General features: G+C 50.4%; 52 protein-coding genes (1 of these 52 running past the window's edge). 38 read left to right on the plus strand and 14 right to left on the minus strand.

Annotated elements, in window-relative coordinates:
• Positions 1–64: 64 nt before the first annotated feature.
• Positions 65–691 carry a cytochrome c gene (locus tag AAY72_RS07160; protein ID WP_008984914.1) on the minus strand — a complete coding sequence of 209 codons (627 nt, stop codon included), beginning with the start codon at positions 689–691 and terminating at the stop codon, positions 65–67.
• 182 nt (positions 692–873) lie between these two features.
• On the opposite strand from AAY72_RS07160, the gene yihA reads away from it, so the two are divergent.
• On the plus strand, positions 874–1,497 hold the full coding sequence (yihA, locus tag AAY72_RS07165) for a ribosome biogenesis GTP-binding protein YihA/YsxC (RefSeq protein ID WP_008984913.1): 624 nt from the start codon (positions 874–876) through the stop codon (positions 1,495–1,497).
• 528 nt (positions 1,498–2,025) lie between these two features.
• Here the strand turns inward: yihA and polA are convergent.
• Positions 2,026–4,818: a DNA polymerase I gene (polA, locus tag AAY72_RS07170; RefSeq protein ID WP_008984912.1), complete on the minus strand. Its 2,793-nt coding sequence runs from the start codon at positions 4,816–4,818 to the stop codon at positions 2,026–2,028.
• A 555-nt stretch (positions 4,819–5,373) separates the two neighbouring features.
• Between polA and AAY72_RS07175 the strand changes: the two genes are divergently transcribed.
• A complete protein-coding gene (locus tag AAY72_RS07175; protein WP_057786525.1) occupies positions 5,374–5,769 on the plus strand; it encodes a cytochrome c5 family protein in 396 nt (131 codons plus the stop codon).
• Between the two features lie 180 nt (positions 5,770–5,949).
• Positions 5,950–7,818, plus strand: coding sequence for a sensor domain-containing diguanylate cyclase (locus tag AAY72_RS07180; protein ID WP_040291802.1), 1,869 nt, complete (start codon positions 5,950–5,952; stop codon positions 7,816–7,818).
• A 22-nt stretch (positions 7,819–7,840) separates the two neighbouring features.
• Here the strand turns inward: AAY72_RS07180 and rep are convergent, their stop codons facing one another.
• Positions 7,841–9,856, minus strand: a complete 2,016-nt coding sequence (gene rep, locus AAY72_RS07185) for a DNA helicase Rep (protein ID WP_057786387.1) — start codon at positions 9,854–9,856, stop codon at positions 7,841–7,843.
• Between the two features lie 117 nt (positions 9,857–9,973).
• Here rep and AAY72_RS07190 point away from each other — a divergent pair, with 117 nt between their 5' ends.
• Positions 9,974–10,261 (plus strand): accessory factor UbiK family protein, encoded by a 288-nt coding sequence (locus AAY72_RS07190; protein WP_008984908.1) that lies wholly within the window; start codon positions 9,974–9,976, stop codon positions 10,259–10,261.
• Between the two features lie 46 nt (positions 10,262–10,307).
• On the opposite strand, the gene AAY72_RS07195 is transcribed toward AAY72_RS07190, so the two are convergent.
• The gene (locus AAY72_RS07195; RefSeq protein ID WP_008984907.1) at positions 10,308–11,237 is read right to left on the minus strand and encodes an SPFH domain-containing protein; all 930 of its coding nucleotides are present in this window, start codon (positions 11,235–11,237) and stop codon (positions 10,308–10,310) included.
• 20 nt (positions 11,238–11,257) lie between these two features.
• Complete coding sequence (locus AAY72_RS07200; RefSeq protein WP_008984906.1) at positions 11,258–11,698, minus strand: NfeD family protein; 441 nt, start codon at positions 11,696–11,698, stop codon at positions 11,258–11,260.
• Positions 11,699–11,839: 141 nt separating this feature from the next.
• Between AAY72_RS07200 and AAY72_RS07205 the strand changes: the two genes are divergently transcribed.
• Positions 11,840–12,709 carry a matrixin family metalloprotease gene (locus AAY72_RS07205; RefSeq protein WP_197408382.1) on the plus strand — a complete coding sequence of 290 codons (870 nt, stop codon included), beginning with the start codon at positions 11,840–11,842 and terminating at the stop codon, positions 12,707–12,709.
• On the opposite strand, the gene AAY72_RS07210 is transcribed toward AAY72_RS07205, so the two are convergent.
• The 3 genes from AAY72_RS07210 to AAY72_RS07220 form a co-directional block, all read right to left on the minus strand.
• Positions 12,702–13,769, minus strand: coding sequence for a M20/M25/M40 family metallo-hydrolase (locus AAY72_RS07210; RefSeq protein WP_057786389.1), 1,068 nt, complete (start codon positions 13,767–13,769; stop codon positions 12,702–12,704). The genes AAY72_RS07205 and AAY72_RS07210 overlap by 8 nt on opposite strands.
• Positions 13,770–13,885: 116 nt before the next feature.
• The gene (locus AAY72_RS07215) at positions 13,886–14,233 is read right to left on the minus strand and encodes a RidA family protein (RefSeq protein ID WP_008984903.1); all 348 of its coding nucleotides are present in this window, start codon (positions 14,231–14,233) and stop codon (positions 13,886–13,888) included.
• A gap of 126 nt (positions 14,234–14,359) precedes the next feature.
• Positions 14,360–15,142, minus strand: coding sequence for a DUF2884 family protein (locus tag AAY72_RS07220; protein ID WP_008984902.1), 783 nt, complete (start codon positions 15,140–15,142; stop codon positions 14,360–14,362).
• 297 nt (positions 15,143–15,439) lie between these two features.
• Between AAY72_RS07220 and AAY72_RS07225 the strand changes: the two genes are divergently transcribed.
• From AAY72_RS07225 to AAY72_RS07305, 17 genes are all read left to right on the plus strand, one after another.
• Positions 15,440–17,254, plus strand: coding sequence for an assimilatory sulfite reductase (NADPH) flavoprotein subunit (locus tag AAY72_RS07225; RefSeq protein WP_057786391.1), 1,815 nt, complete (start codon positions 15,440–15,442; stop codon positions 17,252–17,254).
• On the plus strand, positions 17,254–18,972 hold the full coding sequence (gene cysI, locus AAY72_RS07230) for an assimilatory sulfite reductase (NADPH) hemoprotein subunit (protein WP_057786393.1): 1,719 nt from the start codon (positions 17,254–17,256) through the stop codon (positions 18,970–18,972). Before AAY72_RS07225 ends, cysI begins: the two co-directional genes overlap by 1 nt.
• Before the next feature lie 27 nt (positions 18,973–18,999).
• Entirely contained in the window at positions 19,000–19,737 is a 738-nt protein-coding gene (locus AAY72_RS07235) for a phosphoadenylyl-sulfate reductase (RefSeq protein ID WP_057786527.1), read from the plus strand.
• Positions 19,738–19,815: 78 nt separating this feature from the next.
• A complete protein-coding gene (locus AAY72_RS07240) occupies positions 19,816–20,589 on the plus strand; it encodes an ABC transporter substrate-binding protein (RefSeq protein WP_057786395.1) in 774 nt (257 codons plus the stop codon).
• 313 nt (positions 20,590–20,902) lie between these two features.
• On the plus strand, positions 20,903–21,469 hold the full coding sequence (gene ahpC / locus AAY72_RS07245) for an alkyl hydroperoxide reductase subunit C (protein WP_008984897.1): 567 nt from the start codon (positions 20,903–20,905) through the stop codon (positions 21,467–21,469).
• A gap of 178 nt (positions 21,470–21,647) precedes the next feature.
• Entirely contained in the window at positions 21,648–23,192 is a 1,545-nt protein-coding gene (gene ahpF / locus AAY72_RS07250) for an alkyl hydroperoxide reductase subunit F (protein ID WP_057786397.1), read from the plus strand.
• 227 nt (positions 23,193–23,419) lie between these two features.
• Positions 23,420–24,841, plus strand: coding sequence for a siroheme synthase CysG (gene cysG / locus AAY72_RS07255; RefSeq protein ID WP_057786399.1), 1,422 nt, complete (start codon positions 23,420–23,422; stop codon positions 24,839–24,841).
• A gap of 58 nt (positions 24,842–24,899) precedes the next feature.
• Positions 24,900–25,523: an adenylyl-sulfate kinase gene (gene cysC, locus AAY72_RS07260; RefSeq protein WP_057786401.1), complete on the plus strand. Its 624-nt coding sequence runs from the start codon at positions 24,900–24,902 to the stop codon at positions 25,521–25,523.
• Between the two features lie 15 nt (positions 25,524–25,538).
• The gene (gene cysQ / locus AAY72_RS07265; RefSeq protein ID WP_082628959.1) at positions 25,539–26,303 is read left to right on the plus strand and encodes a 3'(2'),5'-bisphosphate nucleotidase CysQ; all 765 of its coding nucleotides are present in this window, start codon (positions 25,539–25,541) and stop codon (positions 26,301–26,303) included.
• A 26-nt stretch (positions 26,304–26,329) separates the two neighbouring features.
• Positions 26,330–27,022, plus strand: coding sequence for a 16S rRNA pseudouridine(516) synthase RsuA (rsuA, locus tag AAY72_RS07270; RefSeq protein ID WP_057786405.1), 693 nt, complete (start codon positions 26,330–26,332; stop codon positions 27,020–27,022).
• Positions 27,023–27,128: 106 nt separating this feature from the next.
• Complete coding sequence (locus AAY72_RS07275; protein ID WP_008984891.1) at positions 27,129–27,608, plus strand: DUF3015 family protein; 480 nt, start codon at positions 27,129–27,131, stop codon at positions 27,606–27,608.
• A 57-nt stretch (positions 27,609–27,665) separates the two neighbouring features.
• A complete protein-coding gene (locus tag AAY72_RS07280; protein WP_057786406.1) occupies positions 27,666–29,513 on the plus strand; it encodes a DUF4105 domain-containing protein in 1,848 nt (615 codons plus the stop codon).
• Between the two features lie 167 nt (positions 29,514–29,680).
• Complete coding sequence (locus tag AAY72_RS07285; RefSeq protein ID WP_057786408.1) at positions 29,681–30,628, plus strand: CsgG/HfaB family protein; 948 nt, start codon at positions 29,681–29,683, stop codon at positions 30,626–30,628.
• A gap of 1 nt (position 30,629) precedes the next feature.
• Positions 30,630–30,947 carry a hypothetical protein gene (locus tag AAY72_RS07290; RefSeq protein ID WP_008984888.1) on the plus strand — a complete coding sequence of 106 codons (318 nt, stop codon included), beginning with the start codon at positions 30,630–30,632 and terminating at the stop codon, positions 30,945–30,947.
• Entirely contained in the window at positions 30,944–31,309 is a 366-nt protein-coding gene (locus tag AAY72_RS07295) for a DUF4810 domain-containing protein (RefSeq protein WP_057786410.1), read from the plus strand. Before AAY72_RS07290 ends, AAY72_RS07295 begins: the two co-directional genes overlap by 4 nt.
• A complete protein-coding gene (locus AAY72_RS07300) occupies positions 31,306–31,983 on the plus strand; it encodes a GNA1162 family protein (RefSeq protein WP_008984886.1) in 678 nt (225 codons plus the stop codon). Before AAY72_RS07295 ends, AAY72_RS07300 begins: the two co-directional genes overlap by 4 nt.
• A 93-nt stretch (positions 31,984–32,076) precedes the next feature.
• Positions 32,077–32,319: a GlsB/YeaQ/YmgE family stress response membrane protein gene (locus AAY72_RS07305; RefSeq protein ID WP_057786412.1), complete on the plus strand. Its 243-nt coding sequence runs from the start codon at positions 32,077–32,079 to the stop codon at positions 32,317–32,319.
• Here the strand turns inward: AAY72_RS07305 and AAY72_RS07310 are convergent.
• A complete protein-coding gene (locus AAY72_RS07310) occupies positions 32,316–32,558 on the minus strand; it encodes a DUF1289 domain-containing protein (RefSeq protein ID WP_057786415.1) in 243 nt (80 codons plus the stop codon). The genes AAY72_RS07305 and AAY72_RS07310 overlap by 4 nt on opposite strands.
• A gap of 401 nt (positions 32,559–32,959) precedes the next feature.
• Between AAY72_RS07310 and ilvG the strand changes: the two genes are divergently transcribed.
• The 5 genes from ilvG to AAY72_RS16515 all read left to right on the plus strand — a co-directional run bounded on the left by ilvG (position 32,960) and on the right by AAY72_RS16515 (position 38,648).
• On the plus strand, positions 32,960–34,606 hold the full coding sequence (gene ilvG, locus AAY72_RS07315; protein WP_057786417.1) for an acetolactate synthase 2 catalytic subunit: 1,647 nt from the start codon (positions 32,960–32,962) through the stop codon (positions 34,604–34,606).
• Positions 34,606–34,860, plus strand: a complete 255-nt coding sequence (gene ilvM / locus AAY72_RS07320; protein ID WP_008606405.1) for an acetolactate synthase 2 small subunit — start codon at positions 34,606–34,608, stop codon at positions 34,858–34,860. The genes ilvG and ilvM overlap by 1 nt, the downstream gene beginning before the upstream one ends.
• 39 nt (positions 34,861–34,899) lie before the next feature.
• Positions 34,900–36,750 carry a dihydroxy-acid dehydratase gene (gene ilvD / locus AAY72_RS07325; RefSeq protein ID WP_057786419.1) on the plus strand — a complete coding sequence of 617 codons (1,851 nt, stop codon included), beginning with the start codon at positions 34,900–34,902 and terminating at the stop codon, positions 36,748–36,750.
• On the plus strand, positions 36,750–38,324 hold the full coding sequence (ilvA, locus tag AAY72_RS07330) for a threonine ammonia-lyase, biosynthetic (RefSeq protein WP_057786421.1): 1,575 nt from the start codon (positions 36,750–36,752) through the stop codon (positions 38,322–38,324). The genes ilvD and ilvA overlap by 1 nt, the downstream gene beginning before the upstream one ends.
• Positions 38,325–38,429: 105 nt before the next feature.
• Positions 38,430–38,648, plus strand: coding sequence for a ribosome alternative rescue factor ArfA (locus AAY72_RS16515; RefSeq protein WP_082628960.1), 219 nt, complete (start codon positions 38,430–38,432; stop codon positions 38,646–38,648).
• Here the strand turns inward: AAY72_RS16515 and AAY72_RS07335 are convergent.
• A complete protein-coding gene (locus AAY72_RS07335; protein ID WP_057786423.1) occupies positions 38,582–39,103 on the minus strand; it encodes a hypothetical protein in 522 nt (173 codons plus the stop codon). The genes AAY72_RS16515 and AAY72_RS07335 overlap by 67 nt on opposite strands.
• 61 nt (positions 39,104–39,164) lie before the next feature.
• Here AAY72_RS07335 and yjjX point away from each other — a divergent pair, with 61 nt between their 5' ends.
• The 8 genes from yjjX to AAY72_RS07375 all read left to right on the plus strand — a co-directional run bounded on the left by yjjX (position 39,165) and on the right by AAY72_RS07375 (position 51,474).
• On the plus strand, positions 39,165–39,680 hold the full coding sequence (yjjX, locus tag AAY72_RS07340; RefSeq protein ID WP_057786425.1) for an inosine/xanthosine triphosphatase: 516 nt from the start codon (positions 39,165–39,167) through the stop codon (positions 39,678–39,680).
• 164 nt (positions 39,681–39,844) lie between these two features.
• Complete coding sequence (locus AAY72_RS07345; protein WP_057786426.1) at positions 39,845–42,313, plus strand: S8 family serine peptidase; 2,469 nt, start codon at positions 39,845–39,847, stop codon at positions 42,311–42,313.
• Positions 42,314–42,515: 202 nt separating this feature from the next.
• Entirely contained in the window at positions 42,516–43,331 is an 816-nt protein-coding gene (locus AAY72_RS07350) for a DUF6689 family protein (protein WP_156411297.1), read from the plus strand.
• 6 nt (positions 43,332–43,337) lie between these two features.
• On the plus strand, positions 43,338–44,186 hold the full coding sequence (locus AAY72_RS07355; RefSeq protein ID WP_057786430.1) for an FHA domain-containing protein: 849 nt from the start codon (positions 43,338–43,340) through the stop codon (positions 44,184–44,186).
• A gap of 49 nt (positions 44,187–44,235) precedes the next feature.
• Positions 44,236–47,556 (plus strand): protein kinase, encoded by a 3,321-nt coding sequence (locus AAY72_RS07360; protein WP_057786432.1) that lies wholly within the window; start codon positions 44,236–44,238, stop codon positions 47,554–47,556.
• Positions 47,546–48,259 carry a sensor histidine kinase gene (locus tag AAY72_RS07365; protein WP_057786434.1) on the plus strand — a complete coding sequence of 238 codons (714 nt, stop codon included), beginning with the start codon at positions 47,546–47,548 and terminating at the stop codon, positions 48,257–48,259. Before AAY72_RS07360 ends, AAY72_RS07365 begins: the two co-directional genes overlap by 11 nt.
• Complete coding sequence (locus AAY72_RS07370) at positions 48,256–48,894, plus strand: response regulator transcription factor (protein ID WP_057786436.1); 639 nt, start codon at positions 48,256–48,258, stop codon at positions 48,892–48,894. Before AAY72_RS07365 ends, AAY72_RS07370 begins: the two co-directional genes overlap by 4 nt.
• 111 nt (positions 48,895–49,005) lie before the next feature.
• A complete protein-coding gene (locus tag AAY72_RS07375; protein WP_057786438.1) occupies positions 49,006–51,474 on the plus strand; it encodes a S8 family serine peptidase in 2,469 nt (822 codons plus the stop codon).
• A gap of 53 nt (positions 51,475–51,527) precedes the next feature.
• On the opposite strand, the gene AAY72_RS07380 is transcribed toward AAY72_RS07375, so the two are convergent.
• Complete coding sequence (locus AAY72_RS07380; RefSeq protein ID WP_057786440.1) at positions 51,528–51,944, minus strand: organic hydroperoxide resistance protein; 417 nt, start codon at positions 51,942–51,944, stop codon at positions 51,528–51,530.
• Positions 51,945–52,104: 160 nt separating this feature from the next.
• On the opposite strand from AAY72_RS07380, the gene AAY72_RS07385 reads away from it, so the two are divergent.
• On the plus strand, positions 52,105–52,548 hold the full coding sequence (locus AAY72_RS07385) for a MarR family winged helix-turn-helix transcriptional regulator (RefSeq protein ID WP_057786530.1): 444 nt from the start codon (positions 52,105–52,107) through the stop codon (positions 52,546–52,548).
• 4 nt (positions 52,549–52,552) lie between these two features.
• On the opposite strand, the gene AAY72_RS07390 is transcribed toward AAY72_RS07385, so the two are convergent.
• Complete coding sequence (locus AAY72_RS07390) at positions 52,553–53,533, minus strand: MDR family oxidoreductase (protein WP_057786442.1); 981 nt, start codon at positions 53,531–53,533, stop codon at positions 52,553–52,555.
• Positions 53,534–53,705: 172 nt separating this feature from the next.
• Here AAY72_RS07390 and AAY72_RS07395 point away from each other — a divergent pair, with 172 nt between their 5' ends.
• Positions 53,706–56,543 carry a pitrilysin family protein gene (locus tag AAY72_RS07395; protein WP_057786444.1) on the plus strand — a complete coding sequence of 946 codons (2,838 nt, stop codon included), beginning with the start codon at positions 53,706–53,708 and terminating at the stop codon, positions 56,541–56,543.
• A 60-nt stretch (positions 56,544–56,603) separates the two neighbouring features.
• On the opposite strand, the gene AAY72_RS07400 is transcribed toward AAY72_RS07395, so the two are convergent.
• Together AAY72_RS07400 and AAY72_RS07405 are read right to left on the minus strand one after the other, a co-directional pair.
• On the minus strand, positions 56,604–56,849 hold the full coding sequence (locus AAY72_RS07400; protein WP_008984875.1) for a GNAT family N-acetyltransferase: 246 nt from the start codon (positions 56,847–56,849) through the stop codon (positions 56,604–56,606).
• A complete protein-coding gene (locus tag AAY72_RS07405; RefSeq protein ID WP_008950513.1) occupies positions 56,849–57,115 on the minus strand; it encodes a hypothetical protein in 267 nt (88 codons plus the stop codon). Before AAY72_RS07405 ends, AAY72_RS07400 begins: the two co-directional genes overlap by 1 nt.
• Positions 57,116–57,235: 120 nt before the next feature.
• On the opposite strand from AAY72_RS07405, the gene AAY72_RS07410 reads away from it, so the two are divergent.
• A protein-coding gene (locus AAY72_RS07410; RefSeq protein WP_369815339.1) for an NRAMP family divalent metal transporter crosses the window boundary here: on the plus strand, positions 57,236–57,671 show its start. Its footprint extends 809 nt past the window's final position; the window shows 436 of its 1,245 coding nt (coding positions 1–436); it begins with the start codon at positions 57,236–57,238; its stop codon lies off the right edge, out of view.

A 57,671-nucleotide genomic window follows, 5' to 3' on the forward strand; every position in this document is an offset into this window, starting at 1 on the left:
TTAACTGATCGGCATTAGGCGAGGTCGCCGGTTTTTGTTAGCAGCTGTTACAGCTTATCGCTGATTAATGCAGACCACCCAGGTACTGCGACAGCACCCGAATATCTTCGTCAGTCAGTTTTTTCGCAACCTCACGCATCATGCCGTTCATATCGTTGGCTCGGGTACCGGCGCGGAATTCTTCCAGTGTTGTTTTGACATAGTCCGCATTTTGGAAGCCAATGCGCGGAAAACCTGCCAGGCTGGTGCCTGCGCCCCGAGGACCATGACAGGCGATACAGGCAGCGATACCACGCTCAGCATCACCACCGCGGTACAATTTTTGACCTAATTCAATCACATCTTCTGGCGTTGTACCTGGCTTCACGCGTTGTGAAGAGAAGTATGCGGCCAGATCTTTCATATCCTGATCCGATAATGCGGCAACCATACCAAACATAATGGCATTCGAACGGCCTTCTTTTCCGCCTGAGGTCATGCCCAATTTATAGTCAGTTAATTGTTTATACAGGTACTCAGCGTGCTGACCAGCAATTTTAGGATAAATAGCCAGCGGACTGTTGCCGTCCGGGCCATGGCAAGCCGCACAGGTGGCTGATTTTGCCTTGCCAGCTTCGGCATCACCATCAAAAGCGTTTGCTGCACCGATTAATCCGAATAACAGCGTCAGAGGTAATACGAGTTTTTTCATGTTTGATCCGTCTCAGTCCGCATTCAAACGCCAGCGATCTGGCTGCAATGAATTATATTAAGGTGATTTTTGCTCTATTTTACACGAAACTGCCCAAAGTAAAATCCCATCCTTTAGTCAAAAGCTTCTTCCGATCCTTCAGATCCGCTACAATAACCTCAATTTACCAGCCGGAGTAGCTTGTGTCACAGCCAAAGTTCAATTTTCAGCAGGTCAGTTTTCTGACCAGCGCCCCTGATATCAGGGCTTTGCCCGCCGATACCGGTACTGAGGTCGCGTTCGCCGGCCGCTCAAATGCCGGGAAATCCAGCGCGCTGAATACGCTGACCCGACAGAATAATCTGGCTCGTACCAGTAAAACACCTGGCCGGACCCAGTTAATTAATACTTTTGAGCTGGCGCCGGATAAACGACTTATCGATTTGCCCGGTTATGGTTTTGCCAAAGTACCCTTGGCAGTAAAAGAGAAATGGCAGCAATCGTTATCGGAATATCTGCAAAAGCGGCAGAGCTTAAAAGGCTTGGTGGTATTAATGGATATCCGGCACCCGCTGAAAGATTTAGATCAACAGCTGATTTTCTGGGCGGTAGAGAGTAAGTTACCGGTATTGCTACTGTTAACAAAAGCCGACAAGCTTGGCCCGGGCGCACGGAAAAAGATTTTGTTGGAAGTACGCGAAGCAGCATTAGCCTTTATGGGTGATGTGCAGGTGCAGCTCTTCAGCTCACTGAGCAAATTGGGGTTACCTGAGTTTGAGCAAGTACTGAACGGCTGGTTTACCGATCTGACAGACGAAACAACCTGACCTTACTGTATCCTGATTTCCACCGATAAGCGGCTGGCTATCTGTAAAGAACCAGCCGTTTTTTATTGCTGATTTCCAACAGGCAAAAAAAACCGACCCCTGAGGGTCGGTCATAGCAATCGGGGAGAAGCTATATAAAATCAAATCAACAGGGTGTCTTATCGCTAAGACGTGTGCAGTATAACAGCAATATTGCACCGTTTGAAGTATTTACTCTAAAAAATGTTATTGGGTAACACAGACGGTCTACTGCAATATGCTCTGGCGCGCATTCTGTTTTGTGTTGCGGGCTTCAAACACAAATAAAAAAAACGCCCCGCTGCAAGCAGCGGGGCGGCTAAATAAAGCCTACTTTCATAATCCGGAGTGAAACACCCCGGGTGAAAGATAGAATATCTTACCTCTGTACCCTACGACTCAAATTCTAGTCATTTTCTGAGCGATTGCAAGGTTTTTTTGTAATAAAACTACATAAAAGTGTAGGCGCTGCATTTTTAAGGCTTTTTATGTAATTAAATTACCATCTACTTAGTGTGCTTCATCCCAGTTTTTGCCATAGCCTACTTCGGCGAGTAAAGGCACATCCAATTTGGCTGCGCTGGCCATCAGCTGTTTCAACTCGGTAGCTAACCAACTGACATCTGCCGCCGTCACTTCGAACACCAGTTCGTCGTGTACTTGCATAATCATGGCAGCTTTATCAGCAGCATGCTGCTGTAGCCAGGTCTGTACCTTAATCATTGCCAGTTTGATAATATCAGCCGCCGTGCCTTGCATCGGTGCATTAATCGCAGCCCGTTCCGCCGCTTTTTGTCTGCCAATATTTTTAGCATTAATATCAGGCAGGTATAAGCGACGGCCAAACAGGGTTTCAACATAGCCCTGTTCATGCGCCTGTTTGCGGGTGCGCTCCATATAATCGAGTACACCTGGGAAACGCTCGAAATAGCGGTCAACATAGTGCTGAGCTTCACCGCGGCCAATACCAAGTTGCTTGGCTAAGCCAAAGGCTGACATGCCATAGATTAAACCAAAGTTTACGGCTTTGGCGCTTCGCCGCTGCTCGGCGGTAACCTGCTCCAGACTGACGCCAAATACTTCGGCGGCGGTTGCCCGGTGTACATCCAGTCCCTTGGCGAACGCATCCAGTAACGCCTTGTCCTGCGACAGGTGCGCCATAATTCTCAGCTCAATCTGCGAGTAGTCGATGGCCATCAGTAATTTGCCTTTGGGCGCGATAAAGGCTTGTCGGATCCGGCGCCCTTCTTCGGTGCGGATCGGAATATTCTGCAAGTTCGGCTCGGTGGAGCTTAAGCGGCCCGTGGCAGCGACCGCTTGGTGGTAGGAAGTATGCACCCGGCCCGTCGCCTTATTAACCATCTTCGGCAATTTTTCGGTATAGGTGGAACGCAGTTTACTCAGGCCGCGGTGCTCCGTGATCAGTTTTGGAAATTCATATTCCAGTGCTAACTCTGCCAGCACTTCTTCTGCTGTTGATGGCGTGCCGCTGGGTGTCTTTTTCAGTACCGGCAACTTCATCTGCTCGAACAGAATTTCTTGTAACTGTTTCGGGGAGGCCAGATTAAATTCTTTGCCGGCTTGCTGATAAGCCAATTGCTCCAGCTCGGCAATCCGCTGACTCAACTGCTGGCTTTGCTCAGCCAATAATTGGCTGTCTATCAGTACTCCATGACGTTCAATATCTGACAGAATGGCAATCAATGGCAGTTCAATTTCATTGAAAACCTTAACCAATCCGGCGCTCTGCTGTAGCTGAGGCCATAATGTCTGATGCAGCCGTAATGTCACATCGGCATCTTCTGCGGCGTACTCAGCAGCCTTTTCCAATTCAATTTGATTAAAAGTGAGTTGCTTGGCGCCTTTACCGGCCAAATCTTCAAAGCTGATAGTGCTATGTCCAAGATATTTCAACGCCAGGCTATCCATATCATGGCGGCCGGCAACGGAGTTAAGTACGTAGGACTCCAGCATGGTGTCAAACTTGACACCCCGCAGCGCAATCTTATAGCGTGCCAGCACACTTTGATCGTACTTCAGATTCTGACCTACCTTGGCTTTAGCGGGATTTTCCAGCCAGGGTGTTAAGCGTTGCAAACAGTGCTGGCGATCCAGTTGCGCCGGCGCGCCCAGATAATCATGTGCCAGCGGCAAGTACCAGGCTTGACCGGCGGCGGTAGCAAAAGATAAACCAACCAGCTCGGCCTGCATATAATCCAGACTGGTGGTTTCAGTATCAAAAGCCGTTAATTCTGCCTGATCCAGGATTATCAGTAACTGCTCGAAATCCTCTGACGTCAGAATGGTTTGATATTGCTGACGATCAATCACCTGCCGCACTTCCGTTGGCGTCTTATCGGCTGTCTCGCTTGCGCTGGCATCCTGTGCCGGACTCTCTGACGCTCCGGCACTGTGCTGGCTACTGGCTAAGACTTCAGCCAGCCAGCGTTTAAACTCACATTCACGATATAATTCAGCTAGTTGTGCCTGATCAGCTGGCTGGATTTGTAATTCATCCAGTGTGCAGGGTAGCGCTACGTCGCATTTAATCGTTGCCAGCTCGTATGACAGTTTCAGCTGGGCTTCAAATTCCTGCAGTTTGGCTGCCATAGTTTTGGCGCCGCGGAAACTCAGTGCTGCAACCTGATCCAGCTGCTGGTAAATCTGTTCAATTGAACCCAGCCCCTGCAGCAGTGCTGCTGCCGTTTTCTCACCTACTCCGGGCAGACCCGGGATGTTGTCCACCTTATCACCCATCAGCGCCAGATAATCGATAATCAACTCTGGGCCGATACCGAATTTTTCCAGCACCGCAGGGGGATCGAGCAGCGTATTAGTCATGGTATTGATCAGCGTGACATGCTCATCGACCAACTGCGCCATATCCTTATCGCCAGTTGAAATCAGGGTGTGCCGTCCGGCCGCGCTGGCCTGCCGCGCTAGCGTACCAATCACATCATCAGCTTCCACACCACTGATACATAACAACGGCAAACCCATGGCCCGGATAATATTGTGCAGAGGTTCAATCTGGCTACGTAAGTCATCAGGCATCGGTGGCCGATGGGCTTTGTACTCGGCATACATCTCGTTACGAAACGTTGGCCCTTTGGCGTCAAACACGACTGCCATTTGTGTTGGTTGGTACTGTTTGAGCAAGCTCTTCAACATATTGACCACACCGTAAATGGCTCCGGTGGCTTCGCCACGCGAATTCGTTAAATGTGGTGGCGCGTGATAAGCACGAAATAAATAAGAAGAACCGTCGACCAAGATCAGCGGATTTTTGGGGATATAGACCATGATGATTGCCCTGCGCGGAGTTTGAGATATAGGATGCCATAGCTACACGGATCCGGCTAGCTGAACAAGTCGGGTTGCGGCAGTCAAAATCGGGAGTAAGCTGTGGATAACTTTGTGCAAAAAAATAGCTAACCGACACGCTGTAGTAAACAGCATGAGGCTGGTGTAATTCTAAGTGTTTGTTTTATAAAGAAAGGAACGAAACTGCAAGTGCCCTTATTCTTATTTTTTCAGCATTGCGTAATGTGGAAAACGCTTTAGCTTTCGCCCGGAGTCCATTCACAAAAAGCTGCCTGCAACTCCATGCAGGTGGAACAGACTATCACAATCAGCGGCTTTGCCCAGAGTAAATTTTAAAAAATTTTGCTCCTAAAAATCCTATTTGCTGTATAAAACGGCATAAAGCAAGTTTGATAAGGCTTAGCACGCTATTGTCAGGATCATTTGACAAAATTAAGGCGTTAAAAGCCTGCTGCGGCTAACTCTTCCGTTCTGCCGCAAAGGCAGGCTATAATGCCAGCAAATCAGTATGGCTTTCAGCACGGGATCGACATTATGAAGAAATTGACACTTGCAGTAGCAATGCTGCTGACAACACTAGGTTTGCAGGCCAGTACCGAACAGGAAGCTGACGCTATCGCTAAGCGTATCGCGCCAGTGGGTCAGGTTTATGTTGCTGGTGCAGCGGCAGCCACAGAAGCCGTCGCAGCGGGTCCACGCAGTGGTGAGCAAGTGTATCAGTCGGCCTGTTTTGCTTGTCATGGTACCGGCGCACTGGACGCCCCCAAGCCTAATTCAGAGGCCTGGAAGCCACGTTTAGCGCAAGGATTCGACGTGCTGCTGAAACACTCTATTGAAGGTTTTAACAATATGCCGGCGATGGGCACTTGTACTACCTGTTCTGAGGATGAAATTGCTGCCGCGATTCGCTTTATGACAGACGGTGTTTAAATCGCCGTTAAAGCGCTTTGGAAAACCGCAGCTTGCTGCGGTTTTTTTATCTCTGCAGTGTTTAAAGATCTTCTTTAACTAATTTAGTGATATTTCCTTGCTATCTCTTCCCTGCGTCTAAACTTTGTGCATAATAACACTTTATTATTATTGCTCTGACCAGTGTTTATTCGCAACGGAATGGCGGGATTGAACAACTTAGAAACACTTCAGCATCAACTTAAACGCGCTTCCACCAAAATACGGCGGTTGCTAACCCTGATTGAGCGCTTTAAAGAAGCCTACACCATTCAGGGGGCTTTGTTGCAGCTCTCAGAATTAGCCAGCAGCATCAGCGACATGGCTGAATTTTATCCGGCCATCCACAAGATGGTGTCGGAACAACTGCACGCCGAAAATTTTTATGTTGTGTTGTATGACAGTGAAACGGGTCAATATAGCCTGCAATATTTTTCAGATGAAAAAGATCAACAGCTGATTGCTTCGGTACCATCCAGTGCTTTTTCACGCGGTTTGACAGGTTATGTCGCCAGAACTGAGCAGCCTTTGCTCTGCGACGAAGCGCAATTTGATGCTTTGGTGCAAAGCGGCGAAATTCTGGCACAAGGCTCACCGTCTGCCCATTGGATGGGTATTCCGCTATGGCGGGATGATAAAGTGATCGGGGTGATGGCAATCCAGTCCTACGATAGCCAATACCGTTATAACGAACATGATTTAAAATTGTTCAACAGCATTGGCAGTAATACGGTGATTGCACTTGATCGGGTAAAGAGCCGTGAGTTACTGGAAACCACAGTAAGACAACGCACCTTGCAGTTACGCCAGACTAATGAGTCTTTACAAAAAGAAATTAAAGAACGCACGCACGCTGAAAAACTGCAAGCCGCACTGTATAAGATCTCGGAACTGACCGCCAGCAGTCAGGATATGCAAGCCTTTTACCGCGCCATGCATAATGTGCTCTGTGGTTTGATGGCAGCAGACAATTGCTATATTGCTTTGCTAAGTCAGGACGGCACTAAACTGAACTTTCCGTTTTACCTTGACCAATACAGTCCGGCGGCAGTCGATCGGCCGTTAGGCAAAGGTTTTACCGAATATGTGATTCGGTGCGCCGAAGCGCGTTTAATTAATAATGATGAAGCACAGCAATTGGTTGAACGCGGCGAAATCCGCCGCGGCATTAGTAATCTGGGCGGGCCTTCTAAATATTCCAGCAGTTGGCTGGGCGCGCCACTAAAAATTGACCAGAAAGTGATCGGCGTAATTGCGGTGCAATCCTACGAGGCTGGCTATCAATACACTGACCAGGAACTGACCATTTTGCGTTTTGTGTCACAGCACATCGCTGTCGCCATTCAGCGTAAGTTAGCGGCAGAGCGGCAACGCCAGCATCAGGAAGAGCTGGAACGCAAAGTGTTTGAAAGCACCCGAGAACTGCGCCAAACCAATTTGTTTTTACGCTTGCAGGTAGAAGAGCGGAAAAAAGCTGAGCAAAAACTGTTTTACGATGCTAATCATGACGTATTAACAGGGCTGGCGAATCGTCAAATGTTCTTGCAGCAATTAAAACAACAATTTGCGCTAAGTAAACGTCAGGCTCATCCGGGTATGGCGTTGTTATTTCTGGACTTGGACCGCTTTAAGTTAATTAATGATACGCTCGGCCATCATATTGGCGATGCCTTTCTGGTGGAAAGCAGTAAACGTTTGCTCAGTGCGATTCGCGAGCATGATCTGGCTGCGCGCTTCGGGGGGGACGAGTTCGTGGTGATGCTGGTTAATTTACAGCATGCCCAGGATGCCGAAGAGGTCGCACAGCGGATTATTGATAAGTTCCGCCAACCTTATCAATTAGATGGTCATAAAACCCAGTCTGGCGTCAGCGTCGGCATAGCACCACTGACGCTCGAATATCACCACGCCGATGCGCTGTTACGCGATGCCGATGCGGCTATGTATCATGCCAAGGCGCTGGGCCGGGGCCGCTACGCGGTATTCCAGCCGGAAATGCGCGACCAGATGTTAAAGGCGCTGAGTAATTAAGCGCCGGTCATCCGGTAACGACTTAGTTTTTATTCAATAATTGCCGTAAGCGGGCAATATTCGCAGCTGCGGTTTGTTGGCGCTGCTCAGCCGTTTTCGGCTGCTCCGGCTTTTGCCATTCCAAATCATCCTGCGGTAACTCCTGTAAAAAGCGGCTGGGCTCTGGCTTAATGGTTTCACCGTATTGCCGGCGTTCGCGGGCGTAGGTAAAGATCAACTCACGCTGCGCCCGGGTAATGCCAACATAGGCCAGCCGGCGCTCTTCCTCGACATTATCTTCATCGATACTGGTTTGGTGCGGCAAAATACCCTCTTCCATCCCGACCATAAACACGTAGGGAAACTCCAGACCTTTTGAAGCATGCAGGGTTAACAATTGCACCTGATCGGCCTGATCTTCCTGTTCCTGGCGCTCTAACATATCGCGCAAGCAAAGCTTACTAACGACTTCGTTAATGGTCATCGCCGGCTCGTCATCTTTGCCTTCCAGCATTTCGACGATCCAACGGTACAGCTCGTTGACATTTTTCAACGCCATTTCCGCTGCTTTCGGGCTGTTACTGGTTTCGAATAACCAGGCTTCGTAATGGCTTTGCCGGATCAGATCACGAATCGCTTCGCTTGCTTCGGCGCGCTGCGCATTATCAGCCAGTTGATTGATCCAGTCAGCAAATTGCTGTACTGCCTGCAGGCTGCGCGCCGGTAAAATATGCGCTAATTCCGGGTGGCAGCAGGCAGCGAATAAGCTGATATGTTGCTGATTAGCCAGATTGCCAATTTTTTCTAAGGTAGCATGGCCGATTTCCCGCCGGGGCACATTAATAATCCGCAACAGCGCATTATCATCATCCTGATTGACCAGCAAGCGCAGATAAGCCATGACATCCTTAATTTCGCTACGGGCAAAAAAGGAGGTGCCGCCGGAAATGCGGTAGGGGATACGGTTAGTCATCAGCGCCTTTTCAAATACCCGCGCCTGATGGTTGCCGCGATAGAGGATGGCATAATCCCGGTATTGGCTGCGGTTACTAAAACGGTGCGAGATAATTTCGGCTACGACCTTGTCGGCTTCATCTTCTTCATGTTTGCAGGGCAGTACTTTAAGTGGTACGCCATAGCCATTGACGCTAAACAGCTTTTTCTCGAATTCATGCGGGTTATTGGCGATCAGAATATTCGCGGCTTTCAAAATGCGTTCAGCGGAGCGGTAGTTTTGTTCCAGCTTGATGACCTGCAGCTCAGGAAAGTCTTTTTTCAACAGCACCAGATTTTGCGGCCGGGCACCGCGCCAGGAATAGATTGACTGGTCGTCATCGCCCACCACGGTAAAGCGGCGCCGCTCGCCAACCAGCCATTTCACCAGTTCATACTGACTGGTATTGGTATCCTGATATTCGTCGACTAACAAATAGCGGATTTTTTGCTGCCAGCGTTCGCGGGTTTCGGTCTGATGCTGAAATAACAGGGTCGGTAGCAGGATAAGATCATCAAAATCAAAGGCATTACAGGCTTTTAGCATCTTACTGTACTGCAGATAATAATTCGCCAGGCTAATGGTCTCAGCATCCTGCGTTTGTTGCAGCGCCAGTTCGGGTAGCGTCAGGTCGTTTTTCAAGCTGCTGATCCGGTTTTGTAGCTTGCGGATCAGCTCTTTATCACCGTTATACTCGCCAGCGGTCAGTTCTTTTAACAGCGCAAAGCTATCCTGATCGTCAAACAAACTGAAGTTAGCTTTGTAACCAAGCTGGCGATATTCTTTTTTCAGAATCTCCAGCCCCAGGGTATGGAAGGTCGAGATGGTCAGGCCACGGGTGGCACTTTTCGGCAATTGGGCGTTAATCCGCTCCCGCATTTCACGCGCGGCTTTATTGGTGAAGGTCACGGCGGCGATATGTCGTGCCGGCAACTCGCACTCCTGAATCAGGTAAGCGATTTTATTGATAATGACCCGGGTTTTACCGCTGCCAGCGCCTGCCAATACCAGACAGGGGCCGCCAATAAATTTTACCGCTGCATCTTGCTGTGGATTTAATTTCATCTAACCTGCCTTTCGTTCCGGGTTGGCATTGTAAGGCCTGCCGCCAGAAATTTCATTCGCGTTCTGCCATTTAGGCCGTAGAATAGACCAACATCATCGAAAACCCTGGAGAACGAGATGCTGGATCCAAAAAAAATTGAAGAGATCGCCCGCCAGATTGGGGCTGTTATTCCTCCACAGCTCAAACAGTTTGCCGATGAGCTGGAAGGCAAGGTTAAGCAGGTATTGCAAGCTAAGCTGGCCGATTTAGACTTTGTTAGTCGGGAAGAGTTTGATGTACAGCGTCAGGTACTATTGCGTACCCGTGAGAAAGTTGAAGTGATGGAGCAACAATTGGCGGCATTATTGGCTGAAAAAACCCAAGACTTCCGTCAAAACGAGTTACCCAGCTCAGATCAGCAGTAATGCAACCCTAAAAGCTGCGCCGGTGTTGGCCGGCGCAGTTAATTGTTTATTTTTGTACAGATTTCAGGATTTCTGTTAAACCGGCTACCGCGCCACCGATATTCGCCAGCTCTGCCGGTACAATCATCGTGTTATTGGCTTTAGCCAGGTTGCCAAACTCTTTCACGTATTGCTCAGCTACCCGCAGACTAACCGCTTCCTGACCACCTGGCTGGTTAATCGCCTCGGCGATCTTACGCAGACCCTCTGCTGTGGCGACGGCAATCAGTTCAATTTCCCGTGCCCGGCCCTCAGCTTCGTTAATTTGCCGCTGTTTGTCGGCTTCAGACAGGTTGATCACTTCCTGTTTCTGACCTTCAGAGACGTTGATCATTGCCTGACGTTCACCTTCTGACTTGGCAATGGCTGCGCGTCGCTCGCGCTCGGCGCGCATTTGCTGTTCCAGCGCATCTTTAATGCTGATCGGCAGTTCGATATCAGCAATTTCATAACGTAACACTTTCACACCCCAGGGGCCGGCGGCTTCGTCCAGTGCCCGTACTACTTCTTCGTTGATTTTGGCCCGCTCTTCAAAGGTTTTATCTAAGTCAGTTTGACCAATCACCGAACGCATGGTGGTTTGAGCCAGCTGTGCCGCGGCGTAGCGATAATCATTGATGCCGTAACTGGCCTTCATCGGATCGATCACCTGTAGATATAAAATGCCATCAATTCCGACCTGAATGTTATCCCGGGTAACACAGGTCTGACGGTTAACGTCGATCACTTCTTCTTTCAGCGTTTGGATATAAGCCACTTTATCGATAAACGGGATCAGAATATGAAAGCCGGAATCCAGGGTGCGCGAGTACTTGCCGAGGCGCTCAATGACAAAGTTGCTCCGTTGAGGGACCACCCGGGCCGACTTGAAAATGGTAATCACCACCGCCAGCGCAAAGCCGAAGGTCAGAATGGTTTGAATATCTAATTGTTCCATAAGTTACGATTCCTTTTTCGTTAATGAACTTTGACAACGGTCAGATGAATACCCTCATTAGCAACGACCCGCGCCAGATCGCCGGCTTTTAACGGGTCACTGGATTGGGCATCCCACTGCACACCGTTTAATACAACCCGGCCACGGCCGTGCTGAAAGTCAGCTAACACGGTAACAGTGTCGCCAATGTCTTCGGTAAAGCGTGATGGATGTTCGCCTTTGTCGGCGGTATAGCCAACAAACCAGCGTTTAAAGCGGCCACGGGCGGTAAATAGCAGTACCAGACTGACGATACCGAAGATACTGTACTGGGTACTGGCGGCTTCAATCCAACCGAGCTGCAGTAAGATACCGACAACGATAGCGGCCAATCCCAGAAAGACAGCGACAATACTGGTGGCTAATAATTCGCTGAGAATTAGCACCACACCAATAATGATCCAAATCATTGCAGCGCTCAAAGTTCTCTCCTGTTAACGAGCTGATTTTACACTACAGTGTAGTGTGAAAAATTTAATTTGGTAACTGTTAATTTACAACTAATTGTAACCGTGTATGTCACACTAAGTTATGAGTTGCTTGTGGCAAAGAACAATAGATTTATGCTCAGAACGCTTTTCCGTTTAGTGCTTTGGTTGGGATTGGCCTGGTTGCTTTGGAGTAGTTTTAGTCACCGGGAACAGCAATCTACCACCAGGTCAGCAGTTAACGGGTCTTTGTGTCAGACGCCGGTTGCCTGGCGTCTGGCAACGCTGGATCCGGCCTTCCGGTTGTCGGAAGCTCAGGCGTTGGCATTGATCACCGAAGCGGCTGAGCAATGGAACCGGATTACTGGCCAACAACTGTTTACTTATGACGCCGCGCAAGGCTTTCCGATCCACTTTCAGTACGATGAGCGGCAGCAGCAATTAGCGCAACGTTTGCTGTTACAGCGTAATGTGCAGCGCTATGACGAACATCTGGAGGTGCTGCAGCGGCAGTATCAGCGCCAGTTAGTACAGGTGCAGCAACAAAACAGCCGGGTACAGCAGTTGCAGCAGGAGTATCAACAACAGTTACAAACTCTGGAGCAACAAGGAGCACGAACTCTCCCGGCTGCTCTGCAGCGACAGTGGCGGCTCCTGGAAGAAGAACAAAGAGTGCTGATGCAGCAGGCGGATGAGCTGAACGCCGAGCAACAGCGTTTGCAGCAAATGGTGACCCAACGCAATAATTTGCTACCGCAGCAGCAAGTGATCGGCAGCCACGAGCTTGGTGTGATGAGTATCCGACAGGCACAGCGCCAGATGGTGATCTATGCTTTCGCGGACCAACAGGATTTACTGGTTACGCTACAACACGAGTTTGGCCATGCGCTGGGCTTACCACACAGTGACGATCCGGCGGCGGTAATGCATGCTCAATTACATGGCGGTCAGCAATGGCTGACCACCACCGATTTTAAGTTATGGCAGCAATATTGTGTTAATTAAGCCGATCTTTTTCGGCTAGCTGTTGATCCAGAACCTGTAAAAAGTTCAGCACGGTTTCCACCACCTGATGATAAAACGCCACATCCACCTTATCAGCCGTGTCTCTCGGGGTATGGTAGTCCGCGTGATCCGCCACCCCAAAATAGATAAAAGGGATACCCTGTTGGTGAAAGACACCGTGATCCGAGCTAAGTGTCCAATCCTGAGTATGCCCAGCTTTGTACCAAGGTCGGTCGTGGGCCGCAATCAGCTTGACCGCACTCTGTTGTTGCACTTGCTGTAGCAGAGGCTGTAACCATGGATGATGATAACTACCAACCGCAAATAGCTGCTGCTCTGTATCACGGCTTAGCATATCAATATTGATATTAAAGCGCAGTTGGTCAGCATCAAACAGGCCGGTGCGAAACAGCGCTACTGCGCCTTGTAAGCCTTTTTCTTCGCTATCTAACGCGACAAACAGCACAGAGTGACGCAGTGGCTGTTGCTTAAGGTAACGTGCCAGTTCTAACATGGCGGCGACGCCAGAGGCATTATCGTCGGCGCCATAGAAGATGGTATCGCCGTGCATGCCGAGGTGATCATAGTGGGCGGTGATAATCAGTGGCTTTAAACCCGGTTCAGTACCAGCTAACAGTCCCAGTACGTTGGCCGCATCTGCTACGCCGGGGATCACCGCGTTTTTACCCCTGAACCAGCGGCGTAACGAAAAATGCTCGGTTACGCTATAGGGGTGCAGATAACCCTCGCTGCCGGCGGGAGCTAAACCGATAGTCGCAAATTGTTCGGCAATCCAGAGTCTGGCGGCAATACCACCGGCAGTACCGGGAGACCGCCCTTGCCGCTCAGCTGCCGCTAACCAACTCAGGTCGGCCATCATTCTTTCAGCATCAAGGCGTTGCAGTGGTGCTGCCGGTACGGCCTGTTGCTTCAGCGTGATAATTCTGGCACTTTCCTGCTGGGTTAACTGTGTTAGCCAGTAGGGTTTCAGGCCGTAGTAAGCCAGGATAGCAATAACTACAAGGGCCAGTGGCCAGCGTAGTTTTTTCAGTAGCACCATCTGTGTTTCCCGTTATATCTAAGAGAGCCGCACGGCAGCGGTGGTGGCTACCGTGTCATTGAATGCAAACATCATACGGATAATGACCGGCAAAGCCGTCATTTTTCGACTAGACCTCACTGGGCAGCGACGACTTTAATTTCGACTTTCCAATGCGGATCGGCCAGTTTCGCTGCTACTGTGGTGCGGGCAGGCGCGGCACCGACGGGCAGCCAGGCATCCCACACCTGATTCATCGCGGCATAGTCGGCCATATCGGCCAGAAAAATAGTCACGTCGACCAGTTTTTTGCTGTCACTAAAACAGCGCTCCAGTAAGGCATCCACCTGAGACAGCACATTTTGGGTTTGCTGGCTAATATCGGTAGCATCTGTATCAGGTACCATGCCGGCACAAAAGATCAGCCCATTGGCGATCACGGCTTCTGAATAACGCACTGTCGGATCAATACGTTGGATTGTCATAACCACTCCTTTTTCAGCTTAACTGTTGCAGGCTACCTCGCTTTGTAAAAAAGTACCAGTCGCACAATAAAAAAGGGCGTACTGTCATGCGATGCAGTACGCCAAGGCCGTGGTTAGGAATGGGTGTTAATTTTTTGCCGTTTTCTGAGTGTTAAACAAATCAAAATCTTGCATCACCGGCAAACGTTGTTGAATCTGACTTTCCAGTTGATCCAGTTGCTCTACCTGCTGGCACATGGCTTCACCGCGCTGCTCCAGCACACTGGCTTTTTGCTGCATATTTTGCTCTAACTGCTCGCCAAATTTTTCCATGCGCTGGCCAAAGGCTTCCATCCGCTGCTCGAAGTTGCCCTGACCATTGACCATGGCTTTACCAATTTGCAGCATAATATTGCCCATGCTTTCCTCGACCAGGTTTTCAATTGCTGCATCAAATTCCGGACCAAAAGCCTGATCCAGTGTCGACATCTGGCTGCCACGTAACTCCAGCGTATCGCCATTACGGATAATAATATTGTCGGTACTGAGCTGAATTTTTGCCATCACCTGCTGCAGCGCCGGATGGTCTTGCAATGATTTTCCGGTTAGTTCAGTTAATACCTGCCCTACCGCAGTACTCGCCAACAGCATGGCATCTGTCACTAACTCCACCGTAGAGTTAGCTTGCTGGCGAATGCCAGCCTGATATTGCTGTAACAGCGCCCGGCTTTCGGCATCCGTTGTTTGCTCTTTGTCTGCTAACCAAAGCCTGCCTTGTGGGTCAATACGCCACAGAGGCTGCTGTTGTTGTTGCAAAACCAGTTGGGTGGGTGAGATCAGTAAATCGTGTTCAAGTTGAAACTGGCAGCTTTGCTCAGCTACCGCCGGGTTAGAGATAGTAACAGCGGCAGTTAACAGTAATGCTTTCATTATTTTATCCTTCTTGCTGATTTGACCTTGTTAGCAGAGCAAAGTGAATGCCAACTATTAATGCGCTGATTTTAAACAATAAAATTATTTTATTAGTGACGGGCTTAGGAAGTTTATTGTTGGATTTGCTAAAAAGTAGTGAGTTTGACTAAGTGGTTGTTACTGTCTTTAGAAAGAACTTATTCAGGCCGCCTGAGTTTTTAATTCCTTTCTGGAATAACCAAGAGAGATCCATTCTTTTACCAGTAGTCATCTGGATGGCTAAAATGTGGGTAATTAATTTAAGCAGGGTTTGTTATGCTGTTATCGTCACTGGTCGCTCAGGCCAGCCCGCTGTCTGAACAGCAGGTAAAACAATTACAGGGGCTGGTAAGCCAGCTTAATCCGATCCAGCAAGCCTGGGTTAGTGGCTATCTGGCGGCCAGTGCCCAATTGGCGGGTCAGAGTGTGGCAGTTGCTCCCTCCACGGTAGCGGCACCAGCCGCGACTTTAACAGTGCTATATGGTTCGCAAACCGGCAATGCCAAGCATGTTGCGGAAGACCTGGGCAAGGCAGCCAGTGGCAAAGGCTTTACGGTTAAGGTGCAGGATCTGGCCGAATATAAAGCGGCTAATCTGAAAAACGAACGCTTTGTAGTGATCGTCACCTCGACCTATGGCGAGGGGGAGCCGCCGGAAAATGCTATCAGCTTTTATAACTTTCTGTTTAGTAAAAAAGCGCCACAGCTGCCAGAGCTGCGTTATGCGGTATTGGGCTTGGGCGATACCAGCTATGAATTTTTCTGCAAAACCGCACAGGATTTTGATCAGCGCCTCGCCGAATTAGGCGGCAAAGCTATCATTGCGCGGGCGGATCTGGATGTCGATTACAGCACTGCCGCCACGAGCTGGCAGCAGCAGCTCATCACTACCTTAGAACCTGAGTTTGCGCAGGCGCCGGCGGCAACGGCTGATGTTATTAGCTGGCCGGGGGCCAGCCAAACGGCGGCGGCAGAGAGCAGTTACAGTAAACAACAGCCGTTTAGCGCTGAGCTGTATACCAATCAGAAGATCACCGGCCGTGATTCCAGCAAAGATGTGCGGCATATTGAGATTTCGCTGGCGGGCTCCGGGCTGCGGTATCAGCCGGGTGATGCGCTGGGTGTTTATTTCAGTAACGACCCACAGCTGGTAAAAGAGCTCTTACTGCTCACGGGCATTGCCGCTAATACCCCGGTATTACTGGGTACAGAGCGTCTGACCATTAGTGATGCTTTGACTGAACAGCTGGAGCTGACGCAGTCCTACCCGGCCTTTGTCGATAAGTATGCCAAAGCCAGCGGCAGCGCTGCGTTACAAGCTTTAGTGGCCGATAAAACCGCGCTACGCAGCTACCTGAGCGAGCGGCAGATTATCGATATCGTGCGTGAACATCCGGCGCTGATTAGTGCGCAGCAACTGGTCGATGCGCTACGTAAGCAGCAGCCACGCTTATATTCTATTGCGTCCTCACAGGCCGAGGTAGAGGACGAAGTGCATTTAACGGTGGGTGTGGTGCGTTATCAAGCCTATGGCAAACCGCATCTGGGTGGCGCTTCCGGCTTTTTAGCCGAGCGGTTAGCAGAAGGCGGCAGCATTAAGGTGTTTGTTGAAACCAATAACAACTTCCGCTTGCCAGAGAATGATGACACCCCGGTGATTATGATTGGCCCGGGCACCGGCATTGCGCCATTCCGCGCCTTTTTACAGGAGCGGGATGCCCGTGCCGCCAGCGGTAAAAACTGGCTATTCTTTGGTAACCCACACTTTACCCAGGACTTCCTGTATCAGGTAGAGCTGCAGAATTACTTAAAGCAAGGCTTGCTAACCCGGCTCGACGTTGCCTTTAGCCGCGATACGGCGGAAAAAGTCTATGTGCAGCATAAGCTGCTGAAACATGGCGCTGAGGTCTGGCAATGGTTAGAGCAGGGTGCACACCTCTATATCTGCGGTGACGGCGCCCGGATGGCGAAAGACGTGCATCAGGCGTTGCTGACCATAGTGCAGCAGCAAGGCGGTAAAGATGAAAAGGCCGCGCAACAGTATTTAGATCAGTTACGGATAGCCAAGCGCTATCAGAAGGATGTGTATTAATGAGTCAGTATCCTGTTAATCCTGAATTTGTCGCGCCGGGCAAGCTGTCGGACAACGAGCGTTTAAAGGCCGAAAGCGACCATTTACGTGGCACCATTACCAGCGACTTGCAAAATGACATTACCGGTGGTTTTACCGGCGATAACTTTATGTTGATCCGTTTTCACGGCATGTATCAGCAGGATGACCGTGATATCCGCGCCGAGCGTGCGGCGCAAAAACTGGAGCCGCTGCACAATGTGATGCTGCGGGCGCGGATGCCCGGCGGCATTATTACGCCAGCACAATGGCTAGCCATCGATAAGTTCGCGGCCGAGCACACCTTATATGGCAGTATCCGCCTGACTACCCGCCAGACTTTTCAGTTCCATGGCGTGTTAAAGCCGAATATTAAACCGATGCACCAGTTCTTAAACAGCATTGGCATCGATTCGATTGCCACTGCCGGAGATGTTAACCGTAACGTGCTTTGCACCTCTAACCCGGTCGAGAGCGAATTACATCAACAGGCGTATCAGTGGGCGATTAAGATCAGCGAACATTTGCTGCCGAAAACCCGCGCCTATGCCGAGATCTGGCTGGATGAGGAAAAAATTGAAACCACCAAGACCGAACCGGTGCTGGGTGATACCTACCTGCCACGTAAGTTTAAGACCACAGTGGTGATCCCGCCGCATAATGATGTTGATGTGCATGCCAACGATCTGAATTTTGTTGCCATTGCCGAGCATGGCAAACTGATCGGCTTTAATGTGCTGGTTGGTGGCGGCCTGGCAATGACCTTTGGCGATACCTCGACTTATCCGCGCCGGGCCGAAGAGCTGGGCTTTATTAGCCTGGAGCATGTACTGAAAGTGGCCGAGCATGTGGTCACCGTGCAGCGCGATTATGGTGATCGGGTGAATCGTAAAAACGCCAAAACCAAGTACACCATCGATCGCATCGGCGTCGACAATTTCCGTAGCGAAGTGGAAAAGCGCGTCGGTGTCGCCTTTGAACCGGTACGCCCTTATGCCTTTACCAGCCGCGGCGATCGCTTTGGCTGGGTCGAGGGCATTGATGGCAAGCATCACCTGACGCTGTTTATCGAAAATGGCCGGGTGCTGGATTTCCCGGGCAAACCATTAAAAACCGGCTTAGCGGAAATCGCGAAGATCCATCAGGGCGATTTGCGGATGACAGCAAACCAGAACCTGATTATTGCTGGCGTGCCGCTCGAGCAAAAAGCGCAAATCGAACAACTGGCGCGCCAATACGGTTTGCTGGATGACAACCACAGTGAGCAGCGTAAAAACTCGATGGCCTGTGTATCGTTCCCGACCTGCCCGCTGGCGATGGCCGAAGCGGAGCGTTACCTGCCTGAACTGGTGACGAAAGTTGAAGGCTTGCTTAGCAAAAACGGCGTGGCCGACGATCATATCGTACTGCGGGTTACCGGTTGTCCGAATGGCTGTGGCCGCGCCATGCTGGCCGAGGTCGGCTTAGTTGGCCGGGCGCCGGGTAAATACAATGTCTATTTGGGGGGTAATAAAGTCGGTACCCGGATCCCGAAACTGTTTTTAGATAATGTTGCAGAAGCGGAGATTTTAGCTCAGCTTGACCAGCTTATCGGGCGTTGGGCCACCGAACGGCAGGCCGGCGAAGACTTTGGTGACTTTGTGATCCGCAGCGGTGTGGTCGCAGAGGTCAAAGTGTCTAAAACCGACTTTCACGCCTGAGCCGGAGTAAGCAGCATGGGGCAAGTACTGAATGATTACCGGCAGATCCTGCAGCAGAGCACCGCAGTGCAGCAAGCATGGTTGGCGGAAATTAACTCGCTGCTGGCGCCTCTGTCGGCAGCTGAGCGGGTGGCCTGGGCGCTGCGTCATTTACCGCAGCAACCGATGCTCAGCTCCAGTTTTGGCATTCAGGCCGCGGTGATGCTGCATCTGGTCAGCGTGCAAAAACCGGATATTCCGGTAGTGCTGACCGACACCGGCTATTTATTTCCGGAAACCTATCAGTTTATTGATCAGCTGACTGAGCGACTGGGACTGAACTTGCAGGTTTATCGCGCTGCTCTCAGTCCACAGTGGCAGGAAGCCCGCTATGGCCAGCTCTGGTTAAGTGCTGAGGGTATCAAGCAATATAATCAGCTTAATAAAGTCGAGCCCATGCAGCGAGCGCTACGCGAGCTAAAAGTGGGCACCTGGTTTACCGGCTTGCGCCGCAGCCAGAGCAGCACCCGTGCCGATAAAGCCATAGTGGAAATCAGCCGCGGGGTGGTTAAGGTGCAGCCTATTATCGACTGGAGCAATAAGGACGTCTTTTACTACTTAAAACAGCATAACCTGACTTACCATCCGTTGTGGGAGCAGGGCTATCTGTCGGTTGGTGATACCCATTCTACTGCGAAATTTGAACCGGGCATGAGTGAGGAGGATACCCGCTTTAATGGCTTTGGCCGCGAATGCGGTTTGCATATCGACGGTGACGGTATCTAATTTTTCTGAAAGCGCTACCGCTTTGCTGAAAATTCAGCCATATTAAGCAACATCTAAGGGTGTGGTGCTCGCTAAGTAATGAAATATCTGGCTGTCTGCTGTCTGTTGTTAATGCCGCTATGGGTGCGGGCGGAGTCGCTGGTGATGTATACCGAGCACTTCCCGCCTTATAGCTACGAAAAAGACCAGCAAATTACCGGTCTGAACACTGAACTGGTGCGGCGTAGCTGTCAAATTGCCAATATTCAGTGCGAGTTCCGCTTATTGCCTTGGTTACGTGCCTATGAAGCGGCACAAAAAGACCCCAGAGCAGGGCTCTATTCCACCTCACGCAATCCGTTACGGGAAGACGCTTTTCAATGGGTTGGGCCGCTGGCCCACGCCAGCGCCAATATGTATTGGCTAAAGTCCCGCCCTGATACGCCGCCTCGTACACTCGAGCAGGCAAAGCAGTATATTGTTGCGGTTGCCCGTGGCGATGTTTATGAGCTGTACCTGCAAAGTCAGGGCTTTGAAGTCGATGTCAATTTATTGCGTTTCAATAGTAAATCTGACGCGGTGTTACCTTTTTTACATGGCAAGGTTGATTTACTGATTGCGTCAGAGTTGATTTTGCCGGTATGGCTGGCCGAGCATCAGCAGCAGCTCACGGCTGTGCAACCAGTGATTGATTTATCTGCAGTAGGCCATAATTATCTGGCGTTGCACCCTGAAATGCCGCCAGCATTGGTAGAACGCTTACAACAGGCGCTGAACGAGCTTAAGGCCACGGGCGAGTATCAACAATTAATGGAGCATTTTCTGCAACCCAAGCGCGTAAGCAACGCCAGCCAAGCCACAACGCAAGGCTAAGCAGCAAATGTCAACACGCCCTGGTATCTGGCATCACTCCCGAGTCATCTTCTATCGTTATGTTAGGGTCTAATTCGCTGTTACAGCATTGAAATCAGCTATCCTAGCCCTAACCTTAGTGCAGGGTAATGCTGGCGAACTTTTGTCGCCGTCGTTGGTCTGTTTTGGCGCCCAATCGTATAACTATCAACTGGGTTTTATCAATTAAAGCGATTAGTATGATTTGTTTTATTCGTTTTAAAAGCTGATAAGGCTTGGCTACACTAGTCAGCGTTGAAACATTAACTGTTTTATTAACTGTAAGGAGCAACACATGTCTTCATTAATCAATACCAAAATCAAGCCGTTTAAAGCGACTGCGTACCATCAGGGTAAATTCGTACCAGTAACTGATCAGGACTTACTGGGCAAGTGGTCTGTGGTTTGCTTCTACCCAGCTGACTTCACTTTTGTATGTCCAACTGAATTAGGTGACCTGGCTGATTTCTATGCTAAGTTCAAAGAAATCGGTGTGGAAGTGTATTCAGTATCAACTGATACTCACTTCACTCACAAAGCCTGGCACGATGCTTCTGATACCATCAAGAAGATCGAATACCCAATGATCGGCGACCCAACTGGCGCTATTACCCGCAATTTCGGCGTGATGATCGAAGAAGACGGTCTGGCCCTGCGTGGTACCTTCGTCATCAACCCAGAGGGTGTGATCAAGGTATGTGAAATCCATGACCTGGGTATTGGCCGTTCAGCTGCTGAGCTGTTCCGTAAAGTACAAGCTGCTCAGTACGTTGCTAACCACGACGGTGAAGTGTGCCCAGCTAAGTGGACTCCAGGTGAGAAGACGTTAGCGCCTTCTCTGGATCTGGTTGGTAAGATCTAAGTTTAATGCAACTTGCAGGCAACTGCAGTGTTGTAAGCTGATTACAGCCCCTCTGTGAAGCTGTAATCCAGCTTCACGCTGCCAAAGGAAACTTTGGTGTCTGGCCGGTGGAAACACCGGCCCGATCCTCCCTTGCCTTGCTGCGCCGCGACTTTCAGTTTTTAAGGACTTATTCTCTATGTTAGATACTAACCTGAAGCAACAATTACAAACCTATCTGCAAAACCTGAAAACCGAGGTTGAGCTGGTGGTATCTTTAGATGATAGCGCCAAAGCAGCCGAGGTAAATGAACTGGCAACTGAGATTGCCGAATTATCGAATTTAGTCACCTATCGTCGCGACGATAGTCAGGCCCAGCGTAAACCCGCCATGTTGGTGCGCTCTGTGGCCAAAAATACGCAAATTACCTTTGCCGGTGTCCCACTAGGCCATGAATTTACGTCGTTAGTACTGGCCTTACTGCATTCTGGTGGTCACCCGATCAAGGTCGAAGCCGATCTGATTGAGCAAATTAAAAATATCAGCGGCAGCTTCCAGTTTGAGACCTATGTGTCCTTAAGCTGCCAGACCTGTCCGGAAGTGCTACAGGCGCTGAATATTATGTCGGCGATTAACCCGAACATCACTAACGTGATGATTGACGGTGCCATGTTCCAGGATGAAGTTGCAGCCAAAAATATTATGGCAGTGCCCTCTGTATACCTGAATGGCGAGTTGTTCTCGCAAGGTGCCATTACGCTGGAGAAAATTATCCAGAAAATTGACGTTAACGCCGAAAAACGTCAGGCCGAAGCACTGAAAAACAAAGCGGAATTCGATGTGTTAGTGGTCGGCGGTGGCCCGGCTGGCGCAGCGGCGTCAATCTATGCCGCCCGTAAAGGTTTAAATACCGGTATTGTGGCCGAGCGCTTTGGTGGTCAGGTGGCAGATACCGTCGGCATTGAAAACTTTATTTCGGTGAAGTACACCGAAGGTCCAAAGCTGGTCGCTGGTTTAGAAGCCCATGTGCGTGAATACGATGTGGACATTATGAATAACCAGCGGGCGGTGAAGCTGCGCAAAACCGATAAGGTTGAGCTGGAACTCGCCAATGGTGCGGTACTGAAAAGTAAAACCCTGATTTTAAGCCCTGGCGCCCGCTGGCGCGAAATGAATGTGCCGGGTGAACAGGAATACCGTGGTAAAGGTGTGGCTTACTGTCCGCACTGTGATGGCCCGCTGTTTAAGGGCAAGAAAGTCGCCGTGATCGGTGGTGGTAACTCCGGTATTGAAGCGGCCATTGACCTGGCAGGTATCGTTGAGCACGTGACAGTACTAGAATTCGCCGCCGAGCTACGGGCCGATGCGGTACTGGTGAAAAAAGCCAACTCCATGGGCAATATCACCATTATTACCGAAGCCCAGACCACTGAAGTGACAGGTGACGGCACCCGGGTGAACGGTATTAACTATACCGATCGTAAAACCGGAGAAGCGAAACGGATTGAGCTGGCAGGTATTTTTGTGCAGATCGGTCTGGTACCTAATACTGAGTGGTTACGTGGTGCAGTGGAGTTATCACCGCGTGGCGAGATTATCGTGGATGAGCGTGGTCAAACCTCGATCCCTGGCGTCTTTGCCGCCGGTGATGCCACCACAGCGCCCTATAAGCAAATTATCATTGCCATGGGTGCCGGTGCTAATGCGTCTTTGGGCGCGTTCGACTACCTGATCCGTCACTAAGCAACCGTTTTACATAGCCTGGGATACTCTCTCATCCCTGTTTGGCGGCACCTTTGGTTGCCGCCTTTTTTATGTCTGTAATATTCCGCTACCTTATTAGCTTGAGTATAAATAACGCTATTTTTGATAGCCTTTGGTTATAACTGAGCGCAAATTGCTATTTCCGCTTTGCCGCGCTGCTGGGTAAGCTGTCAGCCTGATGATAAAGGCTGCAACCCGAGGCGACTGTGCAGTATCTGCCACTTTTTGTAAAACTAACCGATAAACCGGTGCTGATTGTCGGCGGCGGCAGTGTGGCGCTGCGCAAAGCCGGCACCTTATTGAGTGCCGGTGCCCGCTTAACTGTGGTGGCGCCGGAGTTTGCGCCGGAATTTCTTCAGTGGCAGCAACAGGGCAAAGCCGAGTTGCTACCCGGTGTTTTTACACCTCAGCTGCTGGATGGCAAGTTGCTGGTGATAGCCGCCACCGATAATGACGAGGTGAATGCTGCGGTTTACCAGGCAGCGACAGAGCGCAATATGCTGGTTAACACCGTTGATGATCAGCCAAAGTGTGGCTTTATTTTTCCATCGATTATTGATCGCAGCCCGATCTTAATTGCCATTTCCAGCTTTGGTACCGCCCCGGTATTAGCCCGTCGGTTAAGGGAAAAGTTAGAAACGCTGTTACCGCAACATCTGGGGCCACTGGCGGAATTGGTTGGTCGTTTTCGTGACCAGGTCAAAGCGAAATTTCAGGGTTTTGCGGCGCGGCGTCAGTTCTGGGAGCGGGTATTTGACTCAGATGTGGTAAGACAACTGGAGGCGAACCGGCCACAGCAAGCGGAGCAACAGTTAGCAGAGATGCTGCAGAGTGAACAACCACGGCAGGGCGAAGTATGGATTGTCGGTGCCGGCCCGGGCGATCCGGAGTTATTAACGTTAAAAGCCTTACAACTGATGCAGCAAGCCGATGTAGTGGTTTACGATTATCTGGTGTCGCCACAGATTATGGAGCTGGTACGCCGTGATGCGGAGCGGATTTGTGTTGGCAAAAAAGCCGGTGCGCACTCGGTGCCACAGCAGGATACCAATGCGCTGCTGGTACAACTGGCGAAACAAGGTAAAAAAGTCTGTCGCCTAAAAGGCGGCGACCCTTTTATTTTTGGCCGCGGTGGCGAGGAAATTGAAGCCCTGTTGCCAGAGCAGATCCCGTTTCAGGTGGTGCCGGGTATTACTGCCGCAGCCGGTTGCGCCGCCTATGCCGGTATTCCGTTAACCCATCGGGATTATGCGCATAGTGTGCAGTTTGTGACCGGCCATTGTCGTAAAGCCGGCGATGAGCCAGACTGGCATAGTATGAGCCGGCCGCATCAGACGCTGGCGATTTATATGGGTATTCTAAAAGCAGCCGATATCCAACAGCAGTTGCTGACTTACGGCCGCGATCCGGCAACGCCGCTGGCGATTATTGAAAATGGTACCCGTCGTGAACAACGGGTGATCACCGGCACCTTGTCTGAATTAGCCCAATTGGTCGAGCAGCAACAGGTGGTTTCACCAGCCTTATTGGTGATCGGCGAAGTGGTAGCGTTACAATCGCAGTTGCATTGGTTTGGGCAAAGACCTGCGGCGGCAGTCTTTGCCCAGCCGTTAACCCGGCTGGCTTAAGTGGCTGATCTTTCTCGGGGATGCTGATACAGTAACCAAAATTCCAAAGGCAGGCGGTATGACAGAAAGCAACAAAGCGAGTCACATTCAATGGCAGCCGTATCAGATTGATGCGGCGGCACGAGCCCGGCTAAAGGGCCATCAAAGTACAGTATTATGGTTTACCGGTTTAAGTGGTTCGGGTAAATCGACCGTTGCCAATGCCCTTGAACAAGCTTTACTGGCGCGTGGTGTGCACACCTATTTGCTGGACGGAGATAATGTCCGGCATGGTTTATGTGCAGATTTAGGCTTTAGCGCAGCCGATCGCAGTGAAAATTTACGCCGGGTTGCTGCTGTCGCTGACTTAATGGTCGACGCCGGTTTAGTCGTACTCAGCGCCTTTATTTCGCCGTTGCGCGAGCAGCGTGAACGGGTAAAACAGATGTTGCCGCCGGGGAAATTTCTGGAAATTTATATCGCCACGCCGCTTGAAGAGTGTGAAAAGCGTGATGTTAAAGGCTTATATAAAAAAGCCCGCGCCGGCGAAATTCAGCAATTCACCGGTATCTCGGATCCCTACGAGGCGCCAGAGGCTGCCGATTTAGTGCTGAATACCGCAGAATTCTCGTTAGAGCAAAGTGTACAACTCTTGCTCGATTTACTGCTCGCCAAGGCAGTTATTGCCCCTGCGGCCACCTGATTAATGGAAAAGTCGATGTTATATCTGCAACAGGTTATTACCATAGCCGAACAAGCCGGCCAGGCAATCTTAGAGATTTATCAGCAGGATAGCAGTCAGTTTAATGTTACTGACAAAGCCGATGCCTCACCGCTGACGGCAGCTGATCTGGCAGCGCACACGCTGATTGTTAATGCCCTGACGGCGCTGACGCCGGATATTCCCATTTTATCGGAAGAAGCCGCCAATATCAGTTGGGATATCCGGCAGCACTGGCAACGTTACTGGCTGGTCGACCCGTTGGATGGCACTAAGGAATTTATCAAACGCAATGGTGAATTTACCGTCAATATCGCGCTGATCGAGCAAGGTGAGCCGGTTCTGGGTGTGGTGCATGCGCCAGTGCTGGCAAAAACCTATTATGCGGCCAGAGGTCAGGGCGCTTGGCTAAAAACCGCAGCCGGTAGCCAGTCAATTCAGGTTAGTCAAACTTCCGATCGGGTTCGGGTGGTTGGTAGTCGTAGCCACCCCAGCCCGGATTTAGCGGGCTATCTAGCACAATTCCCGCAGCATCAGATGGTTGCAGTAGGCAGTTCTTTGAAGTTCTGTCTCGTCGCCGAAGGGGTGGCCGATGTTTATCCACGCTTTGGCCCGACGATGCAGTGGGACACGGCTGCCGGTCATATCGTGGCATTAGAGGCCGGTGCGACCGTGCAATTTGACGGTATCAGCGGCCCGGTTTACCAGCGCGAACAGCTACTGAATCCGAATTTTATAGTCTCGGCGCTAAGAGCGGGCTAAACTACATTCATCAATCAGGGTGAATTATGCGTTTAGATAAGTTTATTTGTGACTGTACCGGCCTGACCCGCACTCAGGCCGGTAAGAGTATCCGCCAGGGCCTAGTCAGTATTAATGGCGAGCTGGTTAAGCAAGCTGCCCGTCAGGTCAGTGTAACGGATCAGGTGGAGCTCGACGGCGAGCCGCTGCAGCTGATCGGCCCACGCTATATTATGCTGCATAAGCCTGCCGGCTATGTCTGTGCCAATGATGATCCTGAACATCCGATAGTGTTTACGCTATTGGACGAGCCTTTAGTAGAGCGGTTACATACTGTTGGCCGGCTGGATCTGGATACTACAGGTTTACTGTTATTGACTGACGATGGCCAGTGGTCACATCGCCTGACCTCGCCGAAACATCATGTTGCTAAAACTTATCGGGTTTGGACTGCGGATCCAATCCCAGCTGACGCCATTGCGCAATTTGCCGCTGGCGTGATGCTACGCGGCGAAAAAGAGCCGACCAAGCCGGCACAATTAGAGCTGGTGGCAACGCACGAAGCCCTGCTGACGATTCACGAAGGCCGCTACCATCAGGTAAAACGCATGTTTGCCGCTATCGGCAATAAAGTTGAGCGACTCCATCGCGAGCGGATCGGAGCTTTGCAGCTGCCGGTTGAGTTGGCAGAGGGGGAGTATCGTAGTTTAAATGAGGAAGAAATACGGCTTTTGAGTTAATCACTAATTTTACCTTAAGTTACAAATTTGCTATTGCATTAAGATTTCACTTTCAGTAGTTTCTTCGCGCGGGAACACGCAAAATATCAAAAATATGGAGATTCACATGAAACTAGCGTTATTAGCTGCATCCGTTTTAACCCTGTCTTTAGCGACGACTCCTGCTGCACAGGCGCAACAAAAAGTTAACCCTTGGAAGCAATGTGGTATTGGTGCGATGATTTTCGATGACAACGGCACTGCTGCTGCGTTATCAAATATTATCTGGGACTTGGGTACTACTGCCGTGACTTCAAACGTCAGCTCACAAAATACTTGTGAGGGCATCAAAGTGGCTGCTGCTGAGTTTATCAACAGCACTATCACCAACATTGAAGAAGAAACGGTTGCTGGTGAAGGTGAGCACTTAACGGCTATGCTGAACCTGATGGGTTGTGATGCTACGGCGCACCAGGCCATTATTCAGGATGTTCGTGCAGACTTTAATGTTAACGTTGAAGGCCAGGCTGCCAAAGCAGAAGCTTATTATAATCAACTGGATAACACCATCAACACCAAGTTTGCTGCCCAGTGTCAGGTCATCTGATTTATTGCACCCCATTGAAACCCGCCGTGTTGCGGGTTTTTTCATTTTGAGTCATAGATGAAGTTTTTACTCTTCGCGGTGTGCTACCTGCTGGCATTTCCTGCTTGGCCAAATGTGGTTGAGCGGCTACAACAACAGGCTGCCTTACAGGATCTGGCCACTGCACCCTATTGGCTGGCGCTGTTGCACCAAGAAGGTGTCAACACCCGCAGCGCGATAGTAGATCCGGATTTTTTCCTGGCGTCAGCGGCTGACGCTGGCGCCGAACTGAATGCCACTCTTGCCGCGCTGTTACTGCCGGTAAGTGGCGATGTTAATGCGCATGCGCAATGTCGTTTTATCGCACGGTCGCATTGGTTACAGCAACAACTGCCAGAGCTAAAGCATCAGCTGGCGACTGTTTCTTGCCCGTTGTTTGATGATTGGAGCGACCAGCAGCAAATCGGCTCGGTCAGTGCTATTTTTGCCAGTGGCTACCTGGGGAACCCGGCCTCGTTTTATGGCCATATTCTGTTAAAGTTTAATAGTGCCTCAGATAAAAGAGCTCTGTTGCAACAGCAAAATATTAACTTTGGTGCTGAAGTACCTACTGCAGAAAACCCATTGCTTTATATTGCTAAGGGGCTCGCTGGCGGTTACAACGCGGTTTTTTCCTATGGTGATTTTTACCGCAATATTCATACCTATGGTGAGACCGAACTGCGCGACCTATGGGAATATCAACTGGCACTAACCGACGCAGAGGTTAAACAGCTGCTCTATCATGCCTGGGAGTTGATTGGTCGTGACTATGTCTATTATTTTTTGAGAGAAAATTGCGCCTTCCGGATGGCGGAGCTATTAGAGCTGGTCGTTGGTCAGGAGCTGATTAGCCGCCGTAAGCCTTATGCGATGCCAATCAGTGTTTTTCATCGCTTGGCAGAGGTTGAACATCATGATCAGCCGCTGGTCACCAAGATTACGCAACATCCATCGCGACAAAAGCGATTGCATGCAGGGTATCAACAAAGCTCACCAGACTTACAGAATGCGGTAGCCTGGCTCGTAGCCAATAATTATCAGCTGGCGGGTGCGGTATTTCAGCAACTGACAGTTGCAGAGCGCATTCAGGTGTTAGAGATACTCTTTGATTATATCGAATTTCTTAAAGTTGAAGCTGATACCCCAGAGCTGACGAAAATCAAAAATCAGTTACTGCAGGCCAGATTGCAATTGCCGGCAGCCAAACCAACATCCTTAACGCTTAATGATAATGCACCGCACCGCAACACCTACCCATCTTTAATACAAGTTGCTATTACCGATACTGAAAATAGCGTTGCTTACGATCTGAGGTTTCGGGCGACTTACTATGATTTACTCACCGCCAACCGCGATCCGGGGGTATTTTCGGCACTGGCGATGTTCGATGTGCAAGTGCGACTGCAACAAGGGCGCTTGGCACTGCAGCGTTTTGAGTTATTAAATATTGAAAATATGAACTTGTCACATACGGGATTAGTCGGCGACGGTGGTTTGGCGTGGAAAATCAATCTTGGATATCTGCCCGAAGATCTGGTTTGCGCCGATTGCCAGCAACTTCAGCTGACCGCCGGTGCAGGTAAAGCGGTACCTCTGAGCAGTGGCATTCTCTATCTGATGCAAGACGCCCGGCTGCATCAAGACAAATTCCAAACGGGTTGGCTTTCAGCTGATAGCAGGCTTGGCACTGTGTTTGATGTGCAGCCATACTGGCGGCTGCAGGCAGAAATTGGCTATCGTAGTTATCTTAATGCAGAGCGCGATAACTTTTTTTGGTATCGACTTCAGCAGCGTTTTGGTACCAGCCAGCGCTGGGATCTGCGCTTAGGCATTGTCCGGCAGCGTGCCACAGAAGTGAGCCTTGCTTTTAGTTACTATTTTTGAGCTCGGCATCGGAGTTGTATGCCAGCAGAGCTGTGTCTTTTTAAATTTTAGGTTAACCAGTCTTGTCTTTTTTTGCCGCTGATTCATAATCGAACCGAGTTTAATAAACTGCATGGATAGCTGGTCGCGCAGTGTTCGTCCTGCCATTCTGCGTAATTGAGGGAATAATGAAGAAATTAGTTCTGCCTTTGGTGTTGGTATCGTTAGCGGCATGCACGTCCGCAACCCGCGAAGTAGTGAACAAACCCGTCACCAGCCAGCCTGCCGTCAGCGCCACTTTGACCCAGCCGCAAGAAAAGAGCCTAAAACGCGTAGTCGCAATAGCTCGTTTCTCTGATGAAACTAAAAGAGGTAATGCGTTCTTAGTCGATAACAACGCTGATCGGCTAGGTAAACAAGCGTCAGATATTTTGGCTGCCCGTCTTACCGAAACCCAGAAATTTATAATGCTGGAGCGTGCTGATCTGGACAAAGTGCTGCGGGAGCAAAGCTTTAGCGGTGCTGAGGTTAAGAGTATCGGTTCAGACTATTTAATCGTAGGTTCGGTATCAGAATTCGGCCGCTCTACCAATAGCGAAGTCGGGGTATTTAGCCGCAACAAAATTCAAACTGCGACAGCGACCGTTAATGTGCGCCTGATCAACACCCGTACCGGACAGGTTGTATACTCTGAAGAGGCGACCGGTGAAGCCAGAGTTGAGGCGAATACCGTGTTAGGCGTCGGTGAGCGCGCTGCTTATGATACGGCGATCAACGATCGTGCCCTGTCCGCTGCCATCTCTAAGTTGGTCAGTAATATTACCGAAAATTTATTGGATGCGCCCTGGCAAGCCTATCTGGTCAGTAAACAAGGCAATAATTTCCTGATGACCGGCGGTAAGTCGCAGGGGATCCAGCTAAACGATACCTTTGCGGTTGCAACGCAAGGAGAGCAAGTGCGTAACCCGCAAACCGGCTTATTTATTATCTTACCTGGCAACGATGTCGCAGTATTACGGGTAGTCGGTTTTGTGGGTGAGGGCGATAACGAATTATCTGTTTGTCAGTTGGTGTCCGGTTCGCTGGATGGTACAGATTTGCAGCAATTAGTCGTAAAAGAACAAGGGAAGGTTTGAGATGAAATATTTAGTCACAGCGTTATTTGCGCTGCTGCTGAGCGCCTGTAGCAGTCAGTTCCAAACGGTAACCCAAGTCGATGATATCGCCCATCTACAACTTGCAGGCAATTTCAGCGGTGCGACTTTAACTATCAACGAGCAGGCGCCAATTAATCTGGATACTGTTGCAACTTTTACTTTTAAGGATGAAAAAGTTGCTAAATTCCAACTCGCAACCGGCAGTCACAATGTGAAAGTTGAGCGTGCCGGCAAACTGCTGGTAAACCGCAAGATTTATGTTTCAAACGGCAATACTTTTGAGTTGAGAGTGCCATGAAAGCAATAAAAATAATAACGATCAGCGTTTTTGCTCTGATACTGACGGCCTGCGCAGCTAACAATAACAGCATCTATTATTGGGGCAGTTACTCGGCAACGGCCTATAAACTGAAATCTGAGCCCACAGCAGAAACCCGCGCCAAGCATAAAGCGGAATTACAAAATATTATTGCGCAGGCTGACGCGAAGAATAAGCGGATTCCACCTGGCATTTACGCCGAGCTGGCGATGCTGGAAGCTGAAGACAATAATGTCAGCGCCGCGTTGCAATATTTTGAACAAGAAAAGCAGTTATTTCCGGAGTCCAGCAAGATTATTGAGCTGATGCAAAGCTCGCTACGCAAGGAAGTGAAACAATGAAACAGCTGCTAAAACTCTTGTTGGCAAGCCAGATAGTATTGCTGGTGGGTTGCGTGTCACCCATGGTAACTAAGCAAGAAGCTTTCCCGAAGATGTACTCAGAGCCGCCACTGTCGATTCTGGTCGTCCCGGCGATCAACCATTCTACTGCTGCCGATGCGCCTGATTTGTACTCGACAACCATTGCACATCCGATTGCAGAAGCCGGTTACTATGTGATGCCATTGCCGTTAACTAATTTCCTGTTAAACCAGGAAGGGATCACCGATGGTGCCCAGTTGCGTGAAGTGGATGCGACAAAATTTAAGCAGTTGTTTGATGCCGATGCGGTATTGTTTGTCACCATTAATCAATGGGACACCAACTATTACGTCACCGGTGGCAATGTCACTGTAGGGGCAGAGTTTGACCTGGTGTCTACTAAAACGTCTGAAGTGCTTTGGAACTACCATAGTGTGATAGTACACAACACGTCCGGTAATAGCGGCAATCTGATTGCAGATATTATCTCAACGGCCATTACTACCGCATTAACCGACTATGTACCGATTGCCCGCATCGTGAATGCCACTGTGGTGGGAACTATGCCGGTGGGTAAATACCATAAGGCGCATGGTAAAGATGGAGCTATGCAAAGTGTGAATAAACACCAAAGTAGCCAAACAAAGGGTTAAAGCAGAAGCCCAAGTTGCTCGCCAGTGATAGAGGGTAGCGTTTTCTGATTTTTGCGCTACCCTGATAGTGACAATGATAACAAAGGTAATGCTATGAACTTTATCCTGTTTTTAATTATCGGTGCGGTCGCTGGCTGGTTAGCTGGCAATATTATGAAAGGCCGTGGCTTTGGTGTGCTGGGGAATATGGTGGTTGGGATCGTCGGCTCCTTCCTCGGCGGTATGCTATTTGGTGCCTTGGGTTTAAAAGCCTTTGGTTTGATAGGCTCGCTGATTACCGCAACAGTGGGTGCTGTGGTGTTGCTATATCTGATTAGTCTGATGAAAAAAGCCTAGAACAAATCCAGTGAACCGGGTTGCGGCTCAGGTTGTAACCCGGCATTAGTCTTCTGTTGTAATCTTGCCCGGCGCTGCGCCAGCAGTTTTAAAATACGCGCCCGCTCTGCTGCCGGCTTCAGATGCCAGTTAAAGCGTTCTTCGCGCGAGCGCAGGCAGCCCTTGCAATAACCGCGTTGATTGCTCTCACACACCCCAATGCAGGGGTTCGGTAGCTCAAATAACTCAAGTTGGTCCACGGCCGTGGCGACCTGCTGTTTTACACCTGTACAGATACTCTAGCGGCTCACTGCCGGCGACACAAATTTTAATTATTTTCAGCAAAAGTCATTTTTTCCGCAAAAAGCGGTTGACTCCGGACAGATAGACGTCTATTAATATAGCCAATCTGCTTTTTGATTAAAGCAACAACAATTAACCGTAAGAGTTAGTGAGTATTAAATGCGTTTAGCAGCCGTTCTGAACATCATTGTCCTCGTAATCGTGGTGATTATTAATCTCCGCGGGGGCGGTGTATTGGAACGATAGCGCACACTAAGTCGACTTCCAGCAAAACCCCCGCTCTGCAAGGACCGGGGGTTTTGTCGTTTCAGGGCTGGTTAAAATTGATTCGGGCAACAAGCAAAAAGGGCAACAGCAAATGAAAGGCGCAGAATTGGTATTAAAGGTATTACAGCAGCAGGGGGTAGACACCATCTTTGGTTACCCGGGCGGCGCTATTATGCCAATTTACGATGCGATTTATCACAGCACGGTTAAACACTATTTGTGCCGGCATGAACAGGGCGGCGCCTTTTCGGCTATCGGCTATGCCCGCGCTTCTGGCAAGGTTGGCGTCTGTTTAGCGACATCTGGCCCGGGCGCGACCAACCTGATTACCTCACTGGCTGATGCTCTGCTAGACTCGGTACCGCTGGTTGCCATTACCGGTCAGGTATCACAAGCGGTGATGGGGACCGATGCCTTTCAGGAAGTCGATGTTTTAGGCTTATCGTTGGGCGTAACCAAGCACAGCTTTATGGTCCGCGATGTCAATGAGCTGGCGCATACGTTACAGGAAGCTTTCCGACTGGCACAAAGTGGTCGCCCTGGCCCGGTATTAGTTGATATTCCTAAAGATATTCAACTGGCTGAGGTCAGTGAACCCGAATGGCCAACGCTGCCAACTGCCCGCTTAGCGACCTCACTGGCTAATGCGGCCAAAGCACGGCAGCTGATCGCACAGGCGAAGAAGCCGATTGCCTACATCGGCGGCGGTGTGCAGATGGCGGATGCGCTGCCACAGTTACAGGCTTTTCTGGCCGAAAGTGAGATGCCATCAGTCACGACGTTAAAAGGTATGGGCTCGGTGGCCCGGGCTAATCCGCACTATCTGGGCATGCTGGGGATGCATGGCACCCAGGCCGCCAATTTGGCGGTGCAGCAATCTGACTTACTGATCTGTCTGGGGGCCCGCTTTGATGACCGGGTGACCGGTAAGCTGGATAAGTTTGCGCCGCACGCCAAAGTGATTCATGTGGATATCGATCCGGCAGAAATTAATAAGGTGCGCTTTGCCGACTGTGCCTTGCTGGGCGATATGAAGCAAATTCTGCCGGCGATCAGTACCGCCACCCAATGCGCTGACTGGCTGGCGCATTGTCAGCAATTAAAGCAGCAATATGGTTGGCGCTATGATCATCCTGGTGAACGAATTTTTGCTCCGCTTATGCTGAAACAACTGAGTGAACGGATGCCGGATAACAGCGTGGTGTGCTGCGATGTGGGCCAGCATCAGATGTGGGTGGCGCAGCATATGCGTTTTAATAGCCCGCGCAATCATTTATCCAGTGGCGGCTTAGGCACCATGGGCTTTGGTTTACCGGCGGCAATTGGTGCCAAGCTGGCACGGCCACAAGATACCGTGATCGCCGTCAGTGGCGATGGCTCCTTTATGATGAACGTGCAGGAGCTGGGCACCATCAAGCGCTTCCGGCTGCCGGTGAAAATCGTCATTATCGATAACCAACGGCTGGGCATGGTGAAGCAGTGGCAGCAACTGTTCTTTAATGAACGCTATAGCGAAACCGATTTATCGGATAACCCGGATTTTGTGGCGCTGGCAGCGGCCTTCGCCATTCCCGGCCATACCATTACCCGCAAAGATGAAGTGGCAAGCGCGCTGGAAGCGATGTTTAGCTGGCCGGGGCCTTATTTATTACATGTACGGATCGATGAAAAAGACAACGTCTGGCCTTTAGTACCGCCAGGTGCCGCGAACGAAGATATGCTGACGGAGACGAACTAATGCAACATACCCTGAATATCACCACCCGTAATGAAGCCAGCGTGGTAGAGCGTTTACTGCAGGTAACCCGCTATCGTGGTTATCAATTGGCGGGTCTGGCGATGACCCCGCTAACTGACCGGGCCGGTTTACAAATTACCCTGACAGTGCAAAGTGAGAAACCCATTACGCTACTGACCAGTCAGCTGGTGAAGTTATATGACGTACAGCAGCTGGAATTGGCTTCGGCTGATGTTGCTGTGCTGCGTGCCTAATCGTGCTTAATTGACTTACGCTTTTTACAGGATAACAAGATGCCAAAACTCAGATCCGCTACCGTCACCGAAGGCCGTAATATGGCGGGCGCCCGTGCCTTATGGCGGGCCACCGGTGTAAAAGATACCGACTTCGGCAAGCCGATAGTGGCGGTGGTTAACTCCTTTGTCGAATTTGTACCCGGCCATGTGCATTTGCGCGATCTCGGTAAGCTGGTCGCCGCCAGCATTGTCGAAGCCGGCGGTATCGCGAAAGAATTTAATACCATAGCGGTTGATGATGGCATTGCCATGGGGCATGGCGGTATGTTGTACAGCCTGCCGTCACGGGAGCTGATCGCTGACTCGGTAGAATATATGGTCAACGCCCACTGTGCCGATGCCATGGTCTGTATCTCGAACTGTGACAAGATCACCCCGGGTATGCTGATGGCCGCGCTGCGGTTAAATATTCCGGTGATCTTTGTTTCCGGCGGGCCGATGGAAGCTGGTAAAACCAAACTCTCGGATCAAATTATCAAGCTGGATCTGGTTGATGCCATGGTATCGGCGGCCGATCCCAAGGTCAGCGATGCCCAAAGCGAGCAAATTGAAAAAAGTGCCTGCCCAACCTGCGGCAGCTGCTCGGGGATGTTTACCGCCAACTCGATGAACTGTCTGGTGGAAGCGCTGGGCCTTGCGCAGCCGGGCAATGGCTCTTTACTGGCAACCCATGCCGATCGCAAAGAGTTGTTTGTACAAGCCGGTTTCCGGATTATGGAGCTGTGTAAGCGTTGGTACCAAGACGATGATGTTACGGCTCTACCGCGCAGCATTGCCAATAAGGTTGCCTTTGAAAACGCCATGATGCTGGATATCGCGATGGGTGGTTCAACCAATACGGTGTTGCATTTACTGGCTGCCGCTATTGAAGCTGAAGTGGACTTTACCATGGCCGATATCGATCGCTTATCGCGTATTGTGCCGCACCTGAGTAAGGTGGCGCCTTCTACCCAGAAATATCATATGGAAGATGTGCATCGTGCCGGTGGCGTGATTGCTATCCTGGCGGAGCTGAACCGCGCCGGTTTGCTAAACCCCAATACGCCGCATGTTGCCGGTAGCTCACTGGCTGAGGTGTTGGCGAAGTGGGATATTAAAACCACTACTGATCAGCAGGTAAAACAGTTTTACCTGGCCGGTCCGGCCGGGATCCGCACTACTCAGGCGTTTTCGCAAAATTGCCGTTACCCGTCATTAGATGATGATCGGGCCGGAGGCTGTATCCGTGATAAGGCGCATGCTTATTCACAGGATGGGGGCTTAGCCGTACTGTTTGGTAATTTGGCTCCGAATGGCTGTATTGTTAAAACGGCAGGTGTTGACGAAGAGTGTTTGGTTTTTAATGGCCGTGCCCGTGTTTTTGAAAGTCAGGATGACGCTGTTGCCGCCATTCTGGGCGGCAAGGTCGTGGCCGGTGATGCCGTCATTATCCGCTACGAGGGGCCCAAAGGTGGCCCGGGGATGCAGGAAATGTTGTATCCAACCAGTTATTTAAAATCAATGGGGCTGGGCAAAGCCTGTGCGCTGATCACTGACGGTCGTTTCTCGGGTGGTACCTCAGGCTTATCGATTGGTCATGTGTCACCGGAAGCCGCCAGCGGCGGCGCTATCGCGCTGGTCGAAGAGGGTGATCGGATAGAGATTGATATTCCCAACCGCAAAATTGCCATTGCTGTCAGTGACGAAGTATTAGCCAGTCGCCGCGCCGCGATGCAAGCCAAGGGCAGTAAAGCCTGGAAACCGGAAAACCGCCAGCGTGTGGTCAGCGCCGCGTTAAAGGCTTATGCGTTATTAGCCAGCAGTGCCGACCAAGGTGCGGTACGCGATCTGTCAAAACTGGAGCAGTAATGGATAATCTGGCACGGGCAGCAACCGACAGCAGCGATGCTGAGGTGATGCAGCACTATCTGCGGGAAATTCTGTTGTCGCCGGTGTATCAGGCGGCGGTAGAAACGCCGCTGGATGACATGCATAAGTTAAGCGCCCGCCTTGGGCAGCAGGTGCTGTTAAAGCGGGAAGATAAGCAGCCGGTTTATTCCTTTAAACTGCGCGGCGCCTTCCATAAACTGCATAAAGTGCAGCAACAGCAGCCTGATGCCAAAGTGATTTGCGCGTCGGCCGGTAACCATGCCCAGGGTGTGGCGCTGTCCGCCGCGAAATTAGGTCTGGACGCAACCATAGTGATGCCGATCACTACGCCGGAAATTAAAGTAGCCGCAGTGCGGGCCTTAGGTGGCAAGGTGGTGCTACATGGTACCGCCTTTGATGAAGCCAACAGCTTTGCGATGCAAAAAGCGCAAACCGAAGGCGCCATCTATATTCCGCCCTTTGACGATGCTGATGTGATTGCTGGCCAGGGCACCGTGGCCAAGGAGCTGCTAAGCCAGCATAACCGCCTGGATGCCGTCTTTATTCCGGTGGGTGGTGGTGGCCTGATGGCGGGGATGGCGGTCTATATCAAAGCCATTCAGCCTCATGTCAAAGTCATTGGTGTAGAGCCGGAAGATGCCGCCTGCTTAAAGGCTGCGCTGGCAGCGGGTGAGCCGGTGACCTTGCCGCGGGTGGGATTATTTGCCGATGGGGTGGCAGTAAAGCGGATTGGCAGCGAAAACTTTAATCTGGCCAAACGGTTTTGCGATGAGGTGGTCACGGTAAGCAGCGATGAAATCTGTGCTGCCATCAAAGATATCTTTGATGATTTACGGGCCGTGGCCGAGCCGGCCGGTGCTTTGGCCCTTGCTGGGCTCAAGAAATATAGTCAGCTGTTAAGAAACAGCACCTTACCGCGGCCGCAGCATTATGCCGCTGTGCTTAGTGGCGCCAATCTTAACTTTGATACGCTGCGCTATGTCTCCGAGCGCTGTGAGCTGGGCGAGAAAAAAGAAGCGGTGTTTGCGGTAACCATCCCGGAGGAAAAAGGCAGTTTCCGCCGTTTTTGCCAAACCTTGGGTGGCCGCGCCATTACCGAATTTAACTACCGTTATGCCAGCGAGCATAAAGCGCAGATCTTTGTCGGCATTAAATTGCGCCATGGTGAAACGGAGCTGAATACGGTGAAAAAGGCACTGACCGAGGCCGGTTATCAGTATCTGGATCTGTCGGACGATGAACTGGCCAAGCTGCATGTAAGGCATATGGTCGGTGGTATGCCGCCACGGCAGTTGCAGGAGCAGGTGTATCAGTTTAACTTCCCGGAATATCCTGGGGCACTGATGAATTTCCTGAATACGCTGGGTGAACACTGGAATATTACGTTGTTTCACTACCGCAACCATGGTGCCGCTACCGGCGACGTACTGGCCGGGTTTGAAGTGGCAGAGCACAGTGCTATCGCCGGCTATCTGGATAATCTCGGTTATGAATATCGGCTGGTGACGGATAATAGTAGCTATCAGGCGTTTTTAACCGCTGCTCAGCCCTAGATCCCTTTAGCACAGCAGAGCGCTGTATATAAATTGAACTTATCACTATTGTGTTAACCTAAGCGTGCAGTTAGACTGCGCGCGTTTTTATACAGGAGAGCAATAATGAGTAAGCAAGCGGCAACCGAGCATGGCCGCGGGGAAATTCGCGACAATGCACTAAAAGCCTTAGTGACCAGTAAGCTGTTTCAACCCCGGGTGGTAAAAGCGAAAAAGGGCAAAGGCTCCTACAACAGAAAAGGGCGTAACTCGAAAGATTACGCCCTTGTTGTTTCTGCGGCCTTAGCTTGCAAGAAAGTATCTAACCAACTCTGGATAGGTTGAGCCTGCTGCGTACCGATCAGTAAGCTGGCGCCATTTTTTAACCTGATTTGTAGCCCTTGATTGCCTGCAACGTTATAACAGCGGTTATGTTTTGAACCGCGGATCCCCCAGCCGCCGTAATCACCTAAGGGCCGGTAGGTTACGACATCGCAGCTTTGTATTTCATGCCACTGATGTTGACGCCAGCGCCAGAAAAAAGGCGTAAATCTTACTGCCAGACCATCTTGCTCAAGCCGCAGCTGTAAACTGGAAAAGTGCAATACCGCAACCAAGGACAGTAGCAGCAGAGATAACATCAGTAGTAGTAGATCCGGTGCCGGTTTATCGCCAAAGGGTTGCTGCAAAAAAAATTGTTGCCAACAGCCATAGGCGAAGAGCACTGTGATAGCCAGACATATCCAGTAGCCCCAGGTATAACGAAAACTCTGCTGTTCCTGATAGGATTGCGCTGGCATAACTGCCCCTGAAAAAGTCATATGTTAAAATGCGTTCAAAAATTACCATAAAGGTTAAATTATGACTTGGCAAATATTAGTCGCTTCAGCCAATCCGGCCAAGATCAGGGCGGTTGAGCAGTGTTTTCAGGTGAATTTCCCTGAGCAAGCAATTGCGGTGCTCGGTATTAGCGTGCCGTCCGGTGTTGCTGAGCAGCCGCTGAGTAGCGAAGAAACTTATGCCGGAGCGAAAAACCGCCTAATGGCGTTAAAGCAGCAGGGCGCAGCCGATTTTTATGTGGCCATAGAGGCCGGTTTGGATGGTGAGATGACCTTTGCCTGGATGCTAATTGAACATCAGGGCAAGCTCGGTAAGGCGCGTTCGGCCAGTTTAATGTTACCCAAGGCGGCGCTGCAGGCGCTGGAACAGGGCCAGGAGCTGGGCGATGTGATGGACGAGCTATTTGGCACCCAGAATATTAAACAGGCTGGTGGCGCTATAGGTTTATTAACCCAGAACCGGTTAAGTCGCAGTGGTGTTTATCAGCAGGCGTTGACGCTGGCATTAATCCCATTTTTAAATCCGGACTGGTTTTAAAAAACGAGGCTGTGACAGTGCCAAATGAAGCTGGCATCTGTCCGTCTGGGGGTTTTTCCCCAGTAAAGTAAGGGGTAAGCCTGATAGATCTGAAAAGTGCTTGGGGGCAAAGTGCAGTCAAGGTTGTGCACCAGACACAACATAGACTCAACCAGGAGAACCCTATGCTCTACCGTAAACTTACTAATACCTTACTTACTGTGGCCCTTGCCGGTTTTTCATTGTCCAGTGCCGCTCAGGCGGTAATCGGCTCACAGCTCACAGAGAAATTGCAAACACTACCAGCTGCTGAACAGCTGATGGTTGTTGTGACATTCGACCAGCTGGACCCGCTTAGCACCGATCAGGTACAGCGATTGATGGATCTGGGCATTACCCAAGGTGTGCAATTTAAGTCTCTGCCGATGATTGGTGTGCTGGTGAATGCTGCACAAATCAACCAAATCAGTACGATGCCTGATGTCCGCTCAGTGTTTTTAAACCGGCAATTACAATATTTTAATGCCGAAGCGCGTGAGCTTACTGGCGTCGAGCGTGTACAATCGCAAGCTTATCGTGATCGTAATGGCCTGACCTATACCGGTAAAGGTGTAACGGTATTGGTACATGACTCGGGTATCGACGCTACTTTAGATGATTTGGCTTATGGCACTAAAGTCGTGCAAAACGCGCAAGCCTTAACGCATGCTCAGGCCTTACGCTTAACCGGCGTGTCTGGCACCTGGATTGAAAATCAGCTTAATACCGACCTCAACTCTGGGCATGGTACCCATGTTGCGGGGACTGTTGCTGGCTTTGGTAGCCACTCTGATGGTAAATATAAAGGGGCGGCAGTGCATGCGGATCTGGTTGGCTATGGCTCGGGTGGCGGTATTGCTATTCTGGATGCACTAGGTGGTTTTGACTACGCCATCACCCGCATGTTTGATTTTAGAAGCCCAATCCGAGTGATCACCAACTCTTGGGGAAGCAGCGGTAAATTTGAGCCGGATAATCCAATTAATGTGGCCTCTTACAAAGCCTACAAACTGGGCATTTTAACCGTATTTGCAGCAGGGAACTCGGGGCCAGGTGAAGATACGCATAACCCTTATGCGCAAATTCCCTGGGGGATTTCGGTGGGCGCTGGTACCAAGAGTGGTGACTTAATTGGCTTCTCCTCGCGCGGTTCACGCTTTGAAACGGGTGATTTCACCATGCCGGATGGCTCTGCCTGGACCTACCGCAATGAAGTGACAGTGGTAGCCCCTGGGGTTGATATTATATCCAGCCGTGCTAAAACCAATCTGGCCGCCAATGGTGGTGCTGCCGATGTTGGCGTTATAGAATCAGAATACTTACCCTTTTACACCATGATCTCAGGTACCTCGATGGCAACTCCGCATGTTTCCGGAATTATCGCCATGATGTTAGAGGCAAATCCAAACCTGCAACCACTGGACGTGAAACGGATCTTGCAGGAAACCGCAACCAATATGCCGGGTTATGAGGCGTTTGAAGTTGGCGCCGGTTATGTTAATGCGCATGCTGCTATAGCTGCAGCACTTGGTGAAAAAGAGGGTTACCGTGCTACGGTGAATAGTATCAATACCTTTAATGCTAATGCATTAATTCGTCCGGCCGGTGATGAGTTACCCTTTGAACTATTCTTCTCGCCAATCGGCGAAACAGAAGAGTTTAGTTTTGAGGTCGCAGAAGGGGTAACCCGGATCCTGGCATCGGCTAGGCCTTTGGCTAATACCGTAAAACTGAAATTGACCAGCCCGACTGGAGAAGTTTACTTTGGTAGTTTGTCGACGCCGGTGCTAAGCAATGTGACTAAGGTATCCGCGCCGGCAGTGCCAGGTACCTGGAAACTGTCCATCTTTGGCTTAACCTCTCTTGCTGGAGTCACACCTGATCCACTGGGTGTAACCAACGGGCCAGGTGCGCCAGAATTTGTATCCGGCGCCATCAGCTTTTTAGCCTCCGATGGCTACACGGGTTTAAATGATATTCAGGGACACCCAGCGGAAAATGCCATCCAATATGCCGTCAGTGAGCGCTTACTGGATAGCTTTAATAGCAAGGTATTCAGACCCGATCACGCGTTAAAACGCGGCGATTTGGCGAAGTATCTGGTGATGGGAGCTGCTGTCCGGCAATACCGGCCGCATTTAAATGAGCCAGTGGTTAACACCAGCGATAAGATTGCCGATGCGATCAGACCTTTCGTGGACGCAGTTTTAGCAACAGGTGGCGCCCTTAAAGATCGCCAGCAACAGCAAAGCGCGGTGTTACCATTGCAAAATGGTAAGTTTAATGATGCCGGCTCGGTAACTCGCGATGTGTTGGCTTATGCCATGGTACAGTCACTTGGCTTGGAACAACAAGCGAGAAGCTTTACCGGCAACCTGACGGTTGACTATCGCGGTCAGCGAGTACCTGTCAGAGACAGCGCTCAGATCCCAGCAGCTATGCGTGGTCATGTGCAACTGGCGTTGGAACTGAGTTTGATGAACGTTCGCTTTGCTGTTGAACAAGGCCCCTTTGATCTGGAGCCAAAACTGGCAGCTTACTTTGAACCTAACCGAGAGGTGAAGCGTGCTGAGTATGCGGTATCAGCCGGTGCGTTATCAGATTACTATCTATAAATCACACTAGTGTAATTTAACATTTACACAAAACAGGCAACTTGGGTTGCTTGTTTTTGTTTTGTACGGCTAAAAAGTACGGGCTACTGCGACAAGTAGGGGTTATCCCCTATTCTATTCTCGAAATCATTACTGCAGTATGTTGTTTGTTAATTGACCAATGCTATGATGCTTGGCTAGCCGAATTCAGGATGGAGTGATTATGTTAAGAACGATGTTGATGGGCGCCGCCCTGTTGTTGACCAGTCTGACGCTTAACGCTTCGACATTCCCAGTGCATATCAGCGGAAACACTGCCGAGACCACCATTACCCTTCCCGGTGGCTTCGAAGTGGATGTTACCCTGAAATTTGAAAATGTAATGGGGTTAAGTGCGAAAAACCTGAATATCAGCGGCTATCTGGCCGATCCTCTGTCGCTGGATGTGAAAAGCCGTTTACCTGATAGCTTAATAAAGCAGCAGGCCGCATTCCCTTTAGTTGTGCGTATTGACCCGCTGGCGAACAGTGGCTTTAGTTTTTCGGGCCCTATTACCATTGAGTTGCATACCCACAATCTGCAATACAGTGTGAATACGCCATTACGTCTGTATAAATCCCATGCAGGTGGTGCTTTTGAAGATATCACCATAGCCACTGGCGCAGGCAGTATTCGGGCCAGAGGCCAAATGGGTAATTTATCAGACTTTATTATTGTTGCGGATTTACGCCCGGTGACTCAGGTTGTGCAGCAAAAAGCACAAAAACTGGAAGCCATGCTGGATCAGTTTGCCAGTCAGATTGCGCCCGAGTTACTGGTTGCTTTGCAACGCAGCATTGACTCAGTGAGAACTGATGTCGTGGCGGGGCGTTATAAAGCCGCTTTAGCTGAGTTAAAACAAACGCAGCTGTTAATCAGTAATGCCGGTGCCGGCGAGTTACCGGATGTGTGGCGCTCTGCCCGTGATATCGATAATGTGGCGGGTATGCTGGCTGCAGCGTCGGAAACCCTGGCCTATTCATTACGTTTGGCGCTGTAATAAGCTATGCAGGCCCAACTGACCGTGATAACACCACAGCGCGCCGCCGACCAATTTGTGTTGGCGGGGCAAACGGCCTACACCATAGGGCGTGCTGCAGATAATGATATCGTGATCGCGGAACCCTCGGTATCCAGACAGCATGCGCAATTGCGCTGTACTGAACACCTGTGGATGCTGACTGATCTAAACAGCGTTAATGGGCTGCGTACTAATGGTTTACAGCAGCAAAGCTGCCTGTTGGAAGATGGTAGCGTGGTGCTGGTGGGCAACGTGCCGGTACTGTTTCAGACTTTGGCAGAGCAGCAATTGCAACAACAGCGCCAGTTAGAACAATGGCGTCGGCAGCAATTGCAAATGATAAAGCAGCAGGCTGATACGGCCTTGGTTACCGAAGTGAATCAGCTGCTAAGCGATGCCTTAACACTTTGCCAGATGGAACGCGCTGCGGTGTTGCTCGGTGAAGACGTGTTATCCTTGCGCCTAGTGTGTACCGCCGGAGTCAGTAACAGCCACCTGGCCCAGCCAGGGTTTTTTGGCAGTTTAGGCGCAGTGCAAAGTGCGTTAAGCGGAGCCACTATTATCGCCAACGATATTTCACAGCATCAGGCTTTGTCGCAGCGCACCAGCGTAAAATTAAAGCGCTTATCGGCAATTGCCTGTTTTCCGTTGCGGCTCCAGCAGCAGGTGGTGGGCGTGTTTTATATTGATAGCCAGCAGCCGAGTAAGTTTTTGTCACAATTAGACGTGGAGCTGTTACAGGCATTAGTAAATAATGTTGGTTTATGTGTGTTAAGCCAACAACTGGAACAGTCTCTGCAAAAAATCACCGTAAATAGTCGGCAAGCCACCTAAAAAGCATTAGTATTGAGCTCAGAGGCCTGAGTTTTAAAGAGGCAAGCTGTTGAGCAGTGCTGATGACGTAACCCAAGTTCTATCTGCGATAAGTGGCCACTCGCCCGGTACTGTGCTGGCCGAGCGCTTTCGCTTGGTCAAATTGTTGGGCAATGGCAGTTATGGCAGCGTCTTTCTGGCCGACGACATGTACCTGCACTGCCAGGTTGCGCTAAAAATTTTACGTGCCGATTTGTTACAGACACCAGACGCCACCGACAAGGTGCGCCAGGAAATTCTGGTAGCCCGTACCATTTCCCACCCCAATGTTATTCGGGTACATGATTTTTATCTGTCTGCGGAGCATGCCTTTTTTACCATGGATTATATCGATGGTTGCACAATGGCGTCGCTGCAACTTGATAACTTAGAAACTAGTACTGAGATAGTGACGCAGCTGGGTATCCAACTGATTGCCGCAACAGAGGCTGTTCATCAGCAGGGGATTTTGCATTGCGATATTTCCCCACACAATATTTTGGTGGCTGCGGATAATCGCTTGTATTTAACCGATCTGGGCTTAGCCAGTGCCATGCAAGATGTGACGCATCAGAGTTGTACACCCGCATATAGTGCACCTGAGGTTCTTCAAACCGCGGCTCACAGCCAGGCATCGGATTATTATGCTGTAGCCAGCACCCTCTACCAGTTGATTACTGGCACTTTACCCTTTGCACATACAAGCCTTGCCGAGCAATTAAGTGCTAAGCTGCGTCAACAACCGGATTTAACTGTTATTAAGCGGCAATTTCCGCAATGGCTAACGTTTTTCAGCGAAAATCTGGCGGCTTATCCGCAGCAAAGGTCGCGTGATGCCGCACGGTTAAAACAGCTTTGGTTACAAGCGCCGCAGCCGGTACGCAAGCGTATGCAAGGTTTGGGATTAATGCTGGGGGCGGGCTCGCTAGCGCTGCTATCCGCTTTATGGCTCTGGCAATTGCAGCGTGAGACGATGGACGGCAACACCCAAACACAAACCCTGACTTTGCCGCTAACGATGGCGGTGATGCCCGTTTATCCGGCTTTGGAAAATACTCAGCAGCGTGCTTTGATCGAGTTGGTGCAACAAGTACTGGGAGAGGCGCTGCGTTCCAGTAATGTCCGCATTATTCCGCTTCAACGGGTTGCGACCACTTTGGAGCATTTGGGTTTTACGCAACCCTTGACCGAGCGACAACTGCGTGACTTAGGGAATTTACTGGGGGCGGATGTACTGTTATCGCAGCAACTGACCTTGCTTGAACGTAAAGTTGATCTTGCCTTCACACTAACCGAACTCAGGCAGCCCTTACTACCTGTACTTTGGTCTCAACGGCGGACAGTAGAACAGGATAGTTTGTCGGCAGTGGTTAGCGCGGAAATGGACCAACTGTTGCAGGTGTTGAGGTCACATGAAGCGCCAGGTCTGGCGACGGCAACGCCGCTTCCGTCTGCGGCACAACCGCTATATCAGCAGGTGGTGCTGGCTCGTACTCAGCAAGATGAAGCGGCATTTTTGGCAGGGGTCAGCCGCTTGCAGCAAAGCTTTCCGCAGCTGGCGGTGGGTTACCTGATGGCGGCCGACTGGCACCAACAACGGCAAAACTGGTTGCAGGCGGAACAGGCTTATGCGCAGGCTGTAAAGTTTGCAGCAGCCAACAGCTATGACTATTTACTGGCCGCTGCCCGCTTAGCCGTGCTGCAAGAGCGTTACACCGAGGCTGATAACCACTATCAACGGCTATTAGCTGCCAAGCCCTTTGATACCAGTCTGACATTGGAATATGTGGAACTATTAAGCAGCCAAAGCCGTTACGCTTTAGCCAGTGAACAATTACAGCGCTTGGCAACCACCGATAAAACCAACCCGGAAATTTTCCTCCAGCTGGGAAAACTGGCAATTCGCATCGGGGATATTAATCGGGCCGTAGACGAATATTTGTTGCAGGCGCAGGTACTCTATACCCGCTTAAGAGACAAAGCAGGGCTGGCCGATACCCTAAATGCTTTGGGGGTGGCGATGCAGCGACAGGGGAAATTTGCTGAATCGGTCCCTCATTACCAGGAAGCACTGAGTTTATTCCAGCAAGTTGATTTGCTAAGCGGTATGGCCAAAGCCTCCTCAAATTTAGGTTTTGTATTGCTGGTTAGAGGGGATTATTCCCAGTCTCATGATGCACTGCGGCAAGCGATTCAATATTACCGGCAACTGCAAGATAACTATGGCCTTGCCGTTACAACAGATTACCTCGGGTTACTTGAAGAAGAGCTTGGGAACTATCGAAAGGCGCAAAACTTTTACAATGAAGCCTTTAGCATTCGAACTCGCTTGGATGATAGCTGGGAGCTAACCGATAGCCTGATTAATTTGGGCTATATTTATTTTGTGTTATCTGAGTTTGAGCAGTCGCAAGTGTATTTAAAACAAGCTGAACAAACGGCTGTCGTCAATAATGATGCGCTAAGCCTGATTAAAGTACGGCAAATCCTAGCGCAATTAAAAGTGCAGCAAGGCGAATGGGGCCAGGCTTTTCAGCTGTTTAAAATTTCCGGTGAGGATGCGGCAGCCATTGATCTTACGGAAGAGACCTTGATCGCAAAAGCGTTTCTGGCCAAATTGGCTGGATTGCATGGTAACTTTACCCAGGCAGAGCAGCAATTACTCAGCTTTATTGAGCAAGCGGAACAGCAGGCCAACCCCAGAGCAGCTGTTGAGTTTCGCTTATGGTTAGTCGAGTTGTATCAGCACAGTGCACAATACACCAAAGCCGCGCAACAGTTGGCACTACTAAAACAAGAGGAACGCTATCCCAGTAATAATGAGCAACGGCAAAGCCTGCGCTTGCTCAATATCTATCAGTTGATGGCGTCTGCTAACCTGAAGGCAGCAACAGAGCAGTTGCAGCAACTGCAACTGAATCTGCAACAACAGCCCTTGCCACGCTTGGATGTAAAAATGTTTCTTGTCACGCAGCAGTTAAACTTGCTGCAGGGCCAACCTATGACAGCACCTACAGCAGAACACGATGCGATTTTGCGCCACCACGTACCTGAACGTTTACTTTGGTTAGAGCTACAAGCACGGGTGGCTGCGGCATCAGGTGATCGTGAAAAGGTGACGCAGTTGTTGAATCAGGCGATACCGTTATTGCGGCGTGCAACCAGTTATTGGCGAAATTTTAGTTTTGAGTACTTACAACTTTGTCTAAATCAAGCGCGTTGCCAGGATCAAGCAATGAAAGTTTCAGATACGGCAGAGTTCAAACGCTTACTAAAAAACTTGCCTGATGAAGCCCAAGCGGCATTTATTGCGCGGGAAAATACGCCGCTAAGGTCTGCTGATGACCGATGACGACGCGCTGGCGCAACAGCTGGCAAAGTTGAGCTTACAACAACGACAACTACAATGGCAGTTGCAGCAAAATGCACAGCAAATGCAAAGCATTTTGCGGCGAGTATGGCAAATTAACGATAAAGCACAAAAGCGCATTGCCAATGACCTGCACGATGGTGTCGGTCAGTTGCTGACAGCTTTGGTGAATGAACTGAGTGTGGCGCCTGTTAGCGCCGGCCAGCAAAGGGCACTTGACTTGGCAAAGTTGGCGCTGCAGGATACCCGGCAGATTTCCCGATTGCTGCGGCCACCGGTTTTGGATGATTTAGGTTTGCCAGCAGCTCTGTCGTGGCTGGTACGGCAAATGTCAGCCAGTTGCCCTGAACTGCAAATCCAATTACAGCTGGATCAAACAATACAACTTGCTGAAGAGCTGCAGGTTATGGTATTTCGGGTCTGTCAGGAAGCCTTAACCAATATCGTTAAATATGCAAAGGCAACCTCTGCCAGTATTGAGTTGCGTATGCAACAAGACCACCTTACCCTGACAATAGTTGATAATGGCATGGGCTTTGAACTTAACGCCCAGTCACAGCAGGGGGTTGGTCTGTGCAGTATGCAAGATCGGGCGTACTCGTTTGGTGGTCGCTGTTTAATTGAATCTGCAGTCAATCAGGGCTGTAAAATCATACTGAGTTTACCAATGCAGGAGTTAAGATGATTACAGTGGTCGTGGCTGATGATCATGACATTGTACGACAAGGCTTAGTCAGCATTATTGAGCAAGCAGAGGATTGCGAGGTTATTGGTCAGGCATCAGATGGTGTTGAGGCTCTGGCATTGCTGGAAAAGCTGTCGCCCAGAGTACTGGTCGTTGATATTAGTATGCCCAGACTAAATGGTCTTGAAGTCGTTCGGCAGGCCAGTCAGCGCTTTAAATCTAGCCAGATCCTGGTGTTAACCATGCATGAAGAGGAAGAATATGTCGTGCATATGGTGCGGGCTGGTGCCAATGGCTATTTAGTGAAATCGACCGCCAGCCAGCACTTATTAAGTGCTATCCGTAATCTGGCGGCAGGTAAAACCTACTATGGGCAATTTGCCTCTCAGGTGTTAGCGGAGCAGTACCGCCGCCCGAACGAAAGCCTGGATGATCCTTATAAAAATCTGACAGATCGGGAGCGGGAAGTGTTTCATTTGGTTATAGCAGGTGCCTCTACCAAAGATATTGCCCGAACCTTAGATATCAGCGTGAAAACCGCTGAAAATCATCGTGGTAAAGTGCTGGAAAAACTGAATATGCACAATTCAGTTGAGCTGGTGCGTTATGCTGCGAAAAAAGGCTTGTTAGATTAGAAAGCCAAAGATAGGTAGAAAAGCCGCAGCTGCTAGGGGTTAGCCCCTATGGGTTTGCCTGAATGGCTGTGTAACTCTGACCAAGCTTGTTAATAGCAGTCCGAGGAACACATGAAAACAATCAAAACAACCTTTACTCTACTCTCACTCTCTTTGGCGCTGAGTCTGTCAGCAGGCAGCCTGAGTGCGAAAACCTTAGATCCACAATTATCCAATCTGCTGCAGCAGACTTCAGCGGATACGCTGCATCAGGTCATCATTACATTTGACCAGCAAGGCGCGCCAACATCATCACAGTTGGAGATGTTAAATAACCTGGGTGTCAGCGGAGTAAGCCTGCGCAACCTACCTATAGTTGGTGCCCTGGCTACAGCCGATCAGATTCAGCAAATTTATGCCCGTTCAGATGTACTGTCTGTCTGGCACAATGCTCCCTTAAAACTGGAAAATAATGCTTCTACGGCCATTACCGGTGTGCAACAGCTGCGCGCCGACCAAAGCCTGCGCAGCAGTGGTATTCCCTTTTCTGGTCGCGGTATTGGTGTCGTGGTGAATGACTCTGGCGTTGATGGTTCCCATGCCGATATTCGTTTCCCAAATCATGTGGTGCAGAACGTACTGGCACAAACCAATCTCAACAGTTTCTCGGGTGTGTTGCCTATCACCTACCGTGAAAATGTTGAAAACACCGATATTGCCGGGGGGCATGGCTCGCACGTGGCGGGTATCATCGGTGCCAACGGCGCCCAATCGTCTGGTAAGTATGCCGGCGTCGCACCCGGCGCAAAAATTATTGGCTACGGTTCTGGCGCGGGTTTATTTATTCTGGATACTCTGGGGGGTTTTGATTATGCCTTAACCAACCAATTTACGTATAACATCCGGGTGATCTCCAACTCTTTTGGCAGTACCGGAGATGTAGGTACGGACTTCAACCCAGATCATCCCACTAACGTTGCTACCAAAGCGTTAACTGATAATGGTGTTATCGTAGTGTTTTCAGCCGGTAACTCCGGTTCAGGTGAATCAACCATCACCGGTAACTTTAAAAAGGCACCTTGGGTAATTACTGTCGCCGCCGGTGATAAAACAGGCGCCCTGGCGAACTTTAGTTCACGGGGTACCAAAGGGAAAGGTGGCGAAGTGGTGATCAATGGTGAAAGCTTCGAATGGATCGATGAGCCAACCATTACCGCGCCCGGTGTTGATGTGATCTCGGTTAGAGCCTCTTTATCCAGCCTTAGTGCGTTGAGCCTAGCAGATGACAGTGAGCAAATTGAAGCACAACATCTACCCTATTACACCCTAAGCAGTGGTACTTCGATGTCTGCCCCTCATGTTTCTGGCGTTGTGGCTTTGATGTTAGAAGCCAACCCCAATCTAAACTGGCGTGAGGTAAAACAAATTTTACGTGATACCGCGACCAATATGTCTGGTCGCGAGTCGTGGGAAGTTGGTGCTGGCTATGTCAACGCGCATGCTGCGGTGCAGGCCGCCGTGGCGATGGATAAGCGCTTTGGCACCACGGTGAAGCAAAACAGACAGTTTAATTCTAAAGCATTAACCTCTATTGCTGAATCCAGAACCATCCCGGTACGTTTTTCGCCAGTGGGCGAACCAGAAGTACAAACCTTTGAAGTGGGCCCGGATATTTCGCTAATCAGTGTGAAGGCACGTGTAAGCTCTAACTCTGTCGCACTGGTATTAGAGGACCCTGCCGGTAATCGCTACGGTTCAGGTATTGCATTACCTGTATTGGGTGAGAATATCGGTTTATCCGCACCGGGTATGGCGGGAACTTGGAAGCTTTACGCGCGTGGTGTTGGGGGTGTCAGTGGTGTAGCTTTGGATCCATTAGGCGCGACCAATGGCTACGGCGTACCAGGAACCGTTAACGCGCAACTTAAACTGGTCCGCACCGAAGGCTTTACAGGCTTGGGTGATGTAATTGGTCATCCGGCGCAGGGCTTTATTGAATATGCGGTAGCAGAACAGCTGATGGATGGTTTTAGTTTCGGCTTTGACCCGGATGCTATCGTTACCAAAGCGCAATTAGCCGATGCTATGGTGCTGGCTGGTGCTGTACGGCAGAGTAACAGTGGCGATAAGCTGGTGTTCTCGGATACGCAATCTAATAATGCCGCAGCAGCAAACGCCGTAGCCCGAAAAGGTGCCGCGTTAAAAGATCTGGAGTTTAGCCAGCAGCCTGTCGTCAAGCCAGTTTCTGCTACCCAGTTTGGTGTTAACGCTAAAGTGACGCGGGCAGAATTAGCATACTCCTTAGTCCAAACTCTGGCTAAACAAGGCGACGCCGCCAATTTTAATCCGGCAGCCAATGTAAGGGTGTTTGCGTTTAATCAATGGATAGATGTTGCAGACAGTAACCTGATCAAACCAGAGTTAAAAGGCTATGTACAAAAGGCGCTGGATTTAGGCTTAATGACCGTCCGCTTTAGCCTTACGCAGGGGCCATTCGACGCCGAACCGGTAATTAGCGCGCACTTTGCCGCGAACGACCGGGTTAGCCGTGCCAGTATGGCAATGTCGTTAATGACATTACACCAACTGATGGCGCAATAAGTCTCCTGACCACCCAGCGTCGCCGCTTTGCCGGTAAGCGCTGGGTAACCTTGTTACACCGCTGTATGTAACCTTACTTCAACATTACCACGGGTGGCATTAGAATAAGGACATACCTTATGCGCAGCCGTGACCAGCTGTTCGGCAGTATCTTCGGCCAGCCCAGGCAGTGTCAAATATAAATCCACGTCCAAACCAAAGCCGCCCTCGATTTTACCAATGCCAACTTCAGCCCGAATAGCTGTATCGCCTGGCAAGCTTTGTTTCTGTTGTCCGGCAACAAATTTCAAGGCGCCAATAAAACAGGCGGCATAACCTGCGGCAAACAGTTGCTCAGGGTTAGTTGCATCGCCTTTACCGCCTAAAGCCTTAGGTGCAGCTAGTTTAGTTTGCAGTAAACCATCGTCTGACTTGGCTTCACCATCACGACCACCGGTTGCTGTTACGCTTGCTTTATACAGAATTTCCATGTTGATTGCCTCAGTTAGGTTGTTATTGACTACCTGGACATCTTAACCGCAGTTAATCTTGTGCGCAAGATTATTGTGTAGAATATTATTGCGCGGAAGTTGCCTGCTTCCGCTATAATGCGAATGCAGTTTGCCAGGCAAAGTGGAGACGATGTTGAAGATGGCCAAAACACTACCCTTACCGCAACAATTGTGTTTTGCACTTTATAGTGCGAACAATGCCATGATGCGGCTTTACCGGCCGCTACTACAGCCCTTTGATCTGACCTATCCGCAATATGTGGTGCTGCTGGCATTGTGGCAGCAGGATAACATCAGCCTGGGTCAGCTTGGTGCGGCGACGTTGTTTGACTCGGGTACCCTAACGCCTTTGGTAAAGAAGCTGGAACAAAAAGGCTGGCTGCAGCGGGTGAGTGATGCCAGTGACGAGCGGGTGAAAAAGGTGCTGTTAACCGCGGCAGGTCGGGCTTTAGAAACTGAGGTCGCAACTGTGATGCCGGCTTTACGTTGCCAGGTGGCACTACCGGAAAGCCAGTTGCTGGCACTACGTGAGCAGGCGCAGCAGTTGCTGCAACAGCTGCAGCAACTGGAGGCTTGTCGTTAGGGCTTTAGCTGTTCACATTAACCAGTAAGCGGCCCTGAATGTCTCCGGCCAGCAACGCCCGGGCTTGAGGTATGGCGTCTGCCAGGCTGATTTCCCGACTGAGTAAGGTAAAGTCGTCTGCGGTTAATAACCCGGCCAGTTGTGTCCAGGCCGCCAGTCGCGGTGCCATCGGTTGCATCACGCTGTCGATACCACAAAGTGTAATGCCGCGCAGAATAAAGGGTGCTACCGAGGCCGGGAAATCCATCCCCTGTGCCAGACCACAGGCAGCCACCACACCACCATAACGGCTCTGAGCACAGGCATTGGCCAGCGTGTGGCTGCCGACTGAGTCTACAACACCAGCCCATTGTTCTTTAGCCAGAGGTTTGCCCGGAGCGGACAGGCTATCACGACTGATAATCTCAGCAGCACCAAGTTGGCGCAGATAGTCTGCGGCACTGGCTTTGCCCGTCGCGGCTGTAACCTGAAAGCCCAGCCGCGCTAACAGCAATACTGCAAAGCTACCGACGCCGCCGGTGGCGCCAGTGACCAGTACCGGGCCGGCAGCCGGGGTTAACTGATGTTTTAACAAAGACTGTACGCACAGCATGGCAGTATAGCCGGCAGTTCCGATAATCATTGCTTGCCTGGCAGTCAGCGGTGCTGGTATTGGCTGTAACCAGGCGGCAGGCACAGCAGCACGCTGCGCCAGGCCACCCCAGTGCTTCTCGCCCACGCCCCAGCCGTTTAGCAGCACCTGATCACCGGTTTTAAACGCCGGATTCTGGCTACTCACCACAGTACCGGCCAAGTCGATGCCAGGCACCATCGGAAAGTCCCGCACCACCGGTGCTTTGCCGGTAATCGCTAGCGCGTCTTTATAATTTAACGTGGAATACGCAACGTCCACCACAACCTCAGCTGCCGGTAACTGGCTGGAGTCGAGTTGCTGTAAACTGGCGCGATAATCAGGCGTTTTATCGATCACTAAAGCGTTGAACATCAGATACCTCCGCAAAACTAGGTGATTAAGACTAGTCCAGACAAGGGCTTAGCGCTATGCGGCTTTGGTCGTATGCGCTATCACCGTTATATTTTGTTACATCTGTAAGGTTTTCATTAATAACTTCAGCTGCTTTAATCCATGAACACCCACATCTAATCAGGAGCTTATTTTGAAATATTCCGCCCTCTCGCTCGCCCTGCTAGTGGCGCTCGGCGTAGCTGGTTGCAGCAGCCAACAAGCAACAACCTTACCTGCAGGGGTAAAGTTAGTTGCAGTAAACCCGCAACAGGATGACCGCATTAGTCTGCCGTATAAAAAATATCAGCTGGAAAATGGCTTAACGGTCATTATCCATGAAGATGATTCTGATCCACTGGTGCATGTCGATGTTACCTATCATGTTGGCTCAGCACGCGAAGAGTTGGGCAAATCTGGTTTTGCGCATTTCTTTGAACATATGATGTTTCAGGGCTCGGACAACGTGGGCGCTGAGATGCACTTTAAGTATGTTACCGAAGCGGGTGGTACCCTGAATGGTACTACTAACAGTGATCGCACTAACTATTTCCAGACTGTGCCGGTCAATCAGCTGGAAAAAATGTTGTGGTTAGAATCGGATCGGATGGGTTACTTCCTCGATTCCGTCACCCAGGAAAAGTTTGATATCCAGCTCTCGACGGTGAAAAATGAGCGCGGGCAGCGCGTTGATAATCAGCCTTATGGCCGTTACTTTGAACAATTGCAAGGTGCGCTCTACCCCTATGGGCATCCGTATTCCTGGCCGGTGATTGGTCATATGGATGATTTAAACCGCGCCACTATGCCAGATTTAAAACAGTTCTTCCTGCGTTGGTATGGCCCGAATAATGCGACGCTGACTATCGGCGGCGCGGTTAAGGCCGAAGAAATCCTGCCGATGGTGCAGAAATATTTTGGCACTATTCCGGCCGGCCCGGCGGTAGAAAAAATGGCTAAAGCGCCGGCGAAACTGGATGCGGATCGCTATGTATCGATGGAAGATAATGTCCACCTACCGCTGATTAGTATGACTTTTCCAACGGTCTATGCCGGTCACCCGGACGAAGCACCACTGAATATTCTGGCGGATATTTTGGGCAACGGTAATAACTCATTGTTGTATCAGAGCCTGGTGCGTCCGCAAATTGCGGTTAATGCGTCAGCCGGTCACCGTTGTATGGAATTAGCCTGTACCTTTAGTTTGAGCGCCTTGCCTCATCCGGCTTCAGGTAAAAATCTGGCTGATATTGAACAATTATTAAGGCAAAACTTACAGCAAGTGGCTGAGCGTGGTGTTAAGCCCGAGGATTTGGCTCGGGCTAAAACACGGGTTGAAGCACGCAGTATCTTTGGCTTACAGAGCGTTGCCGGTAAAGTCAGTCAATTGGCCTATAACGAAATTTTCTTTGGTGAACCCGATCGGATAGCTTCGTTACTGGCCAGTTACGAAGCAGTTACAGCAGAAGATGTGATGCGGGTTTATCGGCAGTATGTGCAAAACAGCCCAGCGGTAATCAGTAGTGTGGTACCGCGTGGTAAAACTGAGCTGATTGCCGCCGCCGATAATTTTACTGCCCAGAAGTTTGATCCGGCTAATGCGACTACCGCTGAACCGCTACCAATGCGTTATGCCGCCCACACCTTTGATCGCAAAGTGGTGCCACAGGCCGGCGCTAACCCCGCCATTTTATTACCTGACACCTGGACTACGGTGTTGGACAATGGCATTCAGGTGCTGGGTTCGGTGAGTGATGAAACGCCAACGACGTCGATTCTGTTACGGATCCCGGCGGGTAGCTTCCACAACACAGTGGAGCAAGCCGGGTTGGCATCAATGATGGCGGCACTGTTAAACGAAAGCACCGAGAATTACAGCACGGAACAAATGAGTATGGCGTTGGAATTGCTCGGCAGTTCAGTGTCTTTCAGTGCCTCGGATAATGAGCTGAATGTGTTTATCAGCAGCTTAAGCCGCAACTTGCCACAAACCTTGCAACTGGTGCAGGAAAAACTGCTGCGCCCGGCTTTCAATGCTGAAGATTTTAATCGCATCAAACAACAGCGGTTACAATCTTTAGCTCAGGCGCAGAAGAATGCCAGCTATCTGGCTGAACGTGCAGTCAGCAAGTTGATGTTTGGCGACAGCATTGCCGGACAATCCAGTATGGGGTCTGCTGAAAGTTTGCAAGCGATGACACTGGAGCAGGTAAGCGCGTTTTATCAGACACATGTTAAACCGCAGGGTGCGCAGTTAGTTACGGTATCTGATTTGCCGCAGCCGCAGTTACAATCGCTGTTAGCTGACATGGCCCCGCAGTGGCAGGGGAAAGCACCGGAACTGGCGTTAGCTCTACCGGCACCGGCAATCCAACAGGGTGCGATCTATCTGGTACATAAAGATCAGTCGCCACAGTCAGAAATCCGCATTGTGCGCCGCGCTATGCCACGCGATCTGACCGGTGACTTCTATCGCGCCGGCCTGATGAACTTTACGCTGGGTGGTAACTTTAATAGCCGCATCAACCTGAACTTACGCGAAGACAAAGGCTATACCTATGGTGCGCGCAGCGGTTTTGGTGGTGATCAGCAAGTGGGTCTGTTTACTGCCAGTGCCGCAGTTCGCGCTGATGTGACGCGCGAGTCAATCGAGGAGTTCTTAAAGGAGCTGAACAACTACCAGCAAAATGGTATGACGGCAGCAGAGTTGAACTTTATGCGCAGTGCGGTCAATCAGTCAGAAGCGCTACGCTATGAAACGCCAAATGCCAAGCTGGGTTTTATGGCGCAGATGCTGGAGTTTAATGTCGGTCCGGAGTTTACCCGCGAGCGCAATCAAATTCTACAGCAGGCATCACTTGAGCAGCTAAATGCGTTAGCCAGCCAATATTTGTCGCCGTCTGAGATGGTGATCGTGGTAGTGGGTGAAGCGGATAAACTGAAGCCGGAGTTGGAAAAGTTGCAATTGCCAATTATTGAGCTAAAGCTGTAATTGCTTATCAAAGTGCGTAAAAACGCCGGCTTCAGTCCGGCGTTTTTTTATGCCTGCAACTTATAAAAAGCGTTGTACGTAAGAGCAACTGGCATGAATTTGCAGCCCACGGCTTTTTGCCCAGCTTAGGGCATGGCGCACCAGCTTTTCGGCCAGGCCCTTGCCGCGAAACTCCGGTGGCACATAGGTATGGCAAAAATCGATGTGTTCGCCGTTTAACTGGTAGTCGAGTAAGGCGCTGGCATTACCCTCGCTCAGAATAAAACGCTGGCCTGCGCTGTCATGTTGGATGTTTAACTCACTCATTATTCCTCCTCCAACCAGGGCGTCTCCGGTAACAAAGCAAGATGTTCGGCATACCGCTCTAGATTAAAGCTCTCCTGACGCTCAATCACTGCATACATTTCCGGTGCTAAGGCACATGCCATCAGCTCTAAAGCTTCGTCACGGCTGTGACCGGTCATCCGCAGTCGCATTAAGGTCGCTGTCACTTCTTTTGGGTAGTTATCGGCTAACTGGTTTTCCAGTACCTCAAAGAGTGTGTTTTGGTCTATCAAATCGTCATCTTGCATTCTGGGCACCATGCGTATGAAACAAAAAAAATAGCAGCACAGCCCTATCGCAGGCTGCTGCTTTCGCCTGTTGCTTAGGCTAAGCTAGCGCTCACTAAATAACAATCAATAATAAGTACTATGCAGCAATCGGGAATGGGGTGGCGCTACTGGGCGCAAAGTTTAGGGCCGGGCATTCTGATGGCGACGGCAGCGATTGGTGGCTCGCATCTGGTGGCCTCAACCCAGGCCGGTGCGCTCTTTGGTTGGCAGTTACTTTGGTTGATCTTACTGGTAAATATTCTGAAATATCCGTTTTTTCGTTTCGGTGTACAGTACACCCTGCAGCAGAACGAGAGTCTGGTAGAAGGCTACTGGCGTAAGGGGCGGGGATATTTTTATAGTTTTGTGCTGCTAAATGTATTGGCGGCGGTGGTGAACACGGCAGGGGTACTGATTCTGACCGCGGCACTACTGCAATATGCCCTGCCCTGGCAGTTATCACTTACCCTGCTGTGTTGGCTGATTCTGGCCAGTTGTTTGCTGATTTTACTGCTGGGGCATTATCGGGCGCTGG

It is taken from the genome of Alishewanella sp. WH16-1 (genome assembly GCF_001441695.1).
GTDB classification, from domain to species: Bacteria; Pseudomonadota; Gammaproteobacteria; order Enterobacterales; family Alteromonadaceae; genus Alishewanella; species Alishewanella agri.

Excerpts from the sequence above, each read along its gene's own strand:
- AAY72_RS07305 (WP_057786412.1), top strand. The coding sequence starts at position 32,077 with ATGAACTTTATCCTGTTTTTAATTATCGGTGCGGTCGCTGGCTGGTTA.
- AAY72_RS07370 (WP_057786436.1), top strand. The coding sequence starts at position 48,256 with ATGATTACAGTGGTCGTGGCTGATGATCATGACATTGTACGACAAGGC.
- ahpF (WP_057786397.1), top strand. The coding sequence starts at position 21,648 with ATGTTAGATACTAACCTGAAGCAACAATTACAAACCTATCTGCAAAAC.
- AAY72_RS07345 (WP_057786426.1), top strand. The coding sequence starts at position 39,845 with ATGCTCTACCGTAAACTTACTAATACCTTACTTACTGTGGCCCTTGCC.
- AAY72_RS16515 (WP_082628960.1), top strand. The coding sequence starts at position 38,430 with ATGAGTAAGCAAGCGGCAACCGAGCATGGCCGCGGGGAAATTCGCGAC.
- ilvG (WP_057786417.1), top strand. The coding sequence starts at position 32,960 with ATGAAAGGCGCAGAATTGGTATTAAAGGTATTACAGCAGCAGGGGGTA.
- AAY72_RS07285 (WP_057786408.1), top strand. The coding sequence starts at position 29,681 with ATGAAGAAATTAGTTCTGCCTTTGGTGTTGGTATCGTTAGCGGCATGC.
- AAY72_RS07390 (WP_057786442.1), bottom strand. The coding sequence starts at position 53,533 with ATGTTCAACGCTTTAGTGATCGATAAAACGCCTGATTATCGCGCCAGT.
- cysQ (WP_082628959.1), top strand. The coding sequence starts at position 25,539 with ATGTTATATCTGCAACAGGTTATTACCATAGCCGAACAAGCCGGCCAG.
- cysC (WP_057786401.1), top strand. The coding sequence starts at position 24,900 with ATGACAGAAAGCAACAAAGCGAGTCACATTCAATGGCAGCCGTATCAG.
- AAY72_RS07205 (WP_197408382.1), top strand. The coding sequence starts at position 11,840 with ATGCTCAGAACGCTTTTCCGTTTAGTGCTTTGGTTGGGATTGGCCTGG.
- AAY72_RS07290 (WP_008984888.1), top strand. The coding sequence starts at position 30,630 with ATGAAATATTTAGTCACAGCGTTATTTGCGCTGCTGCTGAGCGCCTGT.
- ilvA (WP_057786421.1), top strand. The coding sequence starts at position 36,750 with ATGGATAATCTGGCACGGGCAGCAACCGACAGCAGCGATGCTGAGGTG.
- AAY72_RS07180 (WP_040291802.1), top strand. The coding sequence starts at position 5,950 with ATGGCGGGATTGAACAACTTAGAAACACTTCAGCATCAACTTAAACGC.
- AAY72_RS07195 (WP_008984907.1), bottom strand. The coding sequence starts at position 11,237 with ATGGAACAATTAGATATTCAAACCATTCTGACCTTCGGCTTTGCGCTG.
- cysI (WP_057786393.1), top strand. The coding sequence starts at position 17,254 with ATGAGTCAGTATCCTGTTAATCCTGAATTTGTCGCGCCGGGCAAGCTG.
- AAY72_RS07300 (WP_008984886.1), top strand. The coding sequence starts at position 31,306 with ATGAAACAGCTGCTAAAACTCTTGTTGGCAAGCCAGATAGTATTGCTG.
- AAY72_RS07295 (WP_057786410.1), top strand. The coding sequence starts at position 30,944 with ATGAAAGCAATAAAAATAATAACGATCAGCGTTTTTGCTCTGATACTG.
- AAY72_RS07160 (WP_008984914.1), bottom strand. The coding sequence starts at position 691 with ATGAAAAAACTCGTATTACCTCTGACGCTGTTATTCGGATTAATCGGT.
- AAY72_RS07335 (WP_057786423.1), bottom strand. The coding sequence starts at position 39,103 with ATGCCAGCGCAATCCTATCAGGAACAGCAGAGTTTTCGTTATACCTGG.
- AAY72_RS07190 (WP_008984908.1), top strand. The coding sequence starts at position 9,974 with ATGCTGGATCCAAAAAAAATTGAAGAGATCGCCCGCCAGATTGGGGCT.
- AAY72_RS07365 (WP_057786434.1), top strand. The coding sequence starts at position 47,546 with ATGACCGATGACGACGCGCTGGCGCAACAGCTGGCAAAGTTGAGCTTA.
- AAY72_RS07380 (WP_057786440.1), bottom strand. The coding sequence starts at position 51,944 with ATGGAAATTCTGTATAAAGCAAGCGTAACAGCAACCGGTGGTCGTGAT.
- yjjX (WP_057786425.1), top strand. The coding sequence starts at position 39,165 with ATGACTTGGCAAATATTAGTCGCTTCAGCCAATCCGGCCAAGATCAGG.
- AAY72_RS07275 (WP_008984891.1), top strand. The coding sequence starts at position 27,129 with ATGAAACTAGCGTTATTAGCTGCATCCGTTTTAACCCTGTCTTTAGCG.
- AAY72_RS07280 (WP_057786406.1), top strand. The coding sequence starts at position 27,666 with ATGAAGTTTTTACTCTTCGCGGTGTGCTACCTGCTGGCATTTCCTGCT.
- rep (WP_057786387.1), bottom strand. The coding sequence starts at position 9,856 with ATGAAATTAAATCCACAGCAAGATGCAGCGGTAAAATTTATTGGCGGC.
- AAY72_RS07225 (WP_057786391.1), top strand. The coding sequence starts at position 15,440 with ATGCTGTTATCGTCACTGGTCGCTCAGGCCAGCCCGCTGTCTGAACAG.
- AAY72_RS07215 (WP_008984903.1), bottom strand. The coding sequence starts at position 14,233 with ATGACAATCCAACGTATTGATCCGACAGTGCGTTATTCAGAAGCCGTG.
- AAY72_RS07350 (WP_156411297.1), top strand. The coding sequence starts at position 42,516 with ATGTTAAGAACGATGTTGATGGGCGCCGCCCTGTTGTTGACCAGTCTG.
- ilvD (WP_057786419.1), top strand. The coding sequence starts at position 34,900 with ATGCCAAAACTCAGATCCGCTACCGTCACCGAAGGCCGTAATATGGCG.
- AAY72_RS07175 (WP_057786525.1), top strand. The coding sequence starts at position 5,374 with ATGAAGAAATTGACACTTGCAGTAGCAATGCTGCTGACAACACTAGGT.
- rsuA (WP_057786405.1), top strand. The coding sequence starts at position 26,330 with ATGCGTTTAGATAAGTTTATTTGTGACTGTACCGGCCTGACCCGCACT.
- polA (WP_008984912.1), bottom strand. The coding sequence starts at position 4,818 with ATGGTCTATATCCCCAAAAATCCGCTGATCTTGGTCGACGGTTCTTCT.
- AAY72_RS07355 (WP_057786430.1), top strand. The coding sequence starts at position 43,338 with ATGCAGGCCCAACTGACCGTGATAACACCACAGCGCGCCGCCGACCAA.
- AAY72_RS07400 (WP_008984875.1), bottom strand. The coding sequence starts at position 56,849 with ATGAGTGAGTTAAACATCCAACATGACAGCGCAGGCCAGCGTTTTATT.
- AAY72_RS07405 (WP_008950513.1), bottom strand. The coding sequence starts at position 57,115 with ATGCAAGATGACGATTTGATAGACCAAAACACACTCTTTGAGGTACTG.
- AAY72_RS07385 (WP_057786530.1), top strand. The coding sequence starts at position 52,105 with ATGGCCAAAACACTACCCTTACCGCAACAATTGTGTTTTGCACTTTAT.
- AAY72_RS07220 (WP_008984902.1), bottom strand. The coding sequence starts at position 15,142 with ATGAAAGCATTACTGTTAACTGCCGCTGTTACTATCTCTAACCCGGCG.
- AAY72_RS07240 (WP_057786395.1), top strand. The coding sequence starts at position 19,816 with ATGAAATATCTGGCTGTCTGCTGTCTGTTGTTAATGCCGCTATGGGTG.
- ilvM (WP_008606405.1), top strand. The coding sequence starts at position 34,606 with ATGCAACATACCCTGAATATCACCACCCGTAATGAAGCCAGCGTGGTA.
- ahpC (WP_008984897.1), top strand. The coding sequence starts at position 20,903 with ATGTCTTCATTAATCAATACCAAAATCAAGCCGTTTAAAGCGACTGCG.
- AAY72_RS07375 (WP_057786438.1), top strand. The coding sequence starts at position 49,006 with ATGAAAACAATCAAAACAACCTTTACTCTACTCTCACTCTCTTTGGCG.
- AAY72_RS07210 (WP_057786389.1), bottom strand. The coding sequence starts at position 13,769 with ATGGTGCTACTGAAAAAACTACGCTGGCCACTGGCCCTTGTAGTTATT.